Origin of the sequence: Nostoc sp., from assembly GCF_036917535.1 — a bacterium.
Lineage (GTDB): Bacteria > Cyanobacteriota > Cyanobacteriia > Cyanobacteriales > Nostocaceae > Nostoc.
Genome location: NZ_JBALDA010000001.1, coordinates 1 through 57671, shown reverse-complemented (window position 1 = coordinate 57671; position 57671 = coordinate 1). Strand labels below are relative to the sequence as shown.

General features: G+C 40.4%; 58 protein-coding genes and 3 pseudogenes (1 of these 61 running past the window's edge). 23 read left to right on the top strand and 38 right to left on the bottom strand.

Annotated elements, in window-relative coordinates; translation table 11 throughout:
• The 3 genes from V7K56_RS00305 to V7K56_RS00295 all read right to left on the bottom strand — a co-directional run.
• Positions 1-567, bottom strand: partial view of an iron-siderophore ABC transporter substrate-binding protein gene (locus V7K56_RS00305; protein ID WP_334906471.1) — the 5' portion only. The gene continues 468 nt to the left of window position 1, outside the view; the window shows 567 of its 1035 coding nt (coding positions 1-567); its start codon is at positions 565-567; its stop codon lies off the left edge, out of view.
• Complete coding sequence (locus tag V7K56_RS00300) at positions 567-3179, bottom strand: TonB-dependent siderophore receptor (RefSeq protein ID WP_334906469.1); 2613 nt, start codon at positions 3177-3179, stop codon at positions 567-569. The genes V7K56_RS00305 and V7K56_RS00300 overlap by 1 nt, the downstream gene beginning before the upstream one ends.
• Before the next feature lie 202 nt (positions 3180-3381).
• Positions 3382-4347, bottom strand: coding sequence for a helix-turn-helix domain-containing protein (locus V7K56_RS00295; RefSeq protein ID WP_334906467.1), 966 nt, complete (start codon positions 4345-4347; stop codon positions 3382-3384).
• 960 nt (positions 4348-5307) lie between these two features.
• Here V7K56_RS00295 and V7K56_RS00290 point away from each other — a divergent pair.
• Positions 5308-6192, top strand: a complete 885-nt coding sequence (locus tag V7K56_RS00290; protein WP_334906465.1) for a hypothetical protein — start codon at positions 5308-5310, stop codon at positions 6190-6192.
• Between the two features lie 189 nt (positions 6193-6381).
• Here the strand turns inward: V7K56_RS00290 and V7K56_RS00285 are convergent, their stop codons facing one another.
• Together V7K56_RS00285 and V7K56_RS00280 are read right to left on the bottom strand one after the other, a co-directional pair.
• The gene (locus V7K56_RS00285) at positions 6382-6648 is read right to left on the bottom strand and encodes a hypothetical protein (RefSeq protein ID WP_322736573.1); all 267 of its coding nucleotides are present in this window, start codon (positions 6646-6648) and stop codon (positions 6382-6384) included.
• Between the two features lie 462 nt (positions 6649-7110).
• Entirely contained in the window at positions 7111-8235 is a 1125-nt protein-coding gene (locus V7K56_RS00280) for a THUMP domain-containing class I SAM-dependent RNA methyltransferase (protein WP_334906459.1), read from the bottom strand.
• A 174-nt stretch (positions 8236-8409) separates the two neighbouring features.
• Between V7K56_RS00280 and V7K56_RS00275 the strand changes: the two genes are divergently transcribed.
• On the top strand, positions 8410-9807 hold the full coding sequence (locus V7K56_RS00275; RefSeq protein ID WP_334906457.1) for a hypothetical protein: 1398 nt from the start codon (positions 8410-8412) through the stop codon (positions 9805-9807).
• A gap of 429 nt (positions 9808-10236) precedes the next feature.
• Here V7K56_RS00275 and V7K56_RS00270 read toward each other — a convergent pair whose 3' ends face one another.
• Both V7K56_RS00270 and hemW read right to left on the bottom strand, forming a co-directional pair.
• Positions 10237-11124 (bottom strand): UTP--glucose-1-phosphate uridylyltransferase, encoded by an 888-nt coding sequence (locus V7K56_RS00270; protein WP_334906455.1) that lies wholly within the window; start codon positions 11122-11124, stop codon positions 10237-10239.
• A gap of 10 nt (positions 11125-11134) precedes the next feature.
• Positions 11135-12316 (bottom strand): radical SAM family heme chaperone HemW, encoded by a 1182-nt coding sequence (gene hemW / locus V7K56_RS00265; RefSeq protein WP_334906452.1) that lies wholly within the window; start codon positions 12314-12316, stop codon positions 11135-11137.
• 405 nt (positions 12317-12721) lie between these two features.
• Between hemW and V7K56_RS00260 the strand changes: the two genes are divergently transcribed.
• Positions 12722-13798 carry a PIN/TRAM domain-containing protein gene (locus V7K56_RS00260; protein ID WP_334906450.1) on the top strand — a complete coding sequence of 359 codons (1077 nt, stop codon included), beginning with the start codon at positions 12722-12724 and terminating at the stop codon, positions 13796-13798.
• Positions 13799-13865: 67 nt separating this feature from the next.
• Here V7K56_RS00260 and V7K56_RS00255 read toward each other — a convergent pair whose 3' ends face one another.
• Positions 13866-14684: an Rpn family recombination-promoting nuclease/putative transposase gene (locus tag V7K56_RS00255; protein ID WP_334906449.1), complete on the bottom strand. Its 819-nt coding sequence runs from the start codon at positions 14682-14684 to the stop codon at positions 13866-13868.
• 518 nt (positions 14685-15202) lie between these two features.
• Here V7K56_RS00255 and V7K56_RS00250 point away from each other — a divergent pair.
• From V7K56_RS00250 to V7K56_RS00235, 4 genes are all read left to right on the top strand, one after another.
• Entirely contained in the window at positions 15203-17149 is a 1947-nt protein-coding gene (locus tag V7K56_RS00250; protein ID WP_334906447.1) for an amino acid transporter, read from the top strand.
• Between the two features lie 372 nt (positions 17150-17521).
• Positions 17522-17650 (top strand): hypothetical protein, encoded by a 129-nt coding sequence (locus tag V7K56_RS00245; protein ID WP_334906445.1) that lies wholly within the window; start codon positions 17522-17524, stop codon positions 17648-17650.
• Positions 17631-18017: a PAS domain-containing protein gene (locus V7K56_RS00240; protein ID WP_334906443.1), complete on the top strand. Its 387-nt coding sequence runs from the start codon at positions 17631-17633 to the stop codon at positions 18015-18017. Before V7K56_RS00245 ends, V7K56_RS00240 begins: the two co-directional genes overlap by 20 nt.
• A 109-nt stretch (positions 18018-18126) precedes the next feature.
• Positions 18127-18249, top strand: coding sequence for a hypothetical protein (locus V7K56_RS00235; RefSeq protein WP_263983724.1), 123 nt, complete (start codon positions 18127-18129; stop codon positions 18247-18249).
• Positions 18250-18348: 99 nt separating this feature from the next.
• Here V7K56_RS00235 and V7K56_RS00230 read toward each other — a convergent pair whose 3' ends face one another.
• The 8 genes from V7K56_RS00230 to V7K56_RS00195 all read right to left on the bottom strand — a co-directional run bounded on the left by V7K56_RS00230 (position 18349) and on the right by V7K56_RS00195 (position 24968).
• The gene (locus tag V7K56_RS00230; protein WP_334906435.1) at positions 18349-19581 is read right to left on the bottom strand and encodes a DUF1501 domain-containing protein; all 1233 of its coding nucleotides are present in this window, start codon (positions 19579-19581) and stop codon (positions 18349-18351) included.
• A gap of 66 nt (positions 19582-19647) precedes the next feature.
• Positions 19648-21183, bottom strand: a complete 1536-nt coding sequence (locus V7K56_RS00225; protein ID WP_334906433.1) for a DUF1800 domain-containing protein — start codon at positions 21181-21183, stop codon at positions 19648-19650.
• 4 nt (positions 21184-21187) lie between these two features.
• Positions 21188-21670, bottom strand: a complete 483-nt coding sequence (locus V7K56_RS00220) for a Spy/CpxP family protein refolding chaperone (RefSeq protein ID WP_334906431.1) — start codon at positions 21668-21670, stop codon at positions 21188-21190.
• A 12-nt stretch (positions 21671-21682) separates the two neighbouring features.
• A complete protein-coding gene (locus V7K56_RS00215; RefSeq protein WP_334906429.1) occupies positions 21683-22030 on the bottom strand; it encodes a hypothetical protein in 348 nt (115 codons plus the stop codon).
• Entirely contained in the window at positions 22027-22623 is a 597-nt protein-coding gene (locus V7K56_RS00210) for a sigma-70 family RNA polymerase sigma factor (RefSeq protein ID WP_334906427.1), read from the bottom strand. Before V7K56_RS00210 ends, V7K56_RS00215 begins: the two co-directional genes overlap by 4 nt.
• Before the next feature lie 239 nt (positions 22624-22862).
• Complete coding sequence (gene recR, locus V7K56_RS00205; protein ID WP_334906425.1) at positions 22863-23420, bottom strand: recombination mediator RecR; 558 nt, start codon at positions 23418-23420, stop codon at positions 22863-22865.
• A 341-nt stretch (positions 23421-23761) separates the two neighbouring features.
• Positions 23762-23899: a hypothetical protein gene (locus tag V7K56_RS00200; protein ID WP_334906423.1), complete on the bottom strand. Its 138-nt coding sequence runs from the start codon at positions 23897-23899 to the stop codon at positions 23762-23764.
• 31 nt (positions 23900-23930) lie between these two features.
• Positions 23931-24968 carry an aldo/keto reductase gene (locus V7K56_RS00195; protein WP_334906421.1) on the bottom strand — a complete coding sequence of 346 codons (1038 nt, stop codon included), beginning with the start codon at positions 24966-24968 and terminating at the stop codon, positions 23931-23933.
• Positions 24969-25395: 427 nt separating this feature from the next.
• Here V7K56_RS00195 and V7K56_RS00190 point away from each other — a divergent pair, with 427 nt between their 5' ends.
• The 3 genes from V7K56_RS00190 (at position 25396) to V7K56_RS00180 (ending at position 29516) form a co-directional block, all read left to right on the top strand.
• Entirely contained in the window at positions 25396-27288 is a 1893-nt protein-coding gene (locus V7K56_RS00190) for a lipoxygenase family protein (protein WP_334906419.1), read from the top strand.
• 72 nt (positions 27289-27360) lie between these two features.
• The gene (locus V7K56_RS00185) at positions 27361-28710 is read left to right on the top strand and encodes a cytochrome P450 (protein WP_334906417.1); all 1350 of its coding nucleotides are present in this window, start codon (positions 27361-27363) and stop codon (positions 28708-28710) included.
• Positions 28711-28955: 245 nt separating this feature from the next.
• Positions 28956-29516 (top strand): hypothetical protein, encoded by a 561-nt coding sequence (locus V7K56_RS00180; protein ID WP_334906415.1) that lies wholly within the window; start codon positions 28956-28958, stop codon positions 29514-29516.
• 18 nt (positions 29517-29534) lie between these two features.
• Here V7K56_RS00180 and V7K56_RS00175 read toward each other — a convergent pair.
• Positions 29535-29741, bottom strand: a pseudogene (locus V7K56_RS00175) (transposase); the annotation flags it as partial.
• A 563-nt stretch (positions 29742-30304) separates the two neighbouring features.
• On the opposite strand from V7K56_RS00175, the gene V7K56_RS00170 reads away from it, so the two are divergent.
• Entirely contained in the window at positions 30305-30955 is a 651-nt protein-coding gene (locus V7K56_RS00170) for a cysteine hydrolase (protein WP_334906413.1), read from the top strand.
• Positions 30956-31447: 492 nt separating this feature from the next.
• Here V7K56_RS00170 and V7K56_RS00165 read toward each other — a convergent pair whose 3' ends face one another.
• Positions 31448-31945 (bottom strand): GNAT family N-acetyltransferase, encoded by a 498-nt coding sequence (locus V7K56_RS00165; RefSeq protein WP_334906411.1) that lies wholly within the window; start codon positions 31943-31945, stop codon positions 31448-31450.
• Between the two features lie 230 nt (positions 31946-32175).
• Here V7K56_RS00165 and V7K56_RS00160 point away from each other — a divergent pair, with 230 nt between their 5' ends.
• Positions 32176-32790: a flavodoxin family protein gene (locus V7K56_RS00160; RefSeq protein WP_334906409.1), complete on the top strand. Its 615-nt coding sequence runs from the start codon at positions 32176-32178 to the stop codon at positions 32788-32790.
• Between the two features lie 49 nt (positions 32791-32839).
• Here the strand turns inward: V7K56_RS00160 and V7K56_RS00155 are convergent, their stop codons facing one another.
• The 7 genes from V7K56_RS00155 to V7K56_RS00125 all read right to left on the bottom strand — a co-directional run bounded on the left by V7K56_RS00155 (position 32840) and on the right by V7K56_RS00125 (position 39806).
• Positions 32840-32980, bottom strand: coding sequence for a hypothetical protein (locus tag V7K56_RS00155; RefSeq protein WP_334906407.1), 141 nt, complete (start codon positions 32978-32980; stop codon positions 32840-32842).
• Between the two features lie 45 nt (positions 32981-33025).
• Positions 33026-35116 carry a glycoside hydrolase family 10 protein gene (locus tag V7K56_RS00150; protein ID WP_334906405.1) on the bottom strand — a complete coding sequence of 697 codons (2091 nt, stop codon included), beginning with the start codon at positions 35114-35116 and terminating at the stop codon, positions 33026-33028.
• A gap of 175 nt (positions 35117-35291) precedes the next feature.
• Entirely contained in the window at positions 35292-35849 is a 558-nt protein-coding gene (locus tag V7K56_RS00145) for an HdeD family acid-resistance protein (protein WP_334906404.1), read from the bottom strand.
• 184 nt (positions 35850-36033) lie between these two features.
• Complete coding sequence (locus tag V7K56_RS00140; RefSeq protein WP_334906402.1) at positions 36034-36585, bottom strand: alpha/beta hydrolase; 552 nt, start codon at positions 36583-36585, stop codon at positions 36034-36036.
• A 60-nt stretch (positions 36586-36645) separates the two neighbouring features.
• The gene (locus V7K56_RS00135) at positions 36646-36861 is read right to left on the bottom strand and encodes a bromodomain-containing protein (RefSeq protein ID WP_334906400.1); all 216 of its coding nucleotides are present in this window, start codon (positions 36859-36861) and stop codon (positions 36646-36648) included.
• Positions 36862-37219: 358 nt separating this feature from the next.
• The gene (locus V7K56_RS00130; RefSeq protein ID WP_334906398.1) at positions 37220-39418 is read right to left on the bottom strand and encodes a caspase, EACC1-associated type; all 2199 of its coding nucleotides are present in this window, start codon (positions 39416-39418) and stop codon (positions 37220-37222) included.
• Between the two features lie 10 nt (positions 39419-39428).
• Positions 39429-39806: a hypothetical protein gene (locus V7K56_RS00125; RefSeq protein WP_334906396.1), complete on the bottom strand. Its 378-nt coding sequence runs from the start codon at positions 39804-39806 to the stop codon at positions 39429-39431.
• Between the two features lie 476 nt (positions 39807-40282).
• On the opposite strand from V7K56_RS00125, the gene V7K56_RS00120 reads away from it, so the two are divergent.
• The 5 genes from V7K56_RS00120 (at position 40283) to V7K56_RS00100 (ending at position 42956) form a co-directional block, all read left to right on the top strand.
• Positions 40283-40744, top strand: coding sequence for a pyridoxamine 5'-phosphate oxidase family protein (locus V7K56_RS00120; protein ID WP_334906394.1), 462 nt, complete (start codon positions 40283-40285; stop codon positions 40742-40744).
• 448 nt (positions 40745-41192) lie between these two features.
• Entirely contained in the window at positions 41193-41396 is a 204-nt protein-coding gene (locus tag V7K56_RS00115; protein ID WP_334906392.1) for a ChaB family protein, read from the top strand.
• Between the two features lie 55 nt (positions 41397-41451).
• Entirely contained in the window at positions 41452-42012 is a 561-nt protein-coding gene (locus tag V7K56_RS00110; RefSeq protein ID WP_334906390.1) for a hypothetical protein, read from the top strand.
• 29 nt (positions 42013-42041) lie between these two features.
• Positions 42042-42236, top strand: coding sequence for a helix-turn-helix domain-containing protein (locus tag V7K56_RS00105; protein ID WP_334906388.1), 195 nt, complete (start codon positions 42042-42044; stop codon positions 42234-42236).
• A gap of 108 nt (positions 42237-42344) precedes the next feature.
• Positions 42345-42956, top strand: a complete 612-nt coding sequence (locus tag V7K56_RS00100) for a DUF411 domain-containing protein (RefSeq protein WP_334906386.1) — start codon at positions 42345-42347, stop codon at positions 42954-42956.
• A 40-nt stretch (positions 42957-42996) separates the two neighbouring features.
• On the opposite strand, the gene V7K56_RS00095 is transcribed toward V7K56_RS00100, so the two are convergent.
• Together V7K56_RS00095 and V7K56_RS00090 are read right to left on the bottom strand one after the other, a co-directional pair.
• Positions 42997-43941, bottom strand: a complete 945-nt coding sequence (locus V7K56_RS00095; protein ID WP_334906384.1) for a tetratricopeptide repeat protein — start codon at positions 43939-43941, stop codon at positions 42997-42999.
• 225 nt (positions 43942-44166) lie between these two features.
• Positions 44167-44559, bottom strand: coding sequence for a hypothetical protein (locus V7K56_RS00090; RefSeq protein ID WP_334906382.1), 393 nt, complete (start codon positions 44557-44559; stop codon positions 44167-44169).
• A 516-nt stretch (positions 44560-45075) separates the two neighbouring features.
• Between V7K56_RS00090 and V7K56_RS00085 the strand changes: the two genes are divergently transcribed.
• Together V7K56_RS00085 and V7K56_RS00080 are read left to right on the top strand one after the other, a co-directional pair.
• Complete coding sequence (locus V7K56_RS00085) at positions 45076-45492, top strand: KTSC domain-containing protein (RefSeq protein ID WP_334906380.1); 417 nt, start codon at positions 45076-45078, stop codon at positions 45490-45492.
• A 171-nt stretch (positions 45493-45663) separates the two neighbouring features.
• Positions 45664-45873, top strand: a pseudogene (locus V7K56_RS00080) (IS4-like element ISSysp3 family transposase); the annotation flags it as partial.
• Positions 45874-46044: 171 nt separating this feature from the next.
• Here V7K56_RS00080 and ssuD read toward each other — a convergent pair.
• The 3 genes from ssuD to V7K56_RS00065 form a co-directional block, all read right to left on the bottom strand.
• On the bottom strand, positions 46045-47205 hold the full coding sequence (gene ssuD / locus V7K56_RS00075) for an FMNH2-dependent alkanesulfonate monooxygenase (protein ID WP_334906378.1): 1161 nt from the start codon (positions 47203-47205) through the stop codon (positions 46045-46047).
• 17 nt (positions 47206-47222) lie between these two features.
• Complete coding sequence (locus V7K56_RS00070) at positions 47223-48269, bottom strand: sulfonate ABC transporter substrate-binding protein (RefSeq protein WP_334906376.1); 1047 nt, start codon at positions 48267-48269, stop codon at positions 47223-47225.
• Between the two features lie 140 nt (positions 48270-48409).
• Positions 48410-49165 (bottom strand): dienelactone hydrolase family protein, encoded by a 756-nt coding sequence (locus tag V7K56_RS00065; protein ID WP_334906374.1) that lies wholly within the window; start codon positions 49163-49165, stop codon positions 48410-48412.
• A 149-nt stretch (positions 49166-49314) separates the two neighbouring features.
• On the opposite strand from V7K56_RS00065, the gene V7K56_RS00060 reads away from it, so the two are divergent.
• Entirely contained in the window at positions 49315-49728 is a 414-nt protein-coding gene (locus V7K56_RS00060) for a GNAT family acetyltransferase (protein WP_334906372.1), read from the top strand.
• A gap of 96 nt (positions 49729-49824) precedes the next feature.
• Positions 49825-50256, top strand: a complete 432-nt coding sequence (locus V7K56_RS00055; protein WP_334906370.1) for a VOC family protein — start codon at positions 49825-49827, stop codon at positions 50254-50256.
• A gap of 128 nt (positions 50257-50384) precedes the next feature.
• On the opposite strand, the gene V7K56_RS00050 is transcribed toward V7K56_RS00055, so the two are convergent.
• From V7K56_RS00050 to rsmA, 4 genes are all read right to left on the bottom strand, one after another.
• Positions 50385-50990, bottom strand: a complete 606-nt coding sequence (locus V7K56_RS00050; protein ID WP_334906368.1) for a sporulation/spore germination protein — start codon at positions 50988-50990, stop codon at positions 50385-50387.
• Between the two features lie 447 nt (positions 50991-51437).
• Positions 51438-51767: a DUF3082 domain-containing protein gene (locus V7K56_RS00045; protein WP_289795015.1), complete on the bottom strand. Its 330-nt coding sequence runs from the start codon at positions 51765-51767 to the stop codon at positions 51438-51440.
• Positions 51768-51937: 170 nt separating this feature from the next.
• Positions 51938-52891 (bottom strand): 4-(cytidine 5'-diphospho)-2-C-methyl-D-erythritol kinase, encoded by a 954-nt coding sequence (gene ispE / locus V7K56_RS00040; RefSeq protein ID WP_334906366.1) that lies wholly within the window; start codon positions 52889-52891, stop codon positions 51938-51940.
• Between the two features lie 102 nt (positions 52892-52993).
• Positions 52994-53836 (bottom strand): 16S rRNA (adenine(1518)-N(6)/adenine(1519)-N(6))-dimethyltransferase RsmA, encoded by an 843-nt coding sequence (gene rsmA / locus V7K56_RS00035; protein WP_334906364.1) that lies wholly within the window; start codon positions 53834-53836, stop codon positions 52994-52996.
• A 552-nt stretch (positions 53837-54388) separates the two neighbouring features.
• Here rsmA and V7K56_RS00030 point away from each other — a divergent pair.
• Entirely contained in the window at positions 54389-54919 is a 531-nt protein-coding gene (locus tag V7K56_RS00030; protein WP_334906362.1) for a hypothetical protein, read from the top strand.
• Positions 54920-55231: 312 nt separating this feature from the next.
• On the opposite strand, the pseudogene V7K56_RS00025 reads toward V7K56_RS00030, so the two are convergent.
• The 3 genes and pseudogenes from V7K56_RS00025 to V7K56_RS00015 all read right to left on the bottom strand — a co-directional run.
• Positions 55232-55525, bottom strand: a pseudogene (locus tag V7K56_RS00025) (HEAT repeat domain-containing protein); the annotation flags it as partial.
• 94 nt (positions 55526-55619) lie between these two features.
• Entirely contained in the window at positions 55620-56003 is a 384-nt protein-coding gene (locus V7K56_RS00020; RefSeq protein ID WP_334906360.1) for a barstar family protein, read from the bottom strand.
• A 10-nt stretch (positions 56004-56013) separates the two neighbouring features.
• Positions 56014-56310, bottom strand: coding sequence for a ribonuclease domain-containing protein (locus tag V7K56_RS00015; protein ID WP_334906358.1), 297 nt, complete (start codon positions 56308-56310; stop codon positions 56014-56016).
• Positions 56311-56485: 175 nt separating this feature from the next.
• Between V7K56_RS00015 and V7K56_RS00010 the strand changes: the two genes are divergently transcribed.
• Positions 56486-56824, top strand: a complete 339-nt coding sequence (locus V7K56_RS00010; protein WP_334906356.1) for a hypothetical protein — start codon at positions 56486-56488, stop codon at positions 56822-56824.
• 92 nt (positions 56825-56916) lie between these two features.
• On the opposite strand, the gene V7K56_RS00005 is transcribed toward V7K56_RS00010, so the two are convergent.
• Entirely contained in the window at positions 56917-57624 is a 708-nt protein-coding gene (locus tag V7K56_RS00005) for a hypothetical protein (RefSeq protein WP_334906354.1), read from the bottom strand.
• Positions 57625-57671 lie beyond the last annotated feature (47 nt).

Here is a 57671-nt window from a genome sequence, read left to right as displayed (position 1 = left end):
CTGTGTCAAACGTGCATAATAATTATCCATTACCTGCTGGGCTATTTTAGTTTTACCCAGAACACTGGCTGTGAAAGCAAAAGATTCTTTCCAAGCTCCACTGGTTCCAGGAGGAGCCAAAACAGTGGGTGCAATGTGTGATAACAGTGGATAAATATCTTGATGAAAATGCATACCAAGAATTAGGTCTGGCTTGAGAAACAAGACTTTTTCGATACTAGGAGACAGCCAATCTACATCTTCAATACCTGATAGTGGGCCTACTAATCGCTGTAATTGTGAGACAAATAACTTTGAGGCAGCTATAGGTTTGATCCCTAACGCCAAAGCATTTTCTAAAGAACGACCACCAAGCACAACAACTCGTTGAGGATGAGCAGGAACTATTGTCTTACCCATTAAGTGCTGAACTACTCGAACCTGACTTAAAGAAGAAACACTCTTAGAATCGCTAACTTTTGGGTAATTAAAAAACAAACAACCGTTTAGCCACACTACCACAGCAAGCAATCCTAAAAGGGGCAGGCATCGGACAAAACACTTGGTTAACCAATGAGTTGTTCTCATTAAAATTCCCACTTCACTGTCAACTGTGCTGTATACGGACGACCAGGAATAATTCTTTGGAGATAGTCAAAACTTGCTTCATAATATCGAACATTAAATATGTTGTTGAGATTGAGTCCAATGCTAAAGTTATTATTGCGATAGTACAGAGCTGCATCGGTGAGAAAGTAGCTTGGGATCGTATATGTATCCAAATTATCTGGCATTTGATCTCCAACGTAGTTAAAGCCAATTCCACCTCCAAAACCTTTGAGAGAGCCAGTACCAAAGGTGTAAGTTGTCCACAAACTAGCGACATGCTTTGATACTCCTTCTACTCGATTCCCGATTGGAATATCATTGTCTTTGATAACGCGTGCGTCTGTATAACCGTAAAAGCCAATCACATTCCAACCGGGAAGAATCTCTCCGGTGACACTCAGTTCTGCTCCCCGACTTCTTTGTTCTCCTGTTTGCACATCAAAATCGGGATCGGTAGGATCGGTAGTTACAATGTTAGTTAGTGTCAGTTGATATAAAGCAAGTGTCGCTGAGAGTTTATTATCGAATAAATCAGTCTTAACGCCCACTTCATACTGAGTACCCAGTTGTGGTTTAAAAAGGCTGTCATTTTTATCTGCACCCGTTACTTGTTCAAAAGAGCGGCTGTAGCTAGCGTAGAGTGAGACAGGCGCTATGGGTTGATAAACTATGCCTACCCTTGGACTAAAGGCAGAATCAGACTGGACACTCGCCGTTGAGGCAATCCGATTAGCAAACTCATTCTCTACTAAATCATAACGCCCACCCACAAGCAGTTTGAGGTTATTGGCAAATGTCACTTGGTCTTGAAGATAAAAGCCTAAAGCATCATCTCTAAAGTAGAGATCAAGTCTTCCAAAAGTATCACCTAGTGGTTGACCATACACTGGGTTAAAAACATCAAGAGGGGCCACAGCTCTTCTAAGTATATTAATACTTTGGGTTTGTCTAAATAAGTCAAACCCAGCCAAAAGTTTATGTTTAATACTACCAGTGTTAAAATCACCAATAACATGAGTATCTATTGTATAAGCTTCATACTCTGTTGGCTTTGGAAAAATAGTCTGTGTTCTTTCGACAGTGCGGTTGTCTGCTTCCAGTAGACTGGTAACAGCTGTTTCACGTAAATCAAGGGTTAAAAATGCAGCTTGAAATGAATTACTAATAGACCAGTTATCGTTAAAGCGATGTTCTAGATTGTAATTATATCTATTAAGCTGGCGGTTAAAGAAATCAGTCGGTTCCCCTAAATAACGGTTAATAGGGATTTTGCCATTTGGGTTAGGAAGTATGGTTGCACTAGCAATCTGCTCAGAACCAGTACCTAACGACTGTTGTATGTCTTCATATTCTGAATCAAAAGTTAGATTTGTATTTTTCCCTATACGCCAATTAACAACAGGCGAAACGAAAAAACGCTTTTCATTATAAAAATCAGTAAAGTCTTCTGCGGTTCTGTAAGAAGTGTTTAAACGATACGACAGACTGCCATCTTTTGTCACAGGACCAGAAAGGTCAAGTGAAGGTTGAAAAAGTTCATAACCACCACGCCTTACCTCAATGGCATAGTAAGGCTGACTCAAAGGCTTTTTGGTAACTATATTAATGATCCCACCTGGATTGACTTGACCATAAATTACAGAGTTTGGCCCTCTAACAACTTCTACTCTATCTATATTTGTCAGCGAACTTGAAAGAGCAGCACCAGCTGCAAAGCGGTCTTTTACACCGTTCCTATAAACGTTTCTAGCTCTAAAACCTCGAATAAAAAAAGTGTCTGCAATTCGAGATGAAAAATTATTTTGGATAACGCCAGCATTTTTGAGTATCCCAATTAAGTTACGCGGTTGTTGGTCTTCGATAACTTGCTGAGGAATCACCTGAACCGAAGCAGGAATATCACGCAATGGTGTATCTGTTTTCGTTGCAGTAGTTGCATCTGGTATCCGATAATTTGTATCTGGTGGAGCAGTCACATTTAACTCAATGGGCTTTTCTGGTTCTGTTGTTGGCTGTTGAGCAGTAAAAGTACTAGGGGTGACTCCAAAAACTAAACCTTCTTTTGTACTATCAAACAACTCCACCGCAGGCGCAGAAGCTTCTCCAGTTACCGTTACTCGCAAGGTGTTCGCATCTAAATTTGCAACTGTTACTTCTGTAATTCCGGCTACTGGCTTTGATTGTCTAAAATCCCCACTTCTTAGTTGCAACTTGGCATTAGGGATATCTGCAATATAGGAATTACCCTCTGTTTTCGGTAAAACTTGTAATTTCTGAGAATTAGCTGTGACTAAAATTAACTCTATCCCTTTATCGGTAGAGTTCACCTGAACATCCGTAACTAATACCACATCTGTAATTGCTTGACTAAGTTCAGGAAAATCATTCTGTCTGGGTACTCTCCATAAATATGAAGCATTAGTTTTAGGAAGCTGTAACTGATTCAATGTTTGAATTTCTTTAAAAACTTCACCTGAGCGCACTAAAGTTTTTTTAACTAACGGTTGTTCAGAATATGCTGGATTGGCTAAAGTTAGAGAAATAACAGATATTAACCAGCAAATAACAGTATATTTTAGTCTAATAAACATTTTTACACACACCACTTAGTGAATACTCTGTATTGAAATTGAGAATTAAGTATAATTTTCCTTTCAGTCCATAGCTTGCAATTATTACTGATTGAGTTGGTAAAAAATATATTTATACCAACCCAATTATTGTAAAAATATATAACTTTTCAGTGTTTGCGTCTTATTCGAGCCGGAATTTTTTTTATTCCATCCGGAATTTTTATCTTTGACAGGACTTAGGACTTATCCCAAACTTCTTACGAAAAGCATTACTAAATGAAGGTAAGCTAGCATAACCTACTGTTCTGGCTACTTCTGTGACATTCATATTTCTTTCAATAAGCAGCTTATAAGCTAGTTGCATTCGGCAGTTATGCAGATAGCCAAACACCGTAGTCCCAAAAACCTGCTTAAAGCCTTGCTTCATTGTGCAATCATTTAAACCTACTTGTCGTGCTAGTTCAATAAGAGATGGTGGGTTGTCTAGATGTTTCAAAAGAATTTCTCTAACATTGTAGATGCGGTCAATATCTGATGGCTTAAGTTTATTAATCTGGAAGTAACCTTGGTTGATTTGCATTTCTTGCTCGACTACCATTGCTACCAATTCCCAAACCTTACCTTCAAGATAAATTTGTTTAGTAAAGCCTTGGTATGGACATTGAAGAATTTGTTGCACTGCTAAAAGCATTGCTGAAGTTTGAGTTCCATAGCGTTCATAAGTTGGTTGATCCCAACGTCTAATTAAATGTTGTAATTCTTTTGGGAGTTTACCAGATGTATTTTCTGCAAAGCTATGAAACACTTTTGGATGTATATGAATAGCTACTTCTATTACGCGTGCTGATGGCTCGAATACAGCGCACTCAGATGCCATACCACTGCCACTTAAAAAGTATTCTCCTGTCTTGAACTCAAGGTTTTTAAATTGGCTATCTACTAAAATAAAGAATATAAATTCTAATGGATGCTTTCGCTCTTGAAGTTTTAAAATTAATGATTTAGGCTGCTGATAATTGGAAATGTCTAAAGATATGCTATCTCGTAGCTGAATCTGTCGCCAATACCCTTCTCCAAATTGATACTTCCTGGTGATGTCAAAATTCTCTGAAATATCATTATTCTGAATTATTTCTGCTTGGTATAGTATTTTTAAGTAATCTGCTTGCGGAAGGATAAGTGTCATATTAATATTAACTTACTAGAAAGTGTTGAAATAGCTATAGCTATGAAAGGTAAGTGGAAGACGTATTATTCTTAGGTACGTCAGTTACACCTAATCTGAATATTACCAACTTTGTAAGTAAAATATCAAATATATTCTTGATACAAATCTTAAAAACAGTATTCTAAATCTTGCTATTCAGACAGGGATAACTTATCATTGGGTCACTAAAATTGAGTACTAAAGCCATTTTTAATTAAAATTATTTGGGAAAGTACTGTTAAGTTGCCCCAAGTCTTTTGTCATAGTATCTTTACCAAATGCAGTATTAAGTAGCCAAGATTATTGGTAATGTCATCACAATACAATCTAAATATCTATCAAGCAGGGAGATCGCTCAACAGTTCTCATTATGAGAATTACTGACTTAAGAAGGTCAAACAGATGGAAACTACCGTGTCGCGCTTGAATCTAGCCTGGTCAATAGTGGCTTTGACAGTGATCCTTCCATGCAGTGGGTAATGGACTTTTGCCGTTGGATTGTACAAGTAGTTATCCGACCCAAAGAGCACAAGGGGTTTGTTTTGCTGCCTAAGCGCTGGGTTGTTAAGCGTATCTTTGGTTGAGATTAGCAAACAGACGTATACTTGCTTCTACAACTAATTGGCTTATTGAGTGTAGATAGTCTTGGTTTTGCACAGAAATGACTTCTAATATTGGACAAGCCCTAATGTCTTTTTTAGTCACTACATTAAGTACATTTATAATAACTTGATTTAACTATTGAAAAGTTTTGGCAGCTTGCGAACGTAATCCGAATTATTTAGCTTTGGGTGTTTTTATTCTTATTTATACCCCCTAAACGTTTACAATTAATTTAATGGCAACCTAACTATTGCGTCACACACTTACAGGTGCGATTTTGCATATAAACTACCCACTCACTGGGAAGATTAATTAAATGGCAACAGAATTACAGGAATGATGAAAAAATTAAAATATTTTTCCATGTTATTTTTATATATCGTTTTGATGGACGGAGCAACTATAAATATTTCTGCCCAGGCTGCTGGAACTAAAGTTTTAGTAACGGCTCAAAACGAATCTCTTAACCAATCGGATATTGACAAAGTTATCGCTTTTTACGAATGGGCCTTCTCAGCAAAATTCACTAGCGAACAGCGCCATGAATATCAGTCAATAAAATTAAATGAGTTTCGTAAAGACCCAGATGGAACCAGAAAGAGCATTGACAATTTAATTTCCAACTATACACAAGCTCTTGCTAAGAATGAACAAGAACAAAGCCGGATTCGGCAGGCATTTAACGGAGAATATGTAGGGCAATTACGAAATTTACCGAATGATGCGGAAGCTAAACTTTTGCTGTCTGTTTACGATAGCGCGCACGCGGGCGAAACTGCTTCAAATGATGCTAATGATTCATCTGGTAGCGTTGGAGAGATTTCGTCACTAGTTGGAAAATGGGTTTGGGCGCATACCGGAAACAGTGCTGTAAGTACGAATGGTACATATATCGGCTCGAACGGTTCGCGTTTCACTTATCAATTTCTGCCGAACGGAACGGTCGAATTTACAGGAATAATGAACGTAATGAATGGCAGCTGCAACCAGCAAATTTTCCAATCTCGAAAAGGAAAAGTCAGTCTGAACAGTAGTACGATGACAATTAACTGGTCTCCAGCAACTTTCACTCGTGACTTTTCGTGCGACACAGCTAATAACTACACGAAAACTCTGCCTGCCGAAAACGAAACTTATCAGGTGAAATTCAAAACCGATCTAGGTCAGAAACAGCTTTGTCTGATAAGTAAGGACGAAACCTGTTTCAGCCCGACAAATTAGGCCAAATGACAAAGCCAGCTTTATTCGTTTACTCAAATAGCTAGATTGTCAATTTAAAAAAGGCGATCGCGAAATAGTCATGTCAATTCTAATATCAAGCCCCACCTAGATACTTTCCAGGTAGGGCTTTTGTTTTTATGTCTGGAGTCGATATGCAATCATGTATCAAGTGCGATCGCAGTGCAAAATTTATCCGATTGTTAAAGCTGGTTCTTTACAGAAGTTAAATAGGGCTGACTCAGTTTCTGATTCATCTTCAAATACAGCAGAGATGTACCATTCACAGGGCGAACCATTCGTATATTCAGCCCAAGCAATTGTTGCTGTTTCACCTGATGGAATCCCTGACTCACCCAAGTTAAATGAAGCCCACTCTTCATCATCGACAGATACCCACAACTCTGTAATTGCCAATTCAGTTTTATTGGTAACGGTAAAGGTGAATTGGTCTGACATAAATAGCCTTGCCTTTTAACGATAAATAAATTGCAGATTGTCAGTCACTGATTATACTGCCACTTGTTTCAAAAGTTGTCATACTAAGTAAGTCGGTAGGAAAAAACACAACTATTTGAGTCTATCGAGATAGCCAATACCATGCAACAGCAGATTTAGGTCGCGGTTCTCACAAACTCCGACAATACAGTACATCCCCAGTGTCACAAAATTTTCAGGCAATGTATTTTTTACTGAGCAAAAGTAATTGAGAGCGATCACCTTAAACATACTACAAACCAGAAATTGCAAAATCTGAGCAATTCTGTCTTAGTACGGTTTTGCGTAAAAGTGTAGCATTTTTAATGCAGGGGGATGCGTTGGCATTGCAGGGGGACGCATTAACATTGTATCGGGATGCATTAGCATTGCAAAGTTTTGCCAAATTTAATTCGCTACAAATTAATGAAATATAAGCTGTATTTAGTACAGCTCATATTTCATTAACTGACAGGGCAGCGTTCCGTTGTACACTGCAATCCGTTGGGATGATTTTAGCCCAATCGATTGAGACAGTTCCTTGTTGCCACTCAGGACAAATGCAGTCCAGCCTTTGAAGCGTTGTTTCAAGACATCGCCCAAAAGTTTGTAGAACGCCCCTAAATCACTATCTCGTCCTAGCCGTTCGCCATAGGGTGGATTGCAGAATAAAACCCCACTGTCTGCGGGGGCGACAACATCGGTAAGCTCCATTTGAGAAAACCATACATGGTTATCAACACCGCAGTTTTGAGCATTGTTAATCGCCTGCTCAATTATATTTTCATCGCGATCGCTTCCCCAAATAGGTGCGGTCAGGGTATCCAATTGGCTGTCCTTAGCTTCTTGAAGCAGCTTTTCTAAAAGGGACAGATCAAAATCGAGCCAAGTTTCAAATCCAAAGCAATCACGAAACAGCCCTGGTGCTATGTTCAGTGCCTTTAAGCTAGCTTCCAGGGGTAAAGTGCCAGATCCACACAGAGGATCGTAGAACATCTGGTCTGGCTGCCAGCCCGAAAGTTGAATCAGGGCAGCAGCCAGAGATTCCTTGAGAGGGGCTGCTCCAACCGCAGGACGGTAGCCTCGGCGGTGCAGACTATTTCCAGAACTGTCGAGTTTGACGGTACAAAAGTCGCGTTCAATATGAACATTGATCCGTACATCTGGTTCATGCAGCTCTACATTTGAACGTTCGCCCAGATTTTCCTGCTGCTGGTCAACGATCGCATTTTTCACTTGCAGAGATGTGAAGTGGCTGTGGTTGAGGCGATCGTTTTTGCCCGTGGTATTTACCGCCAGGGTCATGTCTGGCGTTAGATAGTTTTGCCAATCGATGCTCTGGATACCGCGATAAAGATCCTTGACATCAAGGCATGTAAACTCATGGATATTCACCAAGATTCGGAACGGCAGCCTAGCCCAGAGGTTGACGCGATAAAGTAGAGTGCGATCGCCCTCAAAGGCTACACCGCAAAACCCTGGCTCCACTGAATGGGCACCCAGTTGCTCTAACTCCTCAGCCGCGAGGGTTTCTAATCCACGAGCAACCGTTGCAAAATATTGATTCATCCTCTAATCCAAAGCATTATCTTCACTGCTCACCCATTAACGCACTTTAGCTTAACTCATATCTTCAGTTTAAGTACTATCTTAAATCAATTAACCCTGCTAATATCAAGCTGAAATCTTACTCAGATACTTTGCAATACAACCCATAAGTAAAAATAGTCAGAGGAAAAAACTATGACTTTAGTATCTGATATTATTCTGCTACAAGACTTAACATCGTCCTCTAATGAGGATTTAGTCCAGCTTAAAATTGTGCTTCCAGCGACGGTAAATCGCTTAACTAACCCGATGTTAGCAAGTATCTTTGGTAATGACCTGAAATTTGGTATTGCCTCTTTTAAAGATAAGCCAATTCCGCCTTTTGGGGGTTACGCTGATTATGTATATCAAGCAGAAGTCGCTTTGACAAATAATGTCACGACAGTTAAAGACAAAATCTTTGGCTTTGAAGCTTTTGGTGGCAATGATGCGCCTGAATCACAATTAGACGCACTCTTGTTCGCAGCTTTAGATAGTGGCGGCAGTCTTAGTTACAGAGTCAGTTCATTTCGTATTGTGATAATAGCTACCGATAGTATTTATCACGTTGCCGGCGATCGGGCAGCAGTTAGTCCAAGTGATACTATTGCCAATAATGGAGATGGGATCACCGATCCTTGTGAAGATTATCCAGAGATTGGACAAGTAAAAACTGCGCTAGAAGCAAATAACATTATTCCAATTTTTATAACTACGAGTAATGTTGCAGTCGATTACCAAACACTAGTTACCCAGCTTGATCGAGGTGCTGTACTGACTCTTGGTTCTAAAAGTGAGAATCTTGCAGATACCATAAAAGAGGCAGTTGCTAGAGCCAGAAATGCGATCAGTATTGATGTCGCTACAACCAATGGAGACGACACCTTTAGTTCGGAGAATTTTTCAGCTGGCGATCAGGTTATTTTTGCTGGGGACAGTGATGACAGTATTTCGCTTTCTGGTGTTACTGGTAATCATTACATTGATGGGGGGGCAGGTTCTGACATCCTTGTTGGTGGAGCTGGTGCAGACAGAATAGATGGGGGTAGTGATGATGACAACCTTTTGGGGAACAACGGTGATGATATTCTTTTTGGCAGTAGTGGAAAAGATATTCTGATCGGGAACAAAGGTAACGATTACCTACAGGGAGATAGTGGGGATGACTTACTAGAAGGATGGGCTGGTTCAGATAAGTTTGCATTTGCAACAGGATCGAAGTTTGATATTAGGGAAGTCGGAGTTGATATTATTAGTGACTTCAATCCTGAAGAAGACAAGATCCAACTATCTAAATCTACCTTTACAGCTCTAAGTAACTCAGTTTTCCCAACTGAATTAAATTCTGCAGACTTTGTCACAGTGACGAACGATACTTTAGCTGCAAGTAGTAGTGCGGTGATTGTTTATAATAGCGCAAATGGTAGTCTCTTTTATAACCCTAATGGTTCGGCGGATGATTTTGCTGAAATTAATTCTGGGGGTAAATTTGCACAACTGGGTGCTAACTCTTTTCCAACTCTAACTACCGCTAGTTTTGAGGTAATTTTTTAAGGAGAAAAGATAGCGCAGCGTAAAACCATCTTTTAAAGGAGACGGTAAAACGAACGGCATAGCAACTCTTAGAGACGCTACTGCAAATGCTTAGAGCTAGTTCCGCGAGCGTCGGCAGTAGGAAGGAAGTAGAAATTCTTTGTCTCTGATTTTGAGTCCTGCATTTTGTAACTCATTTACCTGAAAACAGCTTTAACAAAAAACAAGAGACTATCATCAAGTTTCAAGACTTTTCAAGTCCTTGTTCATCGTTCTGCTTACCTCAATGGATTACTGTCTGCTTGAGCCATCTTAAAAAGTGATACCAATTTTAAAAAAGAATGCGACAGATACATACGGACATACCTTTTTTCTATCTGGCTTTCTTAATGCATGAATTTTGAATTGGTATGAGATCCTCCCAGACAAACGAATTGAACTGAGATGAATCTATATTTTTCTAAAATCAATCATTGTCTGACGATAAGCATCTGGCAAACCTGTATCAAAACATTTGCCTTTAACAACGTATCCTGTCATTCCCTCTTCCTGACGCAATTTTTCCAGACAGGATGTTAACTGAAATTCACCTCGTTCTCGGAAATTTTGGTTGATATGTTCTGCTAGAAAGTCAAAAATTTTCGGCGTTAGTAAATATAAGCCAAATATACCTAAAAAATTATTTTTTGACATTCCTTCTACATGTAAATGCTGTTGTGCATACTCTATAGTCGGTTTTTCATAGAGTTGTGTAATTGACAAAATAGAGTTTAACTCTTGCCAAACTCCTGTTATACACCCAGCTTTATGAATAATTTCTGCTGGCATTGTAGTTAAGCCAACAACGTTTTGATTAACTTGTTCATAAACATCTAAAACTTGACGTGCACAAGATTTTTCAATGTCAGATGCATAAATGTGGTCGCCCAACATCAGCAAAAACGGCTCATTTTGTACCCAATCCTTGGCACAAAATACCGCATGACCATAGCCTAATTGTTCATCTTGTAACAAAATGGTAATTCTGCTACCTAAATCTTCGAGATATCGACTATATTCTTGATTTTGCGGTGAAAGTTTATCTAAAAGTTCTTTTTTGGGTGGGTTTTTCAATAAATCTTCAAATATCTTTTTATCATCTGGCTGCACTACAATTCCTACTTCTGTAATTCCAGCATTAATTGCCTCTTCAATAATTGCGAGAATCACAGGTTTTGCCCTACCATCTCGATCGATAATCGGGAAAAGTTCTTTTTTGACAACTTTAGTAGCCGGAAACAAGCGAGTACCGAAACCAGCTACTGGAATCACAGCTTTTCTAACTTGATTTTTTTGCATAGGCAGTTCGTCACCCCAACTTCTCAAACAATTTTGCCAATACCACATTAGAAAATAAAAATCCTTGGGGATCAATCAAACGCAAGCTTCCCTCTGCAATTTCCACCCAACCTTTTTCAAAATACTCTTGCAAACACTGACAAATCTCTTCCACCTTCTCTTCCCCATAAGCTTCTGCCAAGGTCGCCAAACTCAAACCCTCTGCCAAACGCAACCCCAACATTAACGTTTCTAACAATACTTCCTTTGGGGGAGTCACATCACAATCAATTACACCGCCAGCTTGTACCCACTGGTAATATTCCCTAGTTTTGCGCGGACGATTGAACCGCTTGCCTTCAACATAACTCGCCGCCCCCATACCAAAGCCATAATAAGGGCGGTTTTCCCAATAAACCCGATTATGCCGACACTGATGACCAGGTTGAGCATAATTGGAAATTTCATAATGCTCATAACCAGCACTTGTCAAAACCTGCTGCCCCATCTGGTACATTTTGACTGTGGCTTCATCCGTAGGCATTGGAGTATCGCCAGGTTTGTAGTAACGACCAAAGGCTGTACCTGGTTCGATGGTAAGATCGTAAATGGAAATGTGAGTGGGTGCGATCGCCACCGTTTTTTCTAGCGAATATTGCCATTGATCCAAAGACTGATGCGGCAACCCAGAAATTAAGTCTAAACTAAATGCGGGAATCTCGACTTGGTGGATTAGTTCCACAGCTGCAAAAATATCTTCAACTGAGTGTGATCGCCCCGCCCTTTGCAATAATTCTTCTTGAAAGGCTTGTACACCCAAACTTACCCGGTTCACCCCTGCACTGCGATAGCCTGCTATGTGGGCTAAATCAAAGGTGGCTGGGTCAATTTCCATAGAAATCTCTGCCCCAGACGTAATCCCAAAATGCTTCTCCAGCTTTGTCAGTATCCGTTGTAGCTGCTCTATTGATAGCAATGAAGGAGTACCACCACCAAAGAAAATTGTCTTCAGAGGTTGACCAAATGCTGGTGTAATGGCGATTTCTTGACATAGCACCTCAACATATTGGGAGATAGTACCAGATGTTTCGCCCCGCAAGCGATCGCCCACAACAGACACCGGAAAATCACAATAAAAACACCGCCGTCTGCAAAAGGGAATATGCACATAAGCCGAACTCGCAATTCCAGAAATACTAAATTTTTTACTCATTTTGAGAAAAGTTTTAAGTTAATCCAACTGCGAATTAGAGACAATGAAAATGAGGTAAGAATTCAGGAGTCAAGAGTCAGTAGCCAGAATAATTGTAAAATTAAGCGTGTAATAACTTCTTGATTTTATTAAAATTATTAAGTTTGGGTATCAAAGTCTTCTTAATTCTGACTTCTGGATTTTGGATTCTGAATTCTTACAAAATAAGTAGTTTATTTACAAGTTTTTGTCGTTTTACAACGAAACAATGAAAAATATTAAGATAAAAGCCTTTAGTTATAATAATTGCAGATATTGCCCTACTAAACCCCTAGTGTAAGTTAATATTGATGAGTTTATCTTACCGATGAAATAAAAAATACTTAACTTTATCGGTTAACACAGTTCCAGGAAAACAAGACAACCATGCTTGACGCCATTATTATTTTCTCATTTATCCTAGCAGCGTCGGGAATAGGGTTCTACAGCATTGAACTACTACCCAATGGGACGCTAGATCAGGTAACGAATCTAGAAGCTTTACGCTTAGTTGTTGCCGTCTTTGCCGCTATTATTGGTGGTGCGATCGGGTTGAGTTTTCAGACGACATATCGTCGCCTAGAATCACAAGTCAAAGAAATGCCTCTAGAAGCGATCTTAACTCGTGCTATTGGCTTAGTGATTGGGCTATTACTAGCCAACCTGATGCTAGCCCCACTATTTTTGCTTCCTATCCCGGCGGATTTTGGATTTATTAAACCATTGGTGGCAGTTGTCGGTAGCATCATCCTCTCCGTCACTGGCATGAATTTGGCAGACACCCACGGACGAGGCTTATTGCGGTTCATTAATCCCAACACCGTTGAATCGATGGTAGTGGAAGGAACATTAAAACCAGCTAATACCAAAGTTCTAGATACTAGCTGTATTATTGATGGTCGTATTGAAGCCTTACTAGAAACAGGGTTTCTGGAAGGGCAAATGCTCGTACCGCAGTTTGTCTTGCAAGAACTCCAACAAGTAGCAGATGCTAGCAAAGACCAAAAGCGGGTACGAGGAAGGCGAGGACTAGAAATTCTCAACCGTATTAAGGAAGATTATCCCGATCGCATCCTGATTAATGCAGTTGACTACGAAGATATTCCTACAGTAGATGCCAAGTTAGTACGCTTCGCCCAAGAAATCAGCGGTACATTGCTAACCAACGACTACAACTTGTCTAAAGTCGCCAGTGTTCAAAAAGTACCTGTTTTGAATGTCAATGATTTAGTGAATGCCGTCCGTCCCAGTTATTTACCTGGCGACAACCTAGATTTAAAAATTCTCAAGGAAGGCAAAGAACCCAGTCAAGGCATTGGCTACCTAGATGACGGCACAATGGTAGTTGTTGAAGAAGGTAGCAGTTATGTGGGTGGTGAACTGCGAGTAGTAGTCACAAGTGCTTTGCAAACTACAGCAGGAAGAATGATTTTTGCCAAACCCCAAGCTTCAGCATTGGCATGAAACAATGGGATGTTTGTTCAATTCGAGTGACACTTGGTAATCGGTGCAGTCAACCTGCACCGATTCTTTATTGATTGGACTCACGAGACTCACTTGCCTGTAAATACTGTAATTGCTCAATTGATAACCCTGTGACTCTGCCGATCTGTTCTAATGGCATACCAGTACTAAATAGATTTCTTGCCACTTCGAGTAACGCTTCAGCCTTACCTTCAGCCTTACCTTCAGCCTTACCTTCAGCCTTACCTTCAGCTTTACCTTCTTGTAGAATGTCTTGATAAATCGCTGACTCGCGCATCATATCTGACCTCAAAACTCGTTTAATAACCTCTTTATCTAATACTAAACCAGCTAAAATCGCTGTAGAAGCAGCAATATTACTTTGAGCTCTTAATTCTGTAATACCGTTAATTTTCCGTGCCACTTCGTTAAGTATAACTTCTGGCTCAATTGTACTGCTTAACACCGCCAAAGGTAAAAGTCCAGGTGTTCTCAAAAATACTTCAGTTGGTTGTTCCCAAAGTCTGATAACTGCAAATTCATGTCGTGTTCTAGCAATTGTAAATGTATTTTGTCGCACCAAATTTGAATTTGTCTGCTTGAGGTAAATTACAACTTGATGCATTGCTTTGTCTGGAAAGCGGCGATATGCTCGTAATCGATAGTCAATCATCCGAAAAGGAATTTCCGCATCGACTTGGGTTTGAAATTCCAAATGCAATATGCTTTGCTCCGACTGCAACAGAATTAGAGCATCAGCCCGAATCGGTTCGAGAGATAATTCTTTTGGACTTAATTCTGTTAAATTAATAGATTCGCCTAATAACCATCTAGCGAAGTCACTAGAGAAGTTCTCAACTAAAAATTTACAGATATTGTCAAACATCTGAATTACTGTAGTTGGTGCTGATGGATTCGCATGATGCTGGGAACCTATCTAATACATTGCCTGTATATTGTGTACGACTATATGTCCATAACTCCATCAAACTAAAGTCTTCAGCTACACAAACAGAGTTATATATTAGAAGATTAATTATTTTATAGTCAGTTACACGAACATCATATAACTAAAAATGACTTTTGTTTTAGGGCTGATTTGTTAATTGCGTACATACTTTGTTTAGCAAGGGCGTTTTTTTAGAACTGATACAGCTTGAAAGTGCTAAAAATGTGAAAGCGTTAATCCCGAAATATACGGTTGCAGTATTGATTATTCCTATACCAAAAGCTGCAAACGATCTTAATATGGTAGACGACTACGAGCAGCTACTATATATTTTATAAATTGGACAGGATGCTTAACATACAATAATAATGCTATACCTTTGTAGTTAAAAATTTTAATAAACCACGAAGGCTTAAAAAATCACAAAGCCGACTTTTGCAATACAACCGTATTTGATGGCTAAATCAATTGTTTCAACAAAACGGCTCGGCAGCCAGTTAATCCATTGGTTGCTTGAAGAAAACCGACAAGAGAAAAAAGGACCTTACCGCAAGGAAGAAGCACATCGCCAACATTCTTGGTGGCAGGTTATGTGCTTGACTGGTGTAGATTATTTCTCTACCCTTGGCTATCAACCAGGGATTGCAGCACTGGCGGCTGGCGCTCTTTCTCCTATAGCTACCCTAATTCTGGTTTTGCTGACGCTCTTTGGAGCGTTGCCAATCTATCGGCGCATTGCTGCCGAAAGCCCTCATGGTGAAGGGTCGATCGCAATGTTAGAGCGTTTACTTTCCTGGTGGCAAGGCAAATTACTTGTACTGTGCTTACTTGGGTTTGTAGCAACTGACTTTATTATTACCATTACTTTGTCCGCTGCTGATGCTACTGCTCATATCATCGAAAATCCGCTGACGCCAAATTGGCTTCACAATCAAACGATCGCAGTTACCCTGATATTAGTTGCACTACTAGGTGCAGTTTTCTTGAGAGGTTTCCGAGAAGCCATTGGGATTGCAGTAGTTTTGGTGGGAGCTTATCTGCTGTTAAACTTCATTGTCGTTGGTGTCGGTCTGTATCAGATATTAAATCACACAGAAACGATCCCGAATTGGCAAACTGCACTTTTTGCACGCCATTCTAACCCTTTGATGCTAATCGGCATCTCTTTGATCATCTTCCCCAAACTAGCGCTAGGATTGTCAGGTTTTGAGACTGGTGTTACCGTGATGCCTCTGGTTAAAGGTAACTGTAACAGCACTCCGCATCATCCTAAAGGGCGGATTCGGAATACACGCAAACTACTCACCTCTGCGGCTCTAATTATGAGCTTCTTTTTGCTTACCACCAGTTTTATAACCACTCTACTGATTCCAGCTGCAGAATTTGCATCGGGGGGCAAAGCTAACGGACGGGCCCTTGCTTATTTAGCACATTTGTATTTGGGCAATGCCTTTGGCACAATTTACGATTTAAGTACTATTTCTATTTTGTGGTTTGCAGGTGCATCTGCAATGGCAGGGCTATTAAATATCGTGCCTCGCTACCTACCACGCTATGGCATGGCGCCCAATTGGGCACGAGTAACCCGACCTTTGGTGTTAGTCTACACAGCGATCGCTTTGGTTGTCACAATTATTTTCAAAGCAAGTGTAGAAGCCCAAGGTGGGGCTTATGCAACTGGTGTGCTTGTGTTGATCACCTCAGCGGCCTTTGCCGTAACTTTATCAGCCCATCGTCACCGACAGAAGCGGGCTAGACTCATTTTTGGCATCATTACACTGTTATTTTTATATACCACTATTGTCAATATCATCGAAAGACCAGAAGGGATTAAGATTGCTGGGTTTTTCATCGGTGCGATCATTTTTACCTCGCTGGTTTCTCGTGTTTGGCGTTCAACAGAACTGCGAGCAGAGCGAATTGAAATTGACGAAGTTGCTGCCCAATTCCTTACCGAAGATAGCCAAGGAACAATACGACTGATTGCAAATCGATTAAATACGGGCGATGTCTTAGAGTATTTTATGAAAGAAAAAGAGGTACGCGAAGACAACCATATTCCACTCGACGATCCAATTCTATTTTTAGAAATTCATGTCTCCGATGCTTCGGAATTTGCGGATGTAATTAAAGTAAAAGGGGCACAAGTTGGTGATTATCGCATCCTCCGGGCTGAAAGTGCAGCAGTACCGAATGCGATCGCAGCTTTACTACTTTACATTCGCGACCAAACGAGTAAGATTCCCCATGCTTACTTCGGCTGGGTTGAGGGAAATCCTATACAATATTTATTGCGTTTTATCTTGTTTGGTGAAGGTGACATTGCTGTAGTTACCCGGGAAGTACTGCGTCGGGCTGAAAAGAATCCCGAAATGCGACCTGGTATTCATGTTGGGGGTTGAGTCACAAAAGAGGACAAGGGGAAGGGGAGACAAGCAATACCGTTCGGTTAAGGAATTTCTTGGTTGAGGCAGGCAGGGGAGGCAAGGGAGGCAGGGGAGGAAAAAGAGTTATTAAATAATAATTCATTTCTCCCCTTGATCCTCTTCTCCCCCTGCCTCAAGATCTCACCTCAACAGATAACTGTCTTAACCGAACTGTATTGGCCCATCCTCCATCCCCTTGTCTTATAAAGATGTGGCAAAAAATAAACCAGTGTAGAAGTAGCGATCGCTGCTTCTGCCTCCAGATGGAAGAAATTGTCCTAAAATTTATGTAATAATCAGCCATTCAATCTGAGATTAACTTTAAAATTATTTAATTAACTTTTTAGAATGCCAGACGCAGAAAAGTTCCAGAACCAGCTGGCTAATCACAAGCTGCTGCATCGGCAAGTTAGTAAAAAGGCAAAATTTTCCCCAGTAGCCAGTGAAGAAGAAGGATATGGTGCTTCAGTTGGCTGATGGCACTATCCAGGCTTGCAATGCCTCTAGTGATCGCATTTTGGGACTGACCGCACAACAGCTTGTAGGGCAAAATTTGCTTGATCCCAAGTGGCAGTTTATTCATGAAGATGGCTCTCATTTACTCAGTGAAACTCATCCTGCGATCATTACCCAAAATACAGGTAAACCTTGCTCAAATGTGGTGTGTGGCTTTTATAAGCCAAACAGTGAGTTAGTCTGGCTGTTGTTATCTTCGCAACCTCTGTTTAAAATTGAAGGAAGCAATCTGTATGCGATCGTCACAACTTTTTCGGATATTACGGAATCTAAGCACGCCCAGTTCCAGGAAGACTTTAGTTGCGAACAAGATACTCAACATCCGTGAGAGGTTAAAATAAAGCACTTTTTGTCAATCAGCTAAAATACTCAAAAAGGTACTTGACAACTTAAATAACCCTCTTTTGTCACTCCGGGGAAATAAAAATTGAGGCTAAATGATGAAACCTAGATTTAGTGAGAAGATTAGCGATCGCAAACTAATAGAAACCTCTAAACAAAGCTCTATAGGTAAAATCCTGTCTGGGCAAGAGTTACAGATTATTCTCTGCCGAAAGTGACAAAAGAGGGGTTATTCTGTTATATGCCTTCTTCTCTTCCTTTGCGCCCTTTGCGGTAGCCTGCGGCAAGCTGATGCAGCGTCTACGTTAAAAAATTACTTACTTGAGAACTAATGCTACTTTCTGAGTAGAGGTGTAATTTGGCAACACTTGATTCAATTTTACTTCGTTGAGATGTAGATGATCTGACAACACCGCAGAGATAACATCCCGAAAATCAGTAGTAACAGCCAAGTCCCTACCTTGGTAAAGTTGGGCTGTAGATAGACCAGGCCATTCACCGTAAACTTTGCCACCGCGAATTTGACCACCCAAAACCCACATAACATTCCCATGACCGTGGTCAGTACCACCGTTATCATTTTGCTTCACTGTCCGACCAAACTCAGACATCACGACAATTGTCGTATTTTGGTAAACGCTCCCCAAACCATTGACCAAAGCTGCCAAACCAGAACCCAATTTTTTTAAGTTCCGAGCTAACTGTCCTTGAGTGTTACCTTGATTAACATGGGTATCCCAACCCCCCAAAGCCATAAACCCTAATTCAATTCTGGAGTCTTTGAGCATTAGTCGTGCTAATCGTTGGGCATCGTTGGCGAAAGCATCAGGTGAAGGCGCACCATTATTGGCCATTTTCATTTCACTATCTAGGTCATTGACGATTGTCTGACGCACCATCCTTCCTTGGTGATAGGTCTGACTTAAAGCATCATTACCGACATAGAGTTGATCAAATGCTGCTGCTAATTGAGGACGATCTATTGCCAGAGGTCTGTTAGCATTTCTCCCTGATGCGATGTTCGCTACAGGCATCCGACCAGAAAAAATCCAGGGTGTTGTTTCTCCCACACTTACTGCTTGAATGGGTGTTTTTTGAGAAATTACCCCCAGTAAACGATTCATCCAACCATCCTGAGTATGTTTGTCACCAGGGGTAGCGTTTTCCATATATTGTTGAGCATCAAAGTGAGAGCGAGTTGGATCGGGAGAACCACAAGCATGAACAAATGCCAAACTATTTTGCTGCCAAAAGGGTATCACAGAAGCTAATGCCGGATGCAAGCCAAAGCGTCCATCTAAATCTATGACTCCCCCTTCTTTCCCTGGTTGAGGAATAGCAATTTGCGGTCGGGCTTGATAGTAAGCTGTCTCTAGGTAAGGAACCACGATGTTTAAACCGTCTACTGCGCCCCGGAGGAAAATCACAATTAAGCGCTGGCGATCGCTGTTTTGGGTGGCGGATCTAGCTACCCAAGCATTGCTACTGACAGCTGCAATCGCAGCAGCTGAAAAAATTCTACCTTGGATGAGGAAGTCACGTCTTTTCATAATTAAAATTACTATGAGTTGTGAAAATTTTTTGTTTTAACGAACCGCGTTTTCGCTAGTGTGTAACTAATGACGCATAAATTCTGGACTTCCCAAAATTAAAGCACTATGAATTTGTGGGGAACTAGAGGCGATCACCTTTTTTGTTGTCATTGACAAAAAATCACCCAATGTATTGCTTAGTTGCCAAGCATCTACACGAATATTGGGAGACTTTTGTAAAGGTCTTTGTTCTGTGCCATTTTTATCTCTCTGTTCCTTCTTTGGGGGGATGCTTGATAAAGGTAAATTACCATTAGCGATCGCTGTCACAAAACTCAGGCGGCGGTTCATCGCATCAGGATTTAACCACACATCTTCTGTATTTTTATAACCGTCTGGAGTTTGGCAACGATATAGGGGCATTCCCAACTGTTGCAGCACATTAGAGATGGGTCTTGTGTTCTTCACTTCCACACCAGTGGCTCGCACCGCAGAGATTGCGTATTGATATGGGGTTTTAAACTTGGCATTAAAGTTTTTGGTATCCCAGAATTCCCGGCTGTGGAATAGGGTATTGAGAACCTCACGAATATTGCCATCAGTGGCAAGATAACGTTGTGTGAGATTGTTTACCAGAGTAGTCGGGGGAACATCGCTGACAAAATATTGAGCTAACTGATAGCTGATATGACGTGCAGTGGCCGGACTTTGAGCCAAAATATCCAAAGCTTCCTCCCCTTGGGCTTGACCACCGCTTTTAATTGTATGTCCTAAGAAAACTTTGTCGCTAAAGTCATGACGTTTTGGATTGAAGTAAAATCCCAAAGGATTATCTGTCTGCTGACCGGGACGACTGAAACCCCAACCACTCAAAATCCGCGCCAGAGCAATCACATCTTGCTGAGTATAACCTGCATCTACGCCAAGAGTGTGTAGCTCCATCAGTTCACGGGCATAGTTCTCATTCAAACCTGGAATATTACCTTTGGCATCGGGGCGGCTGTCAGCCCGATTTTGGAAGTTGTCTAGGTAATACTGCATGGCTGGATGATGGGCTGTTGCCCCTAACAAGTCACGAAAGCGACCCAAAGCGTAAGGTCGAATCGCTTGTTGTTCGTAAGCTCCCACCCAGAGGCGATCGCGTCCTTTACCAGCATCGATATTAAAATGGTTATACCAAAAGTCCACCATTACTTCCTGGAGTTGTCGCTCACTGCTAGTTGCCTCTAATAATCGCGCCTGGACGGCTTCATCTAGAACCTGTTTCGCCCATTTGTTGGCAGCTTTTCTTTCCAACTGGGTGGGTTTTTGCCCTGGGAGATTCGTCTTCCCATGTTCTAAAAGTGCCACTGGATTCAATTGGAGAGTATTTAGCTGATTTAGTTGGCTGGTGAGACTTTGTGGTTCGGGAATTGATTCGGGTGAGAGTTGCTCTTGAATATATCGCTCTACACCCATAGATTCTACTTTTTGCACATCTCCCGGACGAGGGCCAAAGCTGAGGCGATTAATTATATGTAATACTTTTGGGTCAACAGGTGTGGAGGCTGCATCACTGGGAGAAATTGACCCCAGTAAGATTGACAGTAACAACACCCAATATTTCGGCTTGACAGTCATAGAGTTAATTATGTTGTGCTGGAGGATTTTGGCGAGGATTTTTTTTATACATGCGATCGGCAAATTTCTGCCGTTGCTCTGGGTTCAAAATTTCGCGAATAGCAAGGGTATTTTCAAACTGGATATCAGCAAGCTGCCGTTTCACAAGCTTAATTTGGTTATATTTATCCCGCACTTGTTCTTTAGTAGCTGTCGTCCCTGCTATCAGGTCATGTAATTCCTGTTGCCTTTGACGTATCTCTTGTGATTTTTGGGCTATCTGTTGTTTAGATTGATGGCGAATTTCCTTAATTTGTTGTAATTGCTGGGATGTCAAATTCAACTCCTTGAGCCATCCCCCAGATTTTCCACGATTTGGACGAGTTACACTTCTTGTGGGAGTTTGGGCTATAACTTGGTGGGAAAATAAAGTTGGCTTGTACAGAGCAATAGTGCTACCAAGGGCAATTATCCCCACCGCCAAAATCGAAACACGACGGATTAACATCAAAACGATCTCCTATTCAGTGTCTAAGTCTGTAAAATGCCAGACATCACTTTCCAGATGTTCGTCACTGACTGTACCTTGCCAATTACTTTCAATAAAATTTTGCAGTGTGGCAATTTCAGCTGGACTTGGTTGAGTCGGCATCAAAGTGCGGTAGCCAACTATAGCAGCGACTAATCCCGCAGCAAGAGCAGGCAGAACTAACCTCAGCCTAAAATAGTGGACTAAGGGTGGCAAAGGCCAAGTTTTTACCTGTTGTAAAATTTGTTGTTCTAAATCAGACGCAGCTGGCGGAACTTCTGGGCGATGTTGGCGCAAAAAATTAATCAGATCAGAATCATCATTGGGCAACTTAGTCATAGCTGTACTCCCTGGTTTTGAAGAAATTGACGCATCGCAGCACGAGCATGGAATAGGCGTGACTTGACTGTTCCCAAGGGAATATCTAAGATTTGTGCGATTTCTTTTTGAGGTACTTCTTCCAAATCATGCAAAACCAATATAGTACGATGGTCAAAACTTAGGTTTGCTAGTCCCCGTTGCACAAGGTCTTGATAATGCAGATTCATTAACTCTGGAGCTTCCTGCTCAATAGGAGTTTTTTCATTAAGAATCTGTAATTGAGTTCGCCTTTTAATATCTGCTTGTCGCTGGTCATAAGCTACATTCCAAGCGATTCGGTACAGCCAAGTGGAAAATTTTGCTGTTTGGCGAAACTTGGGCAATCCTTTCCAGGCTTGCAGAAACACTTCCTGCACCACATCATCGAGACAGGCAGGAGTACAGAGTTTATAGAGGATTGACCTCACTCTTTGCTGATGGCGACGGTAAAGCTGACCGTAGCTTTGGGTATCACCCCGCAAGCACTGCTGCACTAGATAGCTATCAGATTCGCTTTCTGATTCACCAATCACTTGATTTGCTTTTGAAACCTCTTCTGGTACAACTAACACCTGAGGTCTTCTCCTCTACCCGTTTCGTTGCTTGTATTTATTAGACCGGATGAATTAGAAAAAGGTTCAAATCAGGTTTCTGTTGCAAAAACAGGTGGAGTTTTGGTAAAAGTAGAAATTATACTTAGAGACTGTTTTTAAAGAAATCTGCTTTATCCAGGGACGAAGTACGTCTTGTGATCGGATGTTATGTACAGTCAATAGTCTAGAAAGTGATTAACCAGCAAAATAAACAAAATTTAATCTAACTCCCGGCGTCCTTCTAAGGCCCTTGCCAAAGTCACTTCGTCTGCGTACTCCAAATCACCACCTACAGGTAAACCAAAAGCAATCCGCGTCACCTTGGTAAATGGTTTCAATAGCTGACCGATATATAAGGTTGTTGTCTCCCCTTCTACACTCGGACTAATTGCCAGAATTACTTCTTGAGGTTTTTGCTGACTCACCCGGCGCTGCAAAGCTAGTATATTCAATTGATCTGGGCCAATTCCATCAATTGGCGAAATCACTCCGCCCAAAACGTGATACTTGCCTTTGTATTCGCGGGTTTTTTCCAGCGCAATCACATCGCGAGGATCTGCAACAACACAGATAGTATCGTTGTCACGGTTGGGATTGCGGCAAATTTCACAAACAGGTTCAGCAGATAAGTGAAAGCAAACAGAACACAAGCCTATCTGTTTTTTTGCCTCAATTAAAGCTTGTGCCAAAGCTGCTACTTCTGCTTCTGGTCGCTTCAAAATATGCAAAGCCAGTCGTTGGGCACTTTTGGGGCCAACTCCCGGTAGGCGTTGCAATTGTTCAATTAACCGTGCTAAAGGGCGTGCGTAAACCGTTGTCTTGTCTCCAAAATGTTTTCACTTTAACTATGATGACATTTTTTCAGTACTTCCATCAGGCGCAACACTTCCAACTCACGATCGCTTAGTAAACCATTTCATTAATTTGTAACGAATTAAAGAAAGGCAATACCTTGCAATGCCATTGCATCCCAATACAATGTTAATGGTGCCCCTGCAATGCCATTGCATCCCCCTGCATTAAAAACGCTGCGCTTTAATGCAAAATTGTACTTATAGCCGTAGTCAGATATGTTAGGACAGTGTTGATCGCTCAAAGCCTTGACAGAACTAGGTTTTTACTCAGCACGGGCTAAACGCCCCGCTGACGCTAACAGCACTTTGCTATAGTTCTGGATTTTGCAGCCGCTCTGCCAGTTTTGTGCCCACAGTAAAATATACGGTTGTTTGCTGTGAACTGCCCAAATCGCTTTCATCCTTAGTTTTCAAACACGCTCTAGCTAAAATTTATCCTAACCACTCAGGATTTTTGGCTGTACTATCAAATTGGCTAGTGGTTTTAAACAGTTCATACTGACCTTTGAGAGCAGCTTGGCGAGTCCGATTTAGTAATGCTCTAACTTGTTCCTGGCTCATCGGTTTAAAAGTACGTACTGCCTCGAAAGCCTGGTTTAAAATGGGCATACTTTCAATGCCTGTAATCACCGTTGAAGTTGGCAAATTCATTGCGTAATGCAGACATTCAATAGGTTTGACCACATTGCTTTTGAGAATGTTTTGATCGCCCATTGATTTCATCCCTAGTACAGCAATTCCATCTTGAACCAGTTTGGGTAAAACTTGCCTTTCAAAACTGCGGAAATGGGCATCCATAACATTTAACGGTATCTGCACTGCATCAAAATGGAAGTTGTTTTGATTGGCAACTTCTAACATTCTCAGGTGTACTAAAGGGTCTTTGTGTCCAGTAAAGCCGATGTAGCGAATCTTACCAGCTTTTTGTGCTTCCAAAACTGCTTCCATCGCACCACCAGGGGCAAAAATCCGGTCTGGGTCTTCCATGCGAATGACTTCATGATGCTGTAATAAATCAATGCGGTCTGTTTGCAAACGTTTTAAAGATTCATCAATTTGTTTAGCAGCAGCCGCCTTTGTGCGACCGTCGATTTTAGTCATCAGAAAAGCTTTTTGACGATAACCATTTTGCAGAGCTTTACCCATGCGAATTTCGCTACCTCCATTATGGTAATCCCAGCTATTGTCCATAAAATTAATCCCGCGATCAAGAGCAGTACGGATCAGCCCAATACCCTCTTGTTCGTCTTTTGGTCTACCAATATGATGACCACCTAGACCAATTACAGATATTTGTTCTTTGGTGCGTCCTAGTTGCCTGTAAAGCATTTCACCTTTTTTAATCTGGGGTGAGGTAGACTGATTTTGCGCTAAAACTTGTTTGGTTAAACCTTGTAAAGCAAATATCCCGGCTCCACCTAAACTAGAAGCAGAAACTACCTTCAGTAAATTTCGTCTACTAATATCCACAAATTTATCCTTCTGCCACAGTATGAAAATTTACCTTCATAGCTTTGCATAGAACAAAATTCGCTGCTTCTAACTGTTGAAGGATAAAAGCAGTCAGGTAAAGATAAATTTTTGATAGAGAAAGAATCTGATAGTCCTATTTCTGATATTGTTTCAGTGGTTAAAATGTCAACTAAAACACAATACGTTAGTACAAGAGTCTTTTTTGAGAATTGTTTCTAAATTTTGGCAAATATTATTTGTATTGCTAAATATTCCTTGCAATATTTATAAACAATTTGGTGCATGGTTTAGGATTTGAGAAAATCCAGAAAATTTCTGGAGAGAAATCGTAATTTTAAAATTGACTGCGATAATACGTTTAGCTAATTCAAACCTGTTTATTCTAAACTATTAAAGTTCCCCGCACTAAACATAAGTAGAGTCAATGACTGCTTCATCACCAGAAAATTCAATCAGATCATCAAGTACTCATACTTTAGATATAGCTAGGCAACAGTATCAATATAACTACATCCATATACCACCTATTGCGATGCTAGATCGGCTTTCTATTGCCGAAGAGTTTACCACTAACTGGTATTTTTTATTAGCCCAGCAGGTACGAGTTGTGTTTATTAATACCTTGATTGTTAACAGAGGTAATCAAGGTTCTAAATCGATTCGTGATGATGTCGCAAAGTTTATTTTAGAAGCCTTGCTCAAGGGAGCAGTACCAGTCAAAATCAACATTCTGGTAAGAATCTTGCTAATTATCCCTCAGTTTTTACTCAATGGCATATCTAAGGATCTTAGAGAACTCGACGATCTTTTTTATTCTATTTTGAAAGAAAACGGACTTGTGATCCTCAGAGATGCTCTAAATAGGATAATTAACCTTCTATATGAAGGACAGCCTACAGGACATGCAACCAGTCTCAAGGACTACGAAAATTTGTTTCAGATGATTGGTGTACCAGCGATCGCTAAAACTTACCAATCAGATGAAGTATTTGCCTACATGCGAGTCGCTGGCTACAATCCAGTCACGATTGAGCGAGTAACAACTTTAGGCGATCGCTTCCCAGTCACAGACGAACATTACCAAGGAGTAATGGGAAGTGACGATTCATTAGCAGCAGCCGGACTTGAAGGCAGACTCTACTTAGCTGACTATAAAATTTTAGATGGTGCGGTCAACGGTACATTCCCACACGAGCAAAAATATCTCTATGCTCCCTTAGCACTGTTTGCCTTACCCAAAGGCTCAGACCCCACCCGTCTATTACGTCCGATAGCCATTCAATGCGGTCAAACCCCAGGCCCAGATTATCCGATTGTTACCCCTAACTCCGGTAAATACTCTTGGCTTTTTGCTAAAACAATAGTCCAAATAGCAGATGCCAACTTCCACGAAGCTGTTACTCACCTAGCAAGAACTCACTTGCTAATTGGTGCTTTTGCGATCGCCACTGCTCGACAACTACCACTCACCCATCCTTTAAGAATTCTACTACACCCGCATTTTGACAGTACTTTAGCAATTAACGATGCCGCTCAACGTATTCTCATCGCTCCAGACGGTGGTGTCGATAGATTACTCTCAGCAACAATCGACAACTCTCGCGTTTTAACAGTGCTAGGCTTGCAAAGTTATGGTTTTAACAGCGCCATTTTACCTAAGCAATTCCAACAGCGCGGTGTAGACGATCCTAACCTATTGCCTATTTATCCTTACCGAGATGATGCACTACTAGTCTGGGATGCTATTCATCAATGGGTTTGGGACTACCTGAACCTTTATTATCCCACCGATGAAGACATTCAAAAAGACACAGCCCTGCAAGCGTGGGCAGCAGAAATTTCAGCTTACGATGGTGGTCGCATCCTTGATTTTGGCGAAGATGGGAGCATCAAAACGCGCAATTATCTAATTGATGCCACTACGCTGATTATTTTCACTGCCAGTGCTCAACACGCTGCGGTTAACTTTCCGCAAAAAGATTTTATGGGCTATGCCGCAGCGATTCCATTGGCAGGTTATTTACCAGCCTCAACTCTCAAAAGAGAAGTTACTGAGCAAGACTACCTTAATTTGCTCCCTCCTTTAGATCAGGCACAACGGCAATACAACATACTCAGCTTGTTGGGATCTGTGTACTATAACAAGCTAGGCGATTATCAGCAAGGATACTTTACAGACCAAAAAGTAAAACCATTGTTACAAGCATTCCAGAGTCATCTTCAGCAGGTAGAAGACACCATCAACCAACGTAATTTGCACCGTCCAGCCTATGAATATCTACTTCCTTCTAAAATTCCTCAGAGCATCAATATCTGAATTGGAGACAAATGCCTAATGCCCAATGCCCAATACCCAATGACAAATGACAAATGACTCAAAATAAATACCATGACACTTAAAGATAAAGTCCTCAAAGGTCACGATCGCCAGCTTTGGCTTGCACCTATACTAGCTAAAGTAGGTTACGACACTGCGATCGGCAAGTTTCTACGCTTGATTTTTTATTACATGGATGCGTCAATCATGCTCAACGCATGGCGAGACTTTCTCTACATCCGTAAGGACAATATTGGAGACAAATATTTTGCAGTAGACCAAGCAATTATGCATTCTTCTCACTCCCAGGTAAGAGAACTAATGCAAACCCAACCACAACTGCGAGGAAATGATTTAGGCATCATCAGAATATTAGCTCATAGTTACTTGCTTGATAATCCTCTGAGCTTGGGAACAAACGGTAACGAACACACAGGACTACGTACTGTAATTTTACAAGCCTTACCGGAACCGTCTCAAAAAATAGACTTTTTGGGGAATCTAGTTGAGCAAAGGCTGTTAGAAGCTGCTAAACAAGGCAAATTACACATCGGCAACGATTTGCCAAAGATCATGCTATCGATTTTGCATCAACTGGTTTTTCAGATATCTTTATCTGAGGAAGAAATCACAGCATCCGATAGTTACATTAAAGGTTTGGCTCTCGCATCCTTACCTAATTTTATCAGCAAGTATCTGCTAGCAATCTTAACAGCGCCAAAAATTCGGCATCGTCAATATTTAACTAAGCGATATAAACAATCAGCTTTATGGGCATCTTACTTTCAAACAGGCGCTCAGTATCAGTTGAACGAACACCAAATCGTTAATACCCTTTTCGATATGATTCATATCGCTGGTACTGCCGGCACAAGTGCGCTTTTGGGATCTGTGATTGGTGTTCTTTGCTTAGATAATACCCTTAGAAAGGATGTAGTATCAGAAATCAATGCAGTCTGGAATGGCAAGAAAAATTTAGATCCAGATGCTCTAGAAAAGTTAACACTTCTCAATCAAGTGATTCTAGAAACAGCTCGTCTCTATCCACCTGTACGATTTGTTAGCCAACTCACCACTGAAGCCGGTGAAGTTGAAATTGGAGAACAAAAATGTCCATTCCAAAAAGGTACTCGCTTGCTTGGCTCTATTCTTACAGCTAATCGGGATGCCAATAGATACCAAAATCCAGATGATTTTGACCTAACACGAAATTTTTCAGATATCTTATCTTGGAACGGCGAAGAGCATGAGCGAGCCTGTCCTGGTAAATCCTTATCAATTGGCTTTATCAAAATTTTCTGTTTACATCTGTTCCACAACTATCAATGGGACTCAATTACAGAAGTCAAGTGGGATTTTGAAAAAGTGACTGCCGTTACTCCTAATAATTTACTACTACAAGGTTTTGCTCAACGACTGTGAGAAAGGGACTTCCAATTAAAAAAACATCCTATGTAGGGGTGCACAGCTGTGCGCTCCTACTTCTCATGCTCGATTAAGTGTAAGCTTAAAGCAAGTGGCATTCCTGAATTAGAATTTGGTAATTGTTATGGTTTTTTGAGTTGATTTTACTCTTTTTCTAGTGCAAGATTACTCATCTTTTCTCTGACTCAGTTATTTAAAAATTTAGGTATTCATTTAGCTGAAAGGAAGTAATTACAAATTATATGGCTGAATTAATTGAGAAAAAGCAACTTAATAATATTGCTACCTGGATGATTCCAGTCAAAGAAACAAACTTACCATCTGTACTGAAAGGTGTGTTTTTTCTAGACGGCAATCCCCTGCCAGATACTTGCATTACTATGTACAATTTAGAATGGGATATACAGAATATAACTTTGCTTTTACCAGTCTTTGCACCGTTACAGTGGACTTTTCATGACTCGATTGCTGGCTGGATATTACTACATTTAGTTCAATGGTTTCAAATAAGTTACAAAATTCAGTTTGAAGATGAAACTTTGCTACAAGCTCAAATCACACCTATTGTGCTAGGAATACCAATTTCAAAATCGATTGTCAGTTTGACAATGTCCCAAGACAAAAATTCTCTCAATGGAGATATTTGGCACAGAAAGAACGTTTGGTTCGGTGGACTTTCTCGGGCTGGTGAATATACTCTCCGTAGGGTTGTTGATCAAGATGGTTGTTATACTCCTGCTTTTAACGATATGCTTACCAGAGTTCAAAATGAATGTTTAGTAATTGGACACCACTTAAATTGAGAGGCTGTTTGTAAATGTTTATAAAGTGGTTGAATAAGACTTTGCAAGACGTTTTAACATCAAACGAATCATTACTATATAAATTCTGGACTCACTCCTTTTTGGTAAAAGTTCATAATCCTTGCTCAAGCGACAATATTGATTCCGCCAAGCGAAAGTTCGTTCAACAATCCAGCGCTTAGGTAATACTTTAAATCCCGGCTCAGTACGACAAACAACATCTACTTTGGTATCACACAACTGTTGAATTAAGGAGTGCAAAGTTATCACTACTAAGAAGCTATCAATAAAAAAATTCCTATACTCACTTGGAGCATTTTTCTGATACTAAGAAAGAAGCTCACACGAAAGCAAATTTTTTTGAGGCCAGTGTAACTAGTTACGTCATGTCCTCTAGCATTGAAGGTTGGGATGATTTCTAAGAGGGGTTTATTATTGGTTTAGATGTAGAGACGCGATATATCGCGTCTTTAAAAATGCGTTCCTGCTGAGATCGCTCGTAAATTTCGTTAAATACAAAACTAAATTAAGGATATTATACAGAAAAATTATTTATAATCCTGCCGTAAAGGGCGGTTATACGGAAAAATTCAGTATAGTACCTAAATAAGGACGTAAAAAAGAAGTTTTCCGTATATTCAGACAGAAGTTCGTTGTAATGCTTGATATATTAGGTTTGAGAACAAGATTATACGGGAAGTTTCCGTATAATAAATAGTTAGCCTGACTTGAACCTGTCTATGACTAACCTGCTACCCTCTATATGTAAGGTTCAGGAGTTAAGAAAAATGGAAAAGGCATTTGGGCTAGAAGTTCCTGAAAATTTGGAGGATGCCTGCGAACTTAATCGAACAGCTTTGATCGTTTATGACATGCAAATAGGCATTTTTAGCCAGTTAAATGACGGCTCTAACATAAAAACCCAGGTCATAAAAGTTCTTCAAGCAGCGCGAGAAGTTGGTTTGCGCGTATTCTTTATGCGTCATATGTCACTACCCAAAGAATTGTCGGGTGTCTTTCAACTGAAGACAGCTAAGGCATGGCAAAGAGTAACCTCAGTTGATGATGTAAAGCCTTGGTTTCTTCCTGACTCGCCCGGATTTCAATTAATTCCTGAAATAACTCCACTTCCTTGCGAAGGAATTTTTAACAAAATCACGATGTCTGCATTTGAGGGAACGCCTCTCGACATTGCTTTACGCGACTGTGGCATTCACACTGTAATTATAGTAGGTGTAGCAACTGAAATCGGGATTGAGCCGACAATTCGCCATGCTGCCGATCTTGGCTATATCCCAATCATGGTGACTGATGCTTGTGGAGCGGGTAATGAAGAAGCTGGTCAGCGAGCTGTTGCTAGCCTTAAATTTATGGGGGATGCCTTCTTCACAACTGTAGAGGAAATAAGCTTAATACTTCACAAGAAAGCTAAAATCTAAAGCGGTTTCAGGCGCAATCACAATACACAGTTTAACAAACATGTTGCAGCTAGAACTTATTAGCCTGCTGCGTTGAGTTGCAAAGGTGATCGGTGTCCGCTGAACATGATCGTTACAGAGGGACATCATCTAGAAATCCACCGTTTATTGTTCAATCTAGAGAGAGGCTGAGAAAAAAAGACACGGGCGATCGCTATCAATCTCTTGCGTAGAGGAGTGGCGATCAACATTATTGCTCCTTCCACAGGCTTATCGATTGAGGAAATTCAACAACTTCAGCAGCAACTGCAACTGAATGAGTCTCCACACAATTAGCCTCAACTGTGTGGCGATCGCGGCATAGCAAGCATTTTTAATGCTTTGAGTTCTGCACTTATCATATCTTTAAAGGCTCTTTATAAAGTGTCACTTTCCAGATTAAGCTAATAGTAAATAACTTAAATTATCCAGATTAGCCACTCAGTTTCATCTCAAAGAGAATCTATCAAGTAGTTAGCCATTATACGCGAATATCAAAAATTTAGTGCCTTCATAGATGAACTCTGCCATCTTGCACATACCCATCTTTTTATGTGCCTGAAGTGATGCTTTATTATTTGCTTTGATGAACAGTATTCCTTCCCGCTCTGGTAGAAAATCTTTCAACTTAGCAAACATTCCCGCAGCAATACCTTGCCCACGCATAGTTTCATCAACACAAATGGGGCCATACAAGTAAGCATCTTTTGTACCAGGATAGGTTTGTAACATCACCTTTATAATTGGTAAATTAGCAGTTGTCTTTGACCAACTGAGTAAGAATCCTACAACATGACCATCTTTACGAGCTACAACGCTCGGCATTTGAGAGATAGTCATGATCACAGCCTCTGGCTCAAGATGATCTAACAACATACCACCATGTTGTGCGTCATTGGCTTGGGCCAACTTGACGATTTCAGTAACATCATTGAGACGGGCACGGTCAATCACTACATCATTGAGACACATACCTGGTTGACAAAAATAGGAGAAAGACTTGGAGCAAAAGAATTTTCTTTTAGAAGAATAACAGAGACTAACAAAACCTATTTTTATGTTTTGTTACGTAATAGTTTAGCCCTAAGTTTCAGTACACGGCTCTAGCTCCAGAAAAAACCTGCTGGGATTTGCATGACTTTAAGATTGACTACTTTACTTTATAAGCCAGTAGTCCTTATGATATTTCTCGTTCAGTTTCAGTGAAAATTTTAACTAAATCTCCTATGCCCAACGTTGTGATTATCTATTTTTCTGGTACAGGTCATACTCATCTTATGGCCCAAGCTATTGCTGAAGGTGCAAGTAAAGTTAAAGACACTACTGTTGAGCTGCTACGGATTACTGGAGAGCAGATAGTCAATGGTCGTTGGAAGAATGATCAGGGAATAGCAACTCTCAATCAAGCTGATGCAATTGTTTTTGGCTCTCCTACCTACATGGGTGGTGTCGCGGCTCAGTTTAAGGCATTTATTGACGCTGCTAGCGAAGTTTGGTTTCGACATGGATGGAAAGACAAAATTGCTGGGGGTTTTACCCATTCCAGCTCTCCTAGTGGCGATAAACAAGGCACACTTCTCTATTTAGCTACCAACGCAGCCCAACATGGCATGATTTGGGTAAATGTGGGAGACTTGCAAAGCTTTTTATCTGGTAAAGATGATGGGGTAAATCGATTAGGAGGATTTTTAGGTGTAATGGGTGAAAGTCAACTCGATATGAGTGGTAAAGAAGCAGTACTAGATTCGGGTGATTATCTGACTTCGCTACGCTTTGGGGAACGCATTGCAGAGGCAACTAAACGTTGGGTTAAGTAGCTTTTGACACTTATATTTGGTTATAGCATCCTTGTATCTGACAAAAAATTCAAAAAGTCAAAGTTGCACCAAAACAGCGATCGCTTAGAATAGGCAGTACACTGCTACTATGCCAAACTTTCCAGAGTGCGTAGGCGTAGTCCGCCGTAGGCATCGCTGTCTTTTCTACTAGTAAGAGTGCCCTTTTCATGGGAATACTTTCCAGACTTAGTAAGAATCTGGGCAGCAATTTTGTTCAACTAACTGTAATAACTGTTCCTACACTCTCGTTGGCTAATCTATCCACTGCACAAACGGCATAGGTTCCCGCTTGTTGGACAGTAGCGAAAGTTGTGCCAGCAGACAAAATTCGCCCAATTGTCCAAGTATCGCCACTCAGCCGATAAAGTGTCCAAGAACGAACTGGCTGATTATCTCCAGGCTGCCAACTCAGTTTACGGTTATTGACTTGTAGTCCAATGGGTGGAGATGGTGGTGTTGTATCCTGCCAAGGCAAAGTTGGCGGTAGCGCAGGTTTGTTATAAAGCAGACTTTGAAATTTATCAGCAATCCCCTGACTATTTTCCGTCAAAACACTGAGATTAAAGAAGATATTCCCCAGTGATAACTGTCCAGCTTGGCTACGACTAATTTTCACCTGTTTTTCAATCTCATCACTCTCCCGACTCTTGTTGCTTGGTTCTGTTAGATTGTTACCAGCGTAAACGTGTCTTTGTTTTGTGTTTACTTGTGTCCACCACTTTAGCAACGCTGAATAACTTTGTTGTGGTTGGTCTGTGCGCCAGTAAAGTTGAGGAGCGATATAATCAATCCAACCTTCTTCTAACCATTTCTTTGAGTCAGCATACAGCACATTGTAAGCATCCAATCCAGTAATACCAGCGGGTTGTCCGGGGCGATAAATCCCAAAAGGACTGATACCAAATTTCACGTCAGGTTTGGTTGTTTTAATTCCCTGCCAAAGGCGCTGTACCATTTTGTTAACATTGTCCCGTCGCCAGTCGCCAAGGCTGAGTGTACCACTGGCCGCTTTATATGCAGCGTAGGTTTTATCATCGGGGAAAGGTTGGCCGTCAATGGGATATGGATAGAAATAATCATCTAAGTGAATGCCATCAACATCGTAGCGCTTCACTACATCGAGAATTACGTTATACGCCCTATCCTGAACTATTTTTAGTCCTGGGTCCATCCAGCGTTGTGTTTTCCACAAATAAACGCTTTCTGGATTGGTAGCTGCTATGTGGGGACGGACTGTTTTCGCTGGGTCAGTGGAGGTGCTAGCGCGGTAGGGGTTAAACCAAGCATGGAGTTCAAGATTATGCTTATGACATTCTGCGATCGCAAACGCTAAAGGATCGTAAAATGGTTCTGGTGCTTTTCCTTGAGTTCCTGTAATCCAAGCACTCCAAGGCTCTAATCTAGATTCATATAAAGCGTCTCCCTCTGGTCGCACCTGGAAAATCAGGGCATTGAAGTTTAGCGCTTGTAATTTAGTAATAATCTCAGTAAGTTCTGCTTTTTGTTGAGCAACAGAAAGTCCCGGTTTGGAAGGCCAATCACCATTCCACACAGATACTACCCATGCTCCCCGGAATTCCCGGCTATGATTTACCCTAACGCTATTGATAGGTGTAGGTGTAGGTGTGGGTATCGGTGTAGGTGTTGGCGTTGGTATTGGAGTTGGAGTTGGTATCGGCGTTGGCGTTAATATTGGCGGCTGCACTAAGTAACTAGAGGCAATTTTTTCTGCCTGACCTAAATATACCAAAGCTTGATAAATAATCACTGCTACATCGGCACGGGTAGCTGCGAGATTAGGATTGAGTAATTTGATGTTTGGGAAACTAACCACCAATCCAGCGCTGGTGGCAATAGCTACGTGATTTCTACCATACTCAGGAATCTGAATAGAATCTTGATAAATTTGTGAGAGCTTTGAGAGGAGGTCAGGTTTTACCTTGGTGGCAATTTCTAAGCCTCCTACCAAGGAAACCAAGACTTCTACTCTAGTAATTCGGTTAGCGGAACGGAAAGTTTTATCAGGAAACCCGCTAATAAATGCTTTTTCGTAAGCTATTTTGATGGCGGCTGCTGCCCAATAATTCGTGGATACATCAACAAAGGGAATATACTGCCGCTTCTTGGAAACTGTCCCAAATGCGTTGGCGATAATAGCGGCAAATTCAGCACGGGTAAGTGAATTATCGGGGCGATAAGTACCATTAGGCAACCCATTGACAATACCGCGTTGGGCTAAAGCTGTAATAAATGAGCGTGCCCAATGGTTTTGAATATCCGAGAATGGAGTAGCAATAGATACCATTGTTAATTGCAGCTAGCTGGCCTTGATTTTGATTTCCTTAGTTAATTTAGCAATTTTATTGGCGTAGGCATAGCCAGCTGTAGGTATCGCTGCTGCAATATCTTGTAAACTTTTTTGGGTACTGGGAATTGAGATTAGGCATTTAGAAAACCTTTCCCTATTCCCTATTCTCCACTTAAGGTAGTTCCCCACTTAAAGTAGAACGCCCACTCAACGCCAGCATCACGCGTGAAATGCCGGTGAAAATAATGCTGACACCAACTAATGTCCCAATCAGCCAGGGCGCATTGAAGGGCCACTGGAACCAAATTATTGCACCTAACACGAGGGTAATAATGCCATTAGCTAATATCCACGTCCAGTTTTCTTGTGGACGTAACTTAAATGCCAGAATTAACTCGAATGTGCCCTCAGTTAACAAAAATGTGCCAAGTAACAGAGTCAGTGTGAGAACACCCGTATAAGGGTAAACAAACAGCATAATGCCGGTTGCAATATAAAGCCCGCTCAAGAGAAGTTTCCAAACAAAACCTCCTCGCTCGCGGGTTTGAGTGGCATAAACCGCTTTTGTAAATCCGGCGAAAATCAAAATCGCGGCAATCCAAGTTTCAGCGAATATGGTGGTGAAATTAGGCGCTACGATCGCAATAATCCCCAAAACACTCAGGAGAATACCAGTTATTAGTGACCCATTTACATTCTTGTTAGGATCTCTAGAAACATCGCTTGTCATAAAAATCCTTTTCCTATTCTTAGACTAAACTCTATATTTAGGTTAGGGAATTTCTAAGTAACAGAGTATGAACCCTAAGATAGACTCATCAGTATTAACTTCATGGCGATCGTGATTAAAATTTACGACTATTGAGATACTAAATCAATCATCTGATAACAACTGCATTGTCTCTAAGTGAGCCTTATAAGAGTTCTGCAAGATTGCTTAGGCGCTCATAAACAGAGATGAGACGATCTCCTTCAAGTTCAACAGAAGTATTTGGATAATTCTGAATGGCTGCAAGTAGTGAAACTTCACCATTTTGTTTAATAGACTCACTTAGAGCGCTTCGCAGTGCCTGCTGATCTAGTTGTCCTGCGGGCGGGTGAACTACCTCACCAATTTGATTAACTAAAATTGGCCCTGCCCAACTAGATAGTAAGTTATTTAAAAAGGCAGCATCAGCTTTGATTGGAGCTTTCAATGCCTTACGAGCTACTGCGGGGTCTTGTTGCGCCGCCTGTAAATAAGCTGTTAATGTTGGAGTCGTCTTACCAGTTTCTGTAAACTGACTTAATTCTTCAACAGATATTTGCCCCTGAAAAGTACCATATTTTAAAATAACTTGCTCGGCCGCATTAGCATTAGTAGTTGAGAATAGAACAATAGCGCCTACGCCTAGAGCTACTGCCTGAGTAAGTAACTTAGTAAATTTTTTATTGTTTAATCGACTAAGAAGTTGATAAATCTGCATTTTGTTAAACTTCATAATGCTATGGAGTAGACATAGGCAAAAAATGCCTATGTTTTAGTATTAAACCTTGCCATTAGGCGAAGCTGCATGAGGTAGTATGGATTTGTCTTCGTCTAGAGTTTGTGCAGGTACGCCCAAACGCTTCCTTGTAGTTTCTTCAGCAAGCTTTCGGTCTTGTTCGTTCTCGAACTGACTCTCATCTAACAAATGAGGATTTTTTGCTGCTTCATCTCGGCTTGGTCGATAACCATTTTTCCACCTGTACTTCCAGTCCATAATTTTAAAGGCAGATATACTGCAATTTGATTTCCTTGTTGTTTATAGTAGACGCTGAATGGAGAGTGATACTCCTGCTATGGGTTGAAGAGGCTCATTCTGAGGGTACAAATTTTACATCATTTTAAAGTAAGAATACTTTTAAGTAGTCAAACAGAATTAATTACACAATGTCATGCAAAATGAAGCAATCACAAGGGCTGGGATTGCTTCTCTTAATCTCCGAGAGCCTTGGCTAACGCCCACAATGACTGTAAATATTTTTGTCCGAATACTTAACGCTTGAAAAATTAACATGGGTGATTAATAAAATTATTAAAATTATATATTAGTAAAGTCTCTAATAGTACGTTTATACTTATTTTGCTGTTGGCTCTTTGGTCGTCACTGGTTCGCTAGTGTTTGTAGGTAATTCTATTTTGACGTGATTAAGAAAATTGTTTCTAATCAACCAACTTAGAATAATAACAAATGCAAGAAAACTAATAATAGTAATAGCTTTTTGCCAATATCCAGAACGGTTTACTGGTCGCTGTTTTTGGTTTAGTCTTGGTTGATATATTGTATCGTATGTTGGTACTTGTGGCCTGCCTTGATTAGAAGCAGGTCGTGGCTGATACAATGTCTTATCTGGTTGCACTGGTGGTCTACTTTGAGGAAAAGCAGGTCGTGGTTGATACAATGTCACATCTGGTTGCACTGGTGGTCTACTTTGAGGAAAAGCAGGTCGTGGTTGATACAACGTCTTATCTGGTGGTACTTGTTGACCACCTTGATTAGAAGCAGGTCTTGGTTGATACAATATTTTATCTGGTGCTACTGGAGATTGTTGTTGATGAGGGGAGTTAGCTAGAGGTATTACTTCATTGACAATGCTAGTTTCTACGTTTCCGATAGATGTTTGTTTAGCCAACTTAGAGCTAAGGGTTATTGTTGCTAGATGCCATACTACATCTACCAAATCATCATGTCTCCCTCTTACTTCTGTGATCAATGTCAAGGAACTTAAAAGTATAGTTCGTTGTTCATCTTTAAATAATTCAAGTATTACACGCCCATGTCTTTGACGTATCCGTGGTATCAGAAATAAAGTAATAATACCAGAGTCAAGCTTTGGAGAAATGAAAATATTTTTAGTAACTTGCTCAATCTCAAAATCAGGAGCAGTCACACCTAGAAATAGGTTAATTGGTAATGGTTCGCCTGTTACTTGATTAACAGGAAACTCTAGGGGAGTATCATTACCAACAACATCATTTTTTGTAATAACATCACCAGAATCTGTGAAGGATGGTAAGTGAGCGCGTAGCCCTAGAGAATCAGGTAATGCAACCATAGCTCGAATTTCAGTTCTTCGCCCTACCTTTGATTTTTGAGGCATTGCGGCTTCAAAGTGCCGTTGGCCCTCAATACTTGATTTTATCTGAGTATTTAGCTTAGTAAGGTTAGAATCTAGTATTTGAGTAGAGTTAATTGTTTGTTGTACTTTTTGAGATGGAATAATTCGATTTTTAACGATTTCAATATCTTCTCCTCTTAAACCCCAAAATTCTTGATAATCTTTTAAAATATTGGCAGTATATTCAGTCAGAGGATTTTCGTTTAGAATTACCTGGGATAAAAGCTGTTCATATTGCTGTAATTTTGCCTCATATTCCTGGTAAGGCTTGAGAACTTCAGCTTCAATGGCAGCAGCCTCCTGAGCAAGTAAACCTAAATTATCTCGTTTAAAATCTAGGAGGTTCCGGGCTACAAAAGGAATTTTGCGATCTTTAATACGACGCTCAATTTCTTGACGATACTTCAGTTTCGGGTCATCAATTCGGACTTTAGCTAAGAGTATTTTAAAGCCTTCCTCTACCACATAAATTTTGGGCTTCATTTTTTCTGGAGCAGTTTCTTGAACTTTTTCACAGGCGTATTCATGCAACTCATCAATAGAAACTCTGCCATCCTTATCTCTGTCTGCAATTCCAGTTTTGAGGCCCTCAACTAAAAAATGTGTATAAACCGAAAGCTCAAAGCCTGGATGTTCAAAGGAATACTGGGTTGAAGTACTGGATGTAAGAACAGCTCGTCCTTCTCCACCTAATTGTTGCTTGACAGGCACACAACCATCATCTTTAGCTTTCATTCCCTCAGCAAAAGCGCCGCTAAAGCAACAATCCAAAATCACTACCTGACGCTTTGAGCGGCTATTGCTCATAATGTTTTGTATATAACTTGCTGCTACTGCTGTTGGTTGAACAAGGGTTTCTTCCTGTTTGCGGGTATTATGAGCAGCTAAATAAAGATTGCCACTATCGTCTTTAACCCCATGGCCTGAGAAAAACAGTAGCAGGAGATCATCTTTTTTACGATTTGCAAACAAAGTATAGATAGCTTCCTCCATCGCCTGTCGCTCAGGGTTTATTAGTGGTGTTACCTGATCAAAACCACCGATTTCTGAATTTTCCAACACTTCCCGCATTCCTTCTACATCTTTGGCAGCCGCAGGTAAGGAAGAAAGACCATTTCCGTATTCATTAACCCCAATCAGCAGTGCTATCTTTGCCATCTGTGATTCTCTATCTTGCTACGAATTTCTGTGCTGCCTCTATTGCTGCTTCTAACTCTTGTCTACTGCTGGCTTTGACTTTCAGTTTCTTGCCATTAAACTCAATTTCTAGTTCAATAGTTTTGTTCCCAAGGCGATCGCCTAAAAATCCCATCAATGCTTTAATATTCTTGGCATTCACCTGCGCTGTTAGCCAACCTACAGCCAGCCCTGTAAGTGATTTGCTGTCTGCTGGTGCTTCTGCTTCACGGAAAAGACTAGCATCTTCCACTTCATCCAGTTCCAGCATCTGTTGCAATAGTCCCTGCGTTTGGGCTTGCAGTTCTTCATCATCTAAATCAGGCTCTTGCAAGGCGATGGTAATCTGGACGTTGGATGTACTCGCCATTTTCAACCTCTAATTGTGGTTAATGCTTAAATTATCATAAGTATCTTATACAATCTAACTAGTAATAATTCCGGTCTAGATTGCTGTAAATAGAAATTTTTACAATATACATAGCGTGCTATCAGTATAAAGCATATTGCAAAGTAACAATAAATACTATCTCTGACCACAGCAAGCTAGGCTTGATTTTGATTTACTTGGTTAATTTAGCGATATAAGAGCGATCGCTATTGCTGCCATATAAAATTTTACAGTTGCAGAATTTGTTTAATTTTATATTTTTATTCATAAATCGATATGATAAATAATATATCTATAGATATAACTAAAAGAACTATTTTTATTATAATTACACCTTTAGGCTCACGCAATTTCAACAAAAAACGTTAATACTAAAAAATAACTTTATCAGTATTAAATTTAGTTGTAATCAAAAATTACAGCCCAGACAACAAATAGAGAAAAAATTACGAACAATGGCAACTTCTACAGACCGCGATCAACAGATTCAAAAACTGCGTGAACTAATCAAAGATATTGATTATGGTATGTTTACCACAGTCGATGATGATGGCAGTTTGCATAGTTACCCCATGTCAAAGAGTGGTGAGATTAGCTCTGAGAGCATACTCTGGTTCTTTACGTACACTGGTTCCCATAAGGTGACTGAAATTGAACACCATGAGCAAGTCAATATTAGTTTTTCGTCACCCGAACAGCAGCGATATGTTTCTATATCAGGTACAGCACAACTTGTGAAAGACCGCAACAAGATGCGAGAGCTATGGAAGCCGGAGCTTCAAACTTGGTTTCCTAAAGGACTAGATGAACCCGATATTGCTTTGCTAAAGGTGAATATTAACCAAGTTGATTATTGGGATAGTGTATCGAGTTTCAAGCCGCAAACAATTAGTTTTTTGACTCCATCACGCCTTTAAGTCATTAAGAAGTCGTAATTCGTAATTCGTAATTTGTAGTTAACAATTCAATTACAAATTATTTTAAAACGTGTAAATGTTGGAAAAAATTAGCACTCAAGAAGTTATCTGCTATGCCAGGAGTTTACCGATCGCAACATTTATCAGTGGTATTGATGCTCTGGAAGTACTGCGGTAAAATCTAGCGATCGCCCGTGGCTTTCAACCAAAAAATAGTCGCCGCACCTTACAAGAACTGTTGCCACTATTACAACCTAATCCCGATTGCAGTTTTCTTGAATAAGTAACCAAGTTTGTCAAATCACTCGCTAAAGGCGAACCTAACCGCGAGAAGATTGCTTTGACAATCCTCTTAGATCAAGTGTGACATACTAAATTTAAGTATAAATTTGGAATTTCTTTTAACACAATAGTTGCTTTACTAACGTTAATCAAGGAAATGAAATTTATGCCTTACAAACAGACTACAGACTTACCTGATTCAGTCAAAGAGCATTTACCTAAGCACGCCCAAGAAATTTTTCGGGCTGCATTTAACAGTGCTCTAGAAGAATATGAGGAAGAAGAACGTGCCTTTCGTGTTGCTTGGAGTGCGGTAAAGCACGATTACGAAAAAGGCAACGATGGGCATTGGCACAAAAAGCCAGAATAGGTCATACCATTTGGAATTTTGAATTTTAGATTGGGAAAGAGTTCCGCGAAGTCTTATGAATTACCTTGTTACAGTTTTACCAGATCGAATACAAGCAGAAGCCGCCTACTCTGCTTTGGAAAAAGCAGGTTTGCCAACTTCACAAGTCAATATTTTGGGCAATGGTTATCAAAGTGCTGATGAATTTGGACTAATTGATCCCGACAAGCAAGCTAGCAAACAATCAACTCGGCTGTTATGGTGGCTTATACCCTTTGGATTTGTCGCAGGTTATGCCTTCAACTATCTCACAGAAATTGAAATATTTTCCCAGGTTACTCGATTTGGCAATGAATTTCTTGCTGGGATCTTAGGAGCTATAGCAGGTGCCCTGGGCGCTGGTTTAATCGGTCGAGGAGTCGGTTTAACAGTTGGCAGTGGCGATGCTTTAGCATATCGTAACCGTTTGAATGCTGGCAAATACCTAATTGTAGTTACCGGAAATGAGGATTTAACACGCGAAGCTACCCGCGTATTGCGTCCATTTGAACCAGAAAATATCCAAGGCTATACAGACTATTCACAAAACAGTAAACTTGTAGGGAAAGAGATAGGGAAGCAGAAGCCACAAGAATAAGAAGATAGTTGAGGAGTTAAAAGCTATGAGTGAGAAGCTTTAAGACAGAGTTAGACCTGAATAATGAGCAAAACACGCTATGCGCTAGACACGCTGGAACAAGTCGCCATGCTTATAACTGGGGGCTAGCTCTGCTCAAAGAACTCCTTAATCACAATAAGAGTAATCCTACAGATAAAATTAAATTTCCTACAGCAATAGACTTGCATAAATTGCATATTTAATTTTACTCCTATCTTTTTATATGTAAAATCGTAGTGTTTTTAAACGCTGAGGGACGCAAAGTAAGCGTAGAGTGTTTTGGAAGCAATGTTGTATTTAGGAAGTATCAGATGTTGCACAAACAATTGATTTATTGCTGGCAAAAATGGTTACTTCCCATCTTGATGCCTGCTACTGTGCAAATAGTGGTTCTAACATTAGGGGTATTGAGCATCTTGGGAAGCACTGCTCCTATGAGTCATGCTCAAGCTTTTTTTCCCACTTTTATTGCAGGTAAAGCTCAACTGTTAAGTACCACTAGGCACATCCAAGAGCAACAAACACCATCAAAATCAACAATGCTAAATGCCACTGTGTATCGCAGTCTTGATTGTAACTGTTGTGGCGGGTGGATTGCTCACTTAAAGGCACAGGGTTTTAAAATCACAGATTTTTCTACACCTGACATCGAAACAGTCAAACAAAAGTACAACGTGCCGGATAGCTTGTCATCTTGCCACACAGCAATTGTTAATGGATATGTGATTGAAGGACACGTCCCAGCAGACGACATCAAACGTCTGGTTCAAGAAAAGCCAAATGTTGTTGGTTTATCTGTTCCTCAAATGCCTGTAGGCACTCCTGGGATGGAAATGGGGAATCGAAAAGACCCGTTTTCTGTATTTTCCTTCGATCGCAATAACTCAGTTGCAGTATTCAATAAGTATAGTGGTGAGTCTTGAATGAATTAAAAGGGTCTTTTAACTCGCAACTCAGTACTCTTCATTTAGAACCAGTTTTGATCGACTGCGACAAATTACTTAACCATTTCCTCAACCAGAAGGCAGATGCTGCGCTTGCAACATTTTGAGAAAGAAACTCAATGGCATGGTTACAATCTTGCAGGCTGGCATCAAGTCCTATTGCATGATAAATTTCACGAGCATTGCAAAAGGCATCCATCGCTTCTGATTCTCGATTGATTTTTTGTAACACCAAACCCAAATTAAACCAGGTGTTTGCTTCCCCATTTCGGTCATTAAGATCCCTTCCGATCTCTAACGAATGCTGATAAAACTCCAACGCCCTTTGGTACTGTCCCAAAGCCTTATAAGCACCGCCCAATCCACTTAAGGCCATACTTTGACCATTGCGATCGCTGATGAATTTTGCCAGCCCTAACCATTGTTGGTAAAACTCAATTGCTAGTTGGTAAGATCCCAATGATTCATAAGTATTGCCCAAAATTCCCAGGCAAAGACCTTCACCAGTCCAATCACCTGTTTTCTTGGTTATACTCAACCATTGTTGGTAAAACTCTATCGCTTGCTCGTACTTACCCAGGTATTCATAAGTATTGCCCAAACTTCCCAAACAAATGCCTTCCCCAGTGCGATCGCCTATTTTCCTGGTTAGACTTAACCACTGGTAATAATATTCAATTGCTCGCTGATATTTGCCCACTGATTGGTAAGCGTTACCCAACCCAGATAAAGATTTGGCTTCTTCTAAGCGATCGCCTATTTCTGTTGCTATATCTAGCCACTGTTGATAGAACTCAATTGCTAGATGGTACTCTCCTAGTGACTGGTAAGCATTGCCCAAACTTCCCAAAGAAATCACTTCCCCGTTGCGATCGCCTGTTTCTCTGGCTTTTTCTAAGCACCGCTCTTCAAACTCAATGGACTCAATATTATTTGGTCCCCCGGATCTTATTACTTCTGTCATTCTCTATAGAACTTTTTGATCAATAAGCTGTCGATTATACAATTTTCTGCGGCTTTAAAACAGAATAAGTGCAACTTATGTCAAAATCGATAAATTCTTCTTCAATATCAAACTTTATTATATACGCACATTACAGTGTATAAAAAGCTTTTGTTGTTATTAACAAGTACATGAATATACCATGCTGAAAAACTTAGCTTTCTTAAAAGATATAGAAAAACCAAATTAATCAGCAGCAGCATAATCTGGCAATACATTCAGTTCTAAATTCACAGCACTTAAATAATTTTGATCGTTTAAAACTTGTGATGGTAATTTATCTGCATTCACAGCAGCTTTAACCAAATCTTTCGCAAGAATATTTCTCTTCTGAGTTTTTAATATTAGCGCTTCTCCGCTAGGAATACCATGTTGTTGCAGACCTCCTTGATAAGCAAAAGTAACTAGATTTGAAGGCTGGAGGTAATTCGCAGAAGTCGAGTTAGTGGATAAATTGTTAAAGTTCACAGCTATTGTTTCTCTGTTGTTGGTATTAGCTGTTTGAGCGCCAGCGATTCCAGGTACAAGAGTAATAGAAGCAAAAATCAATGCAGAATTTATCAAGGTCGCAAGTTTCATAAGTTATATTTAGGTAAAATGCAATCGGTGTTCTTTAGTAATAGAGTCTTCTTTATTATTAATCTCAACTTCCTTCAATCAGGTCATCTGATCGGTTGATCTATGACTCACCCAAAAGGGTGAACTGATTGAATGACACAAAGAGCAAAAGAGACTCCTTAAGCCTAGACACAGAAAAGATTGGTTGAAATTTTCAACTACAGAACTGAGGCGAGTTGAACATTTATGCAATTTTTCAATTCGCCTCTTGAGTTCCCCTAACAAAGCAGAGATTGCTGCTACAGGTGACTCAAATACTCTCATTCACTCAAGCTGAATCGTAAGTATTTCGCCGGATGTCAAAGAAAAACACTTCGTGCTGCTTTGCTAATGCGTCTCTACGCACCTAAAATTCTCGCTTGGGAGAAAAAACTTGACGGCAAAGCGTTTTTATAGTATAAATGTACTATAAAAATGCTTAAATGTTGCATAAAACTTTATCACTCCCGACTACGCCAATAGGAGAGTACAAAATAAATGAAGCTATCTAAGGTAGACTTGAGCAGTTTAGTAGCGATCGCTCATTCTGATGGATATTTGCAGTTGTTGCTTGACCGAGGTAACGAACTAGAGTTTTTGGAAATTCCAGCACCAATACAAGCTTATGAAGGATTGCAAGAACTAAACGAAGCGATTGCCGAAACGACTGCATTACCCTTTGAAGAAGAACCAATTGTCATGCTACCAGTTGTCTCATCAATGGCTATGGCTGTAGGCTATGATCGCAACGAACAGATTTTGCAAGTCGAATTTCAAAGTGGAGCGGTTTATCAGTACTTAGGCGTAGACGAGGATACTTGGGAAGATTTACATTCCTCTGACTCTATTGGCAGCTTTTTCAATCAAGAGATTAAAGGTAGATATGAGTGCGATCGTCTAGATGATGCAGATTAATGACTAATAACTGCATTTAAAGTTTTCAATAATTCTTGCGTTGTATAAGGTTTAGGTAAAAAAGCTGTATACTCAGCCCTTTTATCGATTGGTACTTGCTTGTTACCAGTCCACTAACAGCAATAATCGGCAATAGCGGATTGATGCCTTATCGCATCTACATTGATCTACGGACAAGAACCGATTCATTGGCGGTTGCTGACCACACACGAAGTTGTTTGCTTGGAACAAGCACTGCGAATGATTCAGTGGTATGGATGGCGATGGAAGATTGAATAACTTTTCGCCACTCTCAAAAAAGCGGGATTGAATTTAGAAGCGACTCAACTAGAGTCTGCGATCGCTATTCAATGCCTGACAATCCTGGCTTTGTCCGTAGCCTTTTGAATGAGTGATTTTTGACTTCTGCCTTGCGGTACTAGTCTATAAATTGAATTTAGTCATGCAGGCAGAGATGCTTGAGCCTTTTTGCTGCAAAACTTGCTTTAGAAAAAGTTAGGCGGTCTAAGTTGAGGTTTTTTCGGACTCATGCTTTTTTGAATTTTGAATTGCTTACACAGGCTGTGGTTTGAGTAAATCTGTTTTGGTAACAAATTCACTGAATGTACTTGCAACCTGCTGCGGTAATGCGATCGCTGGAGTTTGTAACGGCAACCTGGGAAATAATAATTCTGCGACTCGATAGGCTTCTTCCAGATGGGGATACCCTGAAAAAACGAAGGTATCAATTCCTAAATCGGTATATTCCAACATTCGGGCTGCAACTGTCTCTGGATCTCCGACTAAGGCAGTCCCAGCGCCGCCACGCACTAAGCCAACACCTGCCCATAAGTTGGGGCTAATTTCTAAGTTTTGGCGTTCGCGTAGCGTGCCGGAGGCAACCTCGCCATTGTGCAATTGGGCCATGCGGCGTTGTCCTTCTGATTCAGATTGACTAAATCGCTGATGTGCAGCTGCTATGGTTTCATCATCGACATACTGAATCAGTTCATTAGCTGCATCCCAAGCTTTTTGCGTAGTTTCGCGGACTATAACGTGCATCCGAATCCCAAAGCGGACTGTTCTACCTTGTTCTGCTGCTAATCGGCGTACTTTTGTAATCTTTTGAGCAACTTGATCTGGTGGTTCACCCCAAGTTAAATACACATCAATGTGTTTGGCAGCAACTTGGAGAGCAGCATCTGAAGAACCACCAAAATACAAAGTGGGATAAGGCTTTTGTATGGGAGGAAATTGCAGTTTTGCGCCTTGAACTTGCAAGTGGCGACCACTATAGCTTACTTCTTCACCTTGCATGAGCGATCGCCAAATTGTCAAAAACTCATCTGTAAGTTCATAACGCTGATCGTGATCTAAGAAAATCCCATCTTTAGCAAGTTCTTTTGTGTCGCCACCAGTGACAACATTCAGAATAATTCGACCGTTAGAAATCTGGTCAAAAGTCGCAGCCATCCTGACTGCCAAAGAAGGCGACATAATTGCTGGACGAAAGGCCACAAGAAACCGCAAGCGTTCTGTAACAGAAATTAACGAAGTAGCTACAATCCAAGTATCCTGTTTTTGTCCAGTACCAATCAGCATCCCACCATAACCCAATTTATCAACAGCTTGGGCGATTTGCTGCATATAAGGATAAGTGGCTGGTCGCCTGCCAATTGTAGTACCTAAATAACGCTCATCTCCTTGTGTCGGCAAATACCAAAAAACTTCCATGTTCCTATCTCCTGGTGCTATTTCTGACTGATGGTTTCGGGTGTTATAGCTGCATATTGTTCAGTAGTCAGCATTGCTTCCTTGATACTAATAGGTTTAGGAATAACTTTTTCTTTGGCAAACAAATCTGCAATCTTCTGTTGATTTTCCATGATTTCTGGCGTAATTGGTCTTAAACCGTAAGTTCGCCTTTCAACCATTGTTGTTAAAATATCTTCATCGATTTTCAGGTGAGGAACAATAAGTTTTACAACTTCCGCTCGGTTTTTCTCACCCCATTTACCTGTGTTATCTATCTCCTCAAGAACTAATCGCACTAATTTCGGATTTTCTGTGGCAAATTTTCGCGACGCCATGTAATATCCGCCTTGAGTAGCAATGCCACTAGCATCTCGCAAAACACGAGCATTTGCCTTTTTTTGGGCTACGGCTAAATAAGGGTCCCAAGTTACCCAAGCATCAATTTTTCCTTGAATAAAAGCATCACGGGCTTCAGAAGGAGGGAGACTAATAGCTTGAATATCACTATATTTCAAATTCGCCTCTTCCAAAGCTTTTATTAATAAGTAATGGGAAGCAGAACCCTTTTGAAAAACTACTTTTTTACCTTTGAGATCGGCTAAAGTGCGAATTGGTGAATTATTTTGAACAATAATTCCGCTTCCTTTACCAGTACTGGGTTTATTACTAGCAACATAAACCAAAGACGCACCAGCAGCTTGGGCAAATATCGGGGGAGTTTCGCCTACAGAGCCAATATCAACCCTACCCACATTCATCGCTTCCATCAGTTGTGGTCCAGCGGCAAATTGCGCCCATTCCACAGAAACACCTAAAGGCTTTAGACGTTTTTCTATCAATCCTTTAAGTCTGACAATATCCCCAGAAGTTTGATATCCCATTCGGACAACTTTGGTTTTCAAACCAGTGGTTTGATTTTCTGAATTTGGGGTTTGAACTGAGCAACTGATTAAGGTTGTTGAGATTGTTAATAATCCAGGTAAAAGGAATAGTGAAAAACCTTGGAAAATCTTAACTCGTGGCTGTTTGAAGGCGGGAATCATAGACGTGATACTTTATTTTTTTATTTGCTTTTGACTTACAGCAGATTGCAAGTTAATGAAGTACAAAAATACCCCTCCCATGTGAATGGCTCCCCAACCTACGCATCTGTTTCATTTTTTCTGGAATTGGTATAACCCCTTTAGACTTTTTGAAGCTGAAGGTTCTTTTGGAACAGTTCTTGAACGTTTTTCCAAGCATCAGCAGCAGCTTCGGCATTGTAGCTGGCACGATGGTTGCAGAAAAAGCCATGTCCTGCTCTGGGATAACGAAAGATAGCATGGGTAATTTGATTTTTCTTCAATTCAGCTTCGATCTGCTCTGTTTGTTCTAATGGAATTCCTTGATCATCAAGACCAAAGAAGGCGTAAATAGGGCCTTTAATATCGGAAGTGCGGGTGATGGTTGGTTCTCCACCGCCGGGAGTTGAGTTGGGAATACCGCCACCATAGAAGGAAGCTGTAACTTTAATATCTGGTAAAGTCGCAGCTAGGTAAACGACATGACCACCAAAGCAGAAACCAATGGAGCCGATCGCATCTTTTTGCACATTTGGTAGAGTTCTTAGATAGGCGATCATAGCCTTAATATCACTTAATATTTCATCTGCTGTAGTCTGCTGCTTATATTGTCTTCCTTGCTGGATATCTTCAGGGGTGTATCCACCCTCGTAACCGGGGGCGGTGCGTTGAAATAAAGTCGGGGCGATCGCCACATACCCCTCTTTGGCAAATTTCTCAGTAACTTCCCGAATGTGAATATTAACCCCAAAAATTTCCTGAATCACGATAACGGCTGGGAAGGTTCCCTGTTTTGCTGGTTGGGCTAAGTAAGCTTCAATTTGCAAATCTCCGTTAGGGACTTTAACTCGAGCAGTGCGAATTTCTGTGTTTGTCATCTTAGGATTAGCCTGCTATTGCTTTGAGGACGCAATGTTTTATGGTAAGTTTTTTACTATAATACTTAAAATCTACCGACTTAACGTAGTTTAAAAGTAGTATTTCACAAACAATCGGCAAAGGCAAGTCCTTTGATTTAGAAATGTAGATGAATATAAGACCATACCAAGAATCTGATGCTGAATCAGTCAGTGCTCTGTGGGATGAGGTGTTTCCTAATCACCCGTCGCACAGCAGCCCAAAATTGGTAATCAGTCAGAAGCTTGCTGTACAGCCTGAGTTGTTTTTCGTTACTGAGATTAACTCTGTAATTGTAGGCACTATAATGGCAGGATATGACGGGCATCGCGGTTGGCTATACACAGTTGCGGTCAGTCCTCAGTATCAACGGCAGGGTATTGGTAGCAAGCTAGTGCAGCACGCAGAGAAGGAATTGATAGCGATGGGATGCCTTAAAATCAATCTCCAAGTTCGTGTCTCCAACGCAGAAGTAGTTGAGTTTTATAGAAAACTAGGCTACCTCGTAGAAGAACGCATCAGTATGGGAAAGCTTGTTGCATAGATGTTTGGGAACAGAAAAACTTTAGAAATACGCCAGTATTACGGCAAAAGGTGATTGTAACTCTACCAAATTTAACCCAAATTAGGAGAAAAATTTATGAAGCTTAATGCAGTTCATCATATTCAAGTAACCTATCCTTTTGAAGTGGAGGAAGCAATACTGTTTTTCTACAGCGAAGTTTTGGGACTGACTGAAATTGCCAGACCTGAGGTAATGAAAAACGATTCAGGAGCATGGTACAAGTTGGGAGACATTGAACTGCACGTTAGTAGAGAGAAAAACGCCAATAATCAAGCATCTAGACGGCATTTTTGTTTCCAAGTCGATAACTTGAACGCCTTTGAAGTACACCTAAAAGAGTATGGGATAGAAATTATTCCCGATCAACGACCACTTCCAGGATGCGTGCGGTTTTTTCTTCGAGATCCCGGTGGGAATCGTATAGAGATTGCAGAGTTCGTTAAGAGTACTACGCAGCGACAAGCAGAGGATTTGCGATTAGAAAGACATTCAGCAACGGTGTCTTAAAGCATTTTTTAAGTATTTAGACCACAGATGAGACGGGAAGTGGGGGGTAGTGAAGCAATTTTTCTGTGGCTGTTCAGATTAGGAAATTTTTTTAGCTAGCTGATAACGGCACTTACTACAATATTTAACTAAAGAACAATGTCCTCACCTCGCTCGGTGAAGCGAACCTCTTTAATATTCCATTGAGCATTACTCGTTAGGGTTTTGCGGAGACTGCCAAACAGAGCAAACTGTTCACAACTAGAAAGAGAAGTTATTTGCCGCTTTGACTCAGGAGATATTCGTAAATCAACTGTAGCAATGCCATTTTTGATGTTGACACGATACCCAGACAAGCTAAAGTCGCTTGTATCATGTTTTTCTAAGATTTTACTCACGACATTTCTCACTGGTTGATCGGCTGGTACTGAAACCTTTTCTGGAATTAGTTTTTGACATTGAGTATCACTTGTGTATAGTGTTACGCTAGTAGTTTTGCTAGTGGCAACTTTAGAAGTTGATGAGGAAGGCGTATTTTCCTTAGAAGATTCTTGATTAGGAGATTTTTCTCTCAACTGAGCTACGCTAGGAATTTGGTTGGGAGCCTGAGACAATTGGCTATTCGTCGGTGCTGTGGTAGGGTATGAAGTTGCGCTGTCAATATTACTTGCCGTGGGGTTAGAACTACAACTACCGAGGCTCACAACCATTGTCACAAAAATAAGGGGGAAAAAATATTTCTTGATTATGTTCATAAATTTTGCTTATAAATGATGTTGCTATTATCAATTTCAGTATCGCAGGTATCAATTCCGCATAAATTCGTGAATATTGAGCCAGTCTATAAAGTGTCAAATCGAACTCTGTCAAAGTCAAATTTTATACTATATACCAAAATTACAACATCTGCTATTCAAGGAGCGATGTCTGACGACAAGCGGCTGACGCTCCTTCGTCGCTACCGCTTCGCTAATGCGTCTGGGTCAATTTTAAAAAGCTTGACTAAACAAGTAGGAATGCAGTAAACCAGAGAATTGCTGCAACCAGTAGTACTGCATCTATACTTGCTGTTCGTGTTAAATAAATTTGGCAAGAGTAAAATCAATTCCTTGCACAATAGAGGTAAATCGTGCTGTTTTAGAAAAACAGCAAAAACTTGTGCTTTTAGGTTACTGATTAAAAGCAAATTGCAAAGCAAATTACTAGTTTTCACTACTTTTTTGTTTCGTCAATTGCTGTACTAATAATTGCACTCCCAAAGCCAACAAACCAATTGCTACTATACCAAAAATCCCGCTACCTAAAGCAACTACACCAACAACCAGAGTGCGGACAGCAGAAGAAATCTTCACCACTAATGGATTGATTGAATGGATTGGTTTACTAGCAAAATTTGTCGCGATCGCAATCATCAGCGAATACGCTGCAAATCCCATCCCTCCAGAAATCACCGCTCCAGTAAAACAGCGTAACGGACTAGCTGTCACCTGTTCTTTAGCATCTGTTTGCGGCGTTAGATTTTGGTCATTCATAATATTTAGATTTTAGATGTTAGATTTTGGATTGGAGCATTAGAAATAATTATTGTCCTCAGCTAATCGTCATTCAAATTGCATCTCTGCCTCTTTACTAGCAATTTTAACTATGCAACTAAAAACTTATCAGCTTATTTTTTATACTCGATTTAACGAAAAAGATTTATTTAAATTGAAGATGCCACCTGAATACCATGTGTAATTGTCCGAGTCACAAACAATTCTAAGTCTTCATCAAGAATTGCTTCTTTAATTTGTAACTTGACTTGTTCTGCTTGCTGTTGAGACTCAAAAAGAGCAAATACTGTTGGGCCAGAACCAGACATCATTGTTCCTAAAACACCTTTTTGATTTGCAAACACTTCTCGCAGTTGCAAGACTTGGGGATAGTCTGGCAATACAACTCGTTCTAAATCATTGTGTAGTTTTCGGGCAATTTCTCCCGCATCTTTATCTAGGACAGCTTTTACTATTGCTCTTGAATGAACTGCATTAGCACGCGCTGTCAAGTTGTCGCTATCTCTAATATAAGAATGACCAAACTGCTGTCGATAGGTTTTGTATGCCCAAGCGGTAGAAACTTCCAAACTGCGGTATTTTGCTAATACTATATAGATACTATCCAAACTTGGCAGCAAAGAAAGTTGCTCACCTCTACCTGTTGCGATCGCAGTTCCACCCGCCACACAAAATGGTACATCTGAACCAAGTGTACCTCCCAATTCCTCTAATTCTGACTGAGTTAATCCCAACTTCCACAGTAAATCTATCCCCACCAACACAGCTGCTGCATTCGTCGAACCCCCAGCCAATCCAGCAGCGACAGGAATCTGCTTGTTGATAGTAACTTCCACGCCTCCATATTTAGCAAAGGCTTTGGGAAATTGCCTCACCATTAATTCTGCTGCTCGATATGCCAGATTACTTTTATCTATTGGTACTTGTGGGTGGTTGCAGTGAACCCTAATGATATCAGTACTAATGGAACGCACATCAATTTGGTCTGCAAGCCCGATACTTTGAAGTATCATGGCTAATTCGTGATAACCATCAGGGCGATCGCCAATGATTTCCAGATACAAGTTGATTTTAGCAGGGGCAATTAGGCTGTAAGAACGCATTTTCTGGGAGTGGGAAGGTGGGGCCCCTCTGAGGATAAGGGGTAATGGGGAATGGGGAATGGAAAATGAAGTATGGAGAATAGAAAAAATCTGCCTTGTTCCTTACTCCCTACTCTCCACTCCCAATTCATTTGCTAGAATAACCCATTGCTGAACGCTGAGGTCTTCAGCTCTGGCTTGGGGATTTATTTTTAATTGTTCCAGTAAGTGGCTCAAGCGATCGCGTTCTATAACTGATTGCAAATTATTTCGTAACATTTTGCGTTTTGCACCAAACCCCAATTTTAAGAAATTTTCTAACTGTCGGGGATTAAGTGCTGGTATCTCTATTTTTCGGGGACGCAATCGCACCACTGCTGAATCGACTTTTGGCGGTGGATGGAATGCGGCCGCTGGGACTGTGCAGATTAACTCACACTCAGCCAAATACTGTACTCGCACACTCAACGCTCCAAAAGCTTTTGATCCTGGTTTAGCATATAACCTTTCTGCTACTTCTTTTTGTACCAGCAACACTATTGAGTCAAATGGTTCGGGGTTAGGATCAGCGATCGTACCGAGTAGTTTCTCAATAATTGGCCCTGTAATGTTGTAGGGAATATTCGCTACTACCTTATTTGGTTTTTGGAAATTGGGAAACGCTGCCAGATAAGATGGTAAATCTAGAGTAAGAAAATCGCCTTGCAGCAGTAAAAAATTTTCAGTCTTACCAAGCTGCTTTGATAACAGTTGGCATAAGTCGCGGTCTATTTCAACTGCAACCAGAGATTGTACTAAGGGTAATAAGCGACGAGTCAGAATGCCAGTTCCAGGCCCAATTTCCAAGACGCGATCGCTTTTGAGGGAGCGATCGCTTTCTGTACACTCAGCTGCTTTAATAATTGCGTCGAGCGCCTTTTCACTTTTGAGCCAATGTTGAGCAAAGACCTTACGAGGTCGGATCATCTGTATTTATTGCCTAGTCTAGTTTTTAGCTTTTTCTCAAAAATTCATTATAAATTTTGAAGCCCCTCTACAGCGCTAGACTCACTGTAACGCCTATTCTTCTCTTGCAAACGCTCCGCGAACATCGCGTAAATGTGCATATACAGCAGTTTTCTTTTGCATGAAGTACAAAGTTACGGGTTTTGAGGCAGGAGGCAGGAGGCAGCTATGCTGGAGGTAGAAACTATTTTTATTTGATGTTGAGTCTTGCATTTTGTACCTCATTTACTTGCAAACTGCTGTAAGTGTCACCTATAGGATGGAAGTCTTAGAATCGCAAGCTCCGCAACAATTTATGTGGATTTATCCAGTTCAAAGAGTCATTTTAATTTTAACAGGATGTGGAAAGTCAGAAAGTAGTACAAACGACAAAACATTTCTTGATCGCCGCACTTAAAAAAACTTTTCGAGTTATTTAACACTGTTAGGATTGATTTAAAGACTTGTGGAATCTGCTCTTCCTAAACAGACTGGACTTGCATAAATTACTGTCTACAATTTTTGACTCACATCATGAACCGCTTTACCTCTATTTTGCTCGCCGGCTTGATAGCATCTGCTTCAGCTTTGGCGATTTCTCCAAAAGCTGATGCTAATACACCAACGTCTTATCTTGCTGAGTTAGATAGCTACAGCTATCAACGCAACGATGATGGTAACTATGAACGTCAGAGTCGTCACTACAAAAATGATGATTATGACCGCGAAAACGACCTTCGCAACATTCGTGACGATCATAATCGCCGCTATTACCGCGACAATTATCGTCGCTATAACCGCGATCATAACCGTCGCTATGAACGCGACAATTACCGCCGCTATGACCGCGATCATAATCGTCGCTATGAACGCGATAATAACCTTCGCAATATTCGTGATAATTACCGTCGCTATGAACGCGATAATTACCGCCGCTATGACCACGATAATAATCGTCGCTATAAACGCGATAATAACCTTCGCAATATTCGTGATAATTACCGTCGCTATGAACGCGATAATTACCGTCGCCATGACCGCGATCGCGACTGGCGTCGTGGTTAATACCTTTGTCTATCTATTAAGCTTAGTTCCAAGTGAACTAAGCATTGATTCTACTTGGCGGTAGGACAGACACAATCTCTTTTTCCACTCATTCTAATATCTGACTTTTCACTCCTATCTAGAAAACCTCGCTTCTATTTCCTAGTAAGAAAGCTTGCTCAGGGCTTAGGTTTAGCGTTAGCTTTTCTATATAATGTGAAAAGTCAGATTTTTACTAAATCAAGAATTTGCCCTCAGACTATAAGTCTTTTTCTCAATTACGAATTACGTTAGCGTAGCGGGGCGTAGCCCATTACGAATTACGAATTAATATCACGACCTTGGCCGCAACAATTGCACAAAGGTATCACTCACAGTATGGTCTTTGGTATCGGCGGCGTATTGAACTAATTTTTCCTTCAGTTCTTTTGCTGCATCTAACGGGAGTAAGGTTGCTAGCAAAAAGTAGACACCACGAAAACGGGGATTGTCCATGTGGTCCAGGAGACAGTTTTGAGCTTCCTCACTCTCGCCGAGAAAGCTTTGCACTAAAAAGAAATCCATAATCTTATCGTGGCGGAAGTACCATTCTCTCTTGGCTTCGCCTTTTTCGTCTTGCCACTGACGAAGGAAACGCCAAGGACGCAAAGGAACAGAAGGAAGAAATGTTTAACTGAACTGTATTGGACTATATCTAAATTTGTCTCAAGGCGAAATTGATTTATTTGGTTATAGGTAAAAACTTCAGAGTAATATTATTAGCTTCCCAGTATTCTTTAGCTGAATTTAAAATATCTAATGCTATTTGGTACTGTGTCGGTTCAGCTTGAGCAAAGATTTCAGCATGGTCATACAATATGACGTATTTCTCAGCCGGGCACCATGTTAAATAGGTGATACATTCATCAAAAGCATCCCAGTTAGCACCAAAGTATGTAGGAAATTGCATTACTTCAGCAGCTTTACTTAAAAATGTTTCTTTGCTATTAATTTTTTTACCATCAAGATAAAAAACTTTAGTTCCTGGTTCTGCAGCTATTTGTTCCACTGCTTTAAGTATGTCTTGTTTTACATTTACTGACGAAACGTTTAAAAATTCACTCATTTATTCCTCCTTACTTATCACGACTACTAAATGACTTCTTGAAAGCTATTGTAGTGATCGGCAGTATAGTAAATTCGTTATTTTGCCCAGTAATCAGACGGCGACTACCTCTATCTGTTGCTCCGGGAGTTGGTACTGTGTACTCTCTGTAATATCCTCGCGGTTGTGGTGGCAGTAATCCTTCAAGGTTTTTGAACACAATGCCATCTTTGCTATAAGGGTAAGATCCGCCTACGGAAATAAGATTGATAGTAGCTTGAACTTCTGGAGGTAATTTACTAAGGTCAACTTGTGGTATTACACTCATTATAAATACTTTATTTGATTTTCTCAATCACTAGCTGAAGGATATATAGAAGTTGAACGCTATGAACTTGATTTTGAGAATGAGACAAAGTGAGGGTTGTGTGAATATTAGATAAAACTCACTTAGTTATTGAGTAATGTTATAATCAATATAAAACTTTAAAGATAAAAATATTATGAATTTAGCTGTAAAAACTACCTCCCCAATAACAGTACCTAAGTTAATTTATGATGTGTTGATTGAAAATCAACAAGATGGCACAGTAAAAGCAATATTGTTAGGGTTACCAGACTGTCAAGGCTCAGGAAATACGGAAACTGAAACAATAGAAAAACTAAGTCAAAGTTTGCAAACTCGGTTAGAAACAGCCAAGATTGTGACTTTAGAAATTGAAGCACCCAAAGTAGAAAATCCTTGGATGAAAATAGCTGGTAAATATAAAGATGAGCCACAATTTGACGAGATGCTGGAATATATAGAAGAATATCGACGTGAATTAGATAAAAGAAGGTAGTTAAGGTAAATTGAGATGTGAATAATTTAAGAATATTAGATACGGATCATCTATCTTTAATCCAAAGGGGTAATCCATCTATTAAAAAGCGATTAAATACATTTAATCCTCAAGATATTGCTATAACTATTGTGACGGATACTGAACGGTAAATACCCTTTTATAACACCTGTGTTATCACCAACACTAATTACTAATTTTTTAAAACTTGATTGATCAAAATGCATTTTAGTGAGTGTATTTATTACTCTACCTATTACACTGATTTGTTGACCTGATTGCTGAACTATTTCTATAATTTTATCTGCGGCAAAAGCTTTAGGTTCTGATGTTGATTCAAGAACAGCAGCTTGTTTTGGTCTAACAAACCCAGGAAATATATCAGTACCAAGTTTTGTAGAGCGATCGCACCAATAACACTTACCATAAGTTCGGCTGTAATAATGGCTGTCTAACTTTCCACAAATAGTTAACTCATTAACAGCAAGTCTGAGCGCCTTTACCCAATCCCCAGCAGTTGGGCGCAAGTTAGAATTTTTATAACCATCGTTAAAGCATTTGAGAAAACATCGCTGAACCTCTGGGTGAACAATCTCAAGAGGAATTATCCTGTCTACAGGTTGAATCAAGCTGTTTGGTGCATACAGCCATAAACCATGACGGATACGATCATTAGTTTCTGGAGTTTCCCCAGCACCTATCCACTTTCCTGCAAAAGGACTTTCACCACCAAACAACAACTGATAGATAAAAGACTTGTCGCTAAATAAGAGCAAAAAATGATGAAATAGAATTCTCACTTTCACTCATCAATTTATGCAGCTATCAAGTAGAAATTCCACAGGTC

Coding starts and splice junctions, on each gene's coding strand:
- rsmA (WP_334906364.1), bottom strand. CDS start 53,836: ATGATCCGACCTCGTAAGGTCTTTGCTCAACATTGGCTCAAAAGTGAA.
- V7K56_RS00290 (WP_334906465.1), top strand. CDS start 5,308: ATGATGAAAAAATTAAAATATTTTTCCATGTTATTTTTATATATCGTT.
- V7K56_RS00095 (WP_334906384.1), bottom strand. CDS start 43,941: ATGACAGAAGTAATAAGATCCGGGGGACCAAATAATATTGAGTCCATT.
- V7K56_RS00165 (WP_334906411.1), bottom strand. CDS start 31,945: ATGTGTCTCAATGATGTAGTGATTGACCGTGCCCGTCTCAATGATGTT.
- V7K56_RS00235 (WP_263983724.1), top strand. CDS start 18,127: ATGATGAAACCTAGATTTAGTGAGAAGATTAGCGATCGCAAACTAATA.
- V7K56_RS00050 (WP_334906368.1), bottom strand. CDS start 50,990: ATGAACATAATCAAGAAATATTTTTTCCCCCTTATTTTTGTGACAATG.
- V7K56_RS00200 (WP_334906423.1), bottom strand. CDS start 23,899: ATGAAAGCGATTTGGGCAGTTCACAGCAAACAACCGTATATTTTACTG.
- V7K56_RS00230 (WP_334906435.1), bottom strand. CDS start 19,581: ATGAAAAGACGTGACTTCCTCATCCAAGGTAGAATTTTTTCAGCTGCT.
- V7K56_RS00185 (WP_334906417.1), top strand. CDS start 27,361: ATGACACTTAAAGATAAAGTCCTCAAAGGTCACGATCGCCAGCTTTGG.
- V7K56_RS00240 (WP_334906443.1), top strand. CDS start 17,631: ATGGTGCTTCAGTTGGCTGATGGCACTATCCAGGCTTGCAATGCCTCT.
- V7K56_RS00110 (WP_334906390.1), top strand. CDS start 41,452: ATGAATTACCTTGTTACAGTTTTACCAGATCGAATACAAGCAGAAGCC.
- V7K56_RS00130 (WP_334906398.1), bottom strand. CDS start 39,418: ATGGCAAAGATAGCACTGCTGATTGGGGTTAATGAATACGGAAATGGT.
- V7K56_RS00145 (WP_334906404.1), bottom strand. CDS start 35,849: ATGACAAGCGATGTTTCTAGAGATCCTAACAAGAATGTAAATGGGTCA.
- V7K56_RS00155 (WP_334906407.1), bottom strand. CDS start 32,980: ATGAAAAGGGCACTCTTACTAGTAGAAAAGACAGCGATGCCTACGGCG.
- V7K56_RS00150 (WP_334906405.1), bottom strand. CDS start 35,116: ATGGTATCTATTGCTACTCCATTCTCGGATATTCAAAACCATTGGGCA.
- V7K56_RS00120 (WP_334906394.1), top strand. CDS start 40,283: ATGGCAACTTCTACAGACCGCGATCAACAGATTCAAAAACTGCGTGAA.
- V7K56_RS00225 (WP_334906433.1), bottom strand. CDS start 21,183: ATGACTGTCAAGCCGAAATATTGGGTGTTGTTACTGTCAATCTTACTG.
- V7K56_RS00260 (WP_334906450.1), top strand. CDS start 12,722: ATGCTTGACGCCATTATTATTTTCTCATTTATCCTAGCAGCGTCGGGA.
- hemW (WP_334906452.1), bottom strand. CDS start 12,316: ATGAGTAAAAAATTTAGTATTTCTGGAATTGCGAGTTCGGCTTATGTG.
- V7K56_RS00065 (WP_334906374.1), bottom strand. CDS start 49,165: ATGACAAACACAGAAATTCGCACTGCTCGAGTTAAAGTCCCTAACGGA.
- V7K56_RS00270 (WP_334906455.1), bottom strand. CDS start 11,124: ATGCAAAAAAATCAAGTTAGAAAAGCTGTGATTCCAGTAGCTGGTTTC.
- V7K56_RS00190 (WP_334906419.1), top strand. CDS start 25,396: ATGACTGCTTCATCACCAGAAAATTCAATCAGATCATCAAGTACTCAT.
- V7K56_RS00140 (WP_334906402.1), bottom strand. CDS start 36,585: ATGCAGATTTATCAACTTCTTAGTCGATTAAACAATAAAAAATTTACT.
- V7K56_RS00255 (WP_334906449.1), bottom strand. CDS start 14,684: ATGTTTGACAATATCTGTAAATTTTTAGTTGAGAACTTCTCTAGTGAC.
- ssuD (WP_334906378.1), bottom strand. CDS start 47,205: ATGGAAGTTTTTTGGTATTTGCCGACACAAGGAGATGAGCGTTATTTA.
- V7K56_RS00055 (WP_334906370.1), top strand. CDS start 49,825: ATGAAGCTTAATGCAGTTCATCATATTCAAGTAACCTATCCTTTTGAA.
- V7K56_RS00280 (WP_334906459.1), bottom strand. CDS start 8,235: ATGAATCAATATTTTGCAACGGTTGCTCGTGGATTAGAAACCCTCGCG.
- V7K56_RS00135 (WP_334906400.1), bottom strand. CDS start 36,861: ATGGACTGGAAGTACAGGTGGAAAAATGGTTATCGACCAAGCCGAGAT.
- V7K56_RS00070 (WP_334906376.1), bottom strand. CDS start 48,269: ATGATTCCCGCCTTCAAACAGCCACGAGTTAAGATTTTCCAAGGTTTT.
- V7K56_RS00085 (WP_334906380.1), top strand. CDS start 45,076: ATGAAGCTATCTAAGGTAGACTTGAGCAGTTTAGTAGCGATCGCTCAT.
- V7K56_RS00180 (WP_334906415.1), top strand. CDS start 28,956: ATGGCTGAATTAATTGAGAAAAAGCAACTTAATAATATTGCTACCTGG.
- V7K56_RS00090 (WP_334906382.1), bottom strand. CDS start 44,559: ATGAAACTTGCGACCTTGATAAATTCTGCATTGATTTTTGCTTCTATT.
- V7K56_RS00020 (WP_334906360.1), bottom strand. CDS start 56,003: ATGAGTGAATTTTTAAACGTTTCGTCAGTAAATGTAAAACAAGACATA.
- V7K56_RS00275 (WP_334906457.1), top strand. CDS start 8,410: ATGACTTTAGTATCTGATATTATTCTGCTACAAGACTTAACATCGTCC.
- V7K56_RS00125 (WP_334906396.1), bottom strand. CDS start 39,806: ATGGCGAGTACATCCAACGTCCAGATTACCATCGCCTTGCAAGAGCCT.
- V7K56_RS00015 (WP_334906358.1), bottom strand. CDS start 56,310: ATGAGTGTAATACCACAAGTTGACCTTAGTAAATTACCTCCAGAAGTT.
- V7K56_RS00100 (WP_334906386.1), top strand. CDS start 42,345: ATGTTGCACAAACAATTGATTTATTGCTGGCAAAAATGGTTACTTCCC.
- V7K56_RS00045 (WP_289795015.1), bottom strand. CDS start 51,767: ATGAATGACCAAAATCTAACGCCGCAAACAGATGCTAAAGAACAGGTG.
- V7K56_RS00245 (WP_334906445.1), top strand. CDS start 17,522: ATGCCAGACGCAGAAAAGTTCCAGAACCAGCTGGCTAATCACAAGCTG.
- V7K56_RS00285 (WP_322736573.1), bottom strand. CDS start 6,648: ATGTCAGACCAATTCACCTTTACCGTTACCAATAAAACTGAATTGGCA.
- V7K56_RS00010 (WP_334906356.1), top strand. CDS start 56,486: ATGAATTTAGCTGTAAAAACTACCTCCCCAATAACAGTACCTAAGTTA.
- V7K56_RS00300 (WP_334906469.1), bottom strand. CDS start 3,179: ATGTTTATTAGACTAAAATATACTGTTATTTGCTGGTTAATATCTGTT.
- V7K56_RS00220 (WP_334906431.1), bottom strand. CDS start 21,670: ATGTTAATCCGTCGTGTTTCGATTTTGGCGGTGGGGATAATTGCCCTT.
- V7K56_RS00250 (WP_334906447.1), top strand. CDS start 15,203: ATGGCTAAATCAATTGTTTCAACAAAACGGCTCGGCAGCCAGTTAATC.
- ispE (WP_334906366.1), bottom strand. CDS start 52,891: ATGCGTTCTTACAGCCTAATTGCCCCTGCTAAAATCAACTTGTATCTG.
- V7K56_RS00115 (WP_334906392.1), top strand. CDS start 41,193: ATGCCTTACAAACAGACTACAGACTTACCTGATTCAGTCAAAGAGCAT.
- V7K56_RS00295 (WP_334906467.1), bottom strand. CDS start 4,347: ATGACACTTATCCTTCCGCAAGCAGATTACTTAAAAATACTATACCAA.
- V7K56_RS00060 (WP_334906372.1), top strand. CDS start 49,315: ATGAATATAAGACCATACCAAGAATCTGATGCTGAATCAGTCAGTGCT.
- V7K56_RS00030 (WP_334906362.1), top strand. CDS start 54,389: ATGAACCGCTTTACCTCTATTTTGCTCGCCGGCTTGATAGCATCTGCT.
- V7K56_RS00170 (WP_334906413.1), top strand. CDS start 30,305: ATGGAAAAGGCATTTGGGCTAGAAGTTCCTGAAAATTTGGAGGATGCC.
- V7K56_RS00215 (WP_334906429.1), bottom strand. CDS start 22,030: ATGACTAAGTTGCCCAATGATGATTCTGATCTGATTAATTTTTTGCGC.